Origin of the sequence: Streptomyces sp. NPDC018947 (genome assembly GCF_044390505.1) — a bacterium.
Classification (GTDB): domain Bacteria; phylum Actinomycetota; class Actinomycetes; order Streptomycetales; family Streptomycetaceae; genus Streptomyces.
Map to the genome: position 1 here is coordinate 1 of NZ_JBIRZD010000027.1, position 49,499 is coordinate 49,499.

Consider the following 49,499-nt stretch of genomic DNA (forward strand, 5'->3'; position numbering starts at 1 on the left):
GTACTGCAGGGGGGACCCTGTGGGAGAGTAGGACGCCGCCGAACAAATATTGAGGGAAAACCCCCGCATCGGAAGATGCGGGGGTTTTCTGCGTTTAGGGTCGCTGTATGCGCTATGAACTGGTCGTCTTCGACAATGACGGTGTCCTCGTCGACAGCGAGCCGATCTCCAACCGGCTCCTGGCCGCCTATCTGACCGAGCTCGGGCACCCGACGTCGTACGACGAATCGCTGCGCGACTACATGGGGGCCGCGATGCACCGGGTGCACGACCTGGTGCGGGAGCGGACCGGCCGGCGGCTGCCGGAGGACTTCGACGACGTCTTCCACGAGAGGGTCTTCGCGGCCTTCCGGCGCGACCTCGAGCCCGTCCCCGGCGCCGTCGACGTACTGGAGAAGCTCACCGCGGACGGAGTGCGGTACTGCGTGGCGTCGTCCGGAAGCCATGAGCGGATACGGGTGGGACACCGGACGACCGGGCTCGACCCGTGGTTCGACGACGCGCGGATCTTCAGCTCCGAGGACGTCGGCCGGGGCAAGCCCGCGCCGGATCTCTTCCTGCACGCGGCCGAACGCATGGGCGTCCGACCGGAGAAATGCGTGGTCATCGAGGACAGCGCGCTCGGCGTGCAGGCTGCCGTCGCGGCCGGGATGGACGTCTACGGGTTCACCAGGATGACTCCCCCCGCGAAGCTCGCCGGCGCCACACGGCTCTTCGACGACATGGGGGAGCTGGCCGATCTGCTCCGTACGGGCTCCGGAAGCTGAGAAGAATTCATCTTCCCCTGTGTCTACCCACCGGTAGGCCGGAGCCCTACGCTCGCCGCCATGACTGAAGTGCTGCGGCGCGGCAGGGGCTCCTTGGCGTTCAGCTTCTTCGCGCAGGGCGTCGCCTTCGCTCTGCTCGTGACGCGCATCCCCGCCATCCAGGACCGGTACGGCGTCACCGACGCGCTCCTGCCGGTCTTCCTCGCCGCGGTGCCGGTCCTCGCCGGCGTCGGCAGCGTGGTGACGGAGCGGCTGGTGCGGAGTGTGCGGCCCAGCCGAGTACTGCGCTGGTCCCAGCCCGTGGTGCTGCTGTCGCTGCTCGGCGTCGGCGCGGGGGACCGGATGGCGGTGCTGGCCGTGGCACTTGCGGCGTTCGGGCTGTCGGTGGGGGCGCTGGACGCCTCGATGAACATGCTCGGGGTGAGCCTTCAACGGGCCTACGGGCGCAGCATCATGCTCGGCTTCCACGCGGCCTACAGCCTGGGCGGGATCCTGGGTGCCTCGCTGGCGTGGCTGGGAGCCCACGGGGACCTGGCGCTGTGGGTGTCGTATCTCCCGGTGGTGGCGGTGCTGTTGCCGGCCGCGCTCGTGGGGAGCCGGTGGTACGTCGACGGCAGGGGGGCAGGGGCCGAACAGACCGTCGGGGCGGCGCCGGAGAGGCGGGACGCGGGTGTCGGCTTCACGATGCTGCTGCCGCTGTGCCTGGTGATGACGTTCGCGTACATCGGGGACTCGACCGTCTCCAACTGGAGTGCCAAGTACCTCCAGGACGTGCTGGGCAGTTCCGAGCAGCTCGCGACCGTTCCGTACAACGTCTACATGGTGACGACGCTGGTGGGGCGGACCGTCGGGGACTTCGGGGTGCGGCGGCTCGGGGCCGTGGCGGTGGTGCGGGGCGGTGCCGTCGTCGCGGCGGGCGGGTTCGCGGTGGTGGCCGCGGCGCCGGGCGCGTGGGCGGGCATGCTCGGGTTCACCTTGCTGGGACTGGGGTTGTGCGTGCTGGTGCCCCAGACGTTCGCGGCGGCGGGGCGGCTGTTCCCCGGGGCGTCCGACGCGGCGATCGCGCGGCTCAACGTCTTCAACTACGTCGGGTTCCTGATCGGTTCGCCGCTGGTGGGGGCGCTCGGGGAGGCCTGGAGCTACCGCGGGGCGATGCTTGTGCCGATGGTGTTGGTGCTGGTGACGCTGGTGTACGCCAGGTCGTTCGAGGCTCGAGCGGACCGATACGGTGGCGGGCATGAGCGGCCGCGCACGACTGATGTGGGACGAGGCAGTAACGGGCTATGACTTCGGCCCGGACCATCCGATGGATCCGGTCCGACTCGCCCTGACGCGGGGCCTGGTCGGCGCCCTGGGGCTCGACCGCGAGGTGGACGTCGTCGCGGCGAAGGCGGCCGGGGAGTCGACGCTGCGGCTCGTCCACCGTGAGGACTACATCGACGCCGTGAAGGCCGCATCCGAGGACCCCGCCGCGGCGGACGTGTCGTACGGGCTGGGGACGGTCGACGATCCGGCCTTCGCGGGGATGCACGAGGTGTCGGCGCTGATCGCCGGGCAGTCGGTGGGGGCGGCGGAGGCCGTGTGGCGGGGGGACGCGCTGCACGCGGTGAACTTCGCCGGCGGGCTGCACCACGCCATGCCGGGGGCGGCCTCGGGGTTCTGCGTCTACAACGACGCGGCGCTGGCGATCGCCCGGCTGCTGGAGCTGGGGGCCGAGCGCGTCGCGTACGTGGACGTGGACGTGCATCACGGCGACGGGGTGCAGGCGGCGTTCTGGGAGGATCCGCGGGTCCTGACGATCTCGCTGCACGAGCACCCGCGGACCCTGTTCCCGCAGACGGGGTGGCCGCAGGAGACCGGTGCCGACAACGCGGAGGGGTCGGCCGTGAACGTGGCGCTGCCGGCGGGGACCGGGGACGCGGGGTGGGTACGGGCGTTCCACGCGGTGGTGCCGGAGCTGATCGCGGACTTCCGGCCCGAGGTGCTGGTGACGCAGCACGGGGCCGATACGCACTTCGAGGATCCGCTCGCGCATCTGGCGGTGTCGCTGGACGCGCAGCGGGCGGTGCAGCAGGCGTGCCACGACCTGGCGCACGAGTACGCCGAGGGGCGTTGGGTGGCGCTGGGCGGGGGCGGATACGCGGTGGTCGAGGTGGTGCCGCGGTCGTGGACGCATCTCGTGGGGATCGCGGCGGGGCGGCCCGTGGAGCCGGAGACGGTGATTCCCGAGGGGTGGCGGCAGGAGGTGTACGCGCGGACGCGGCAGCTCGGGCCCGTGCGGATGACCGATGGGCGGTGGCCGGTGTCGTGGGCGGCCTGGGAGGCGGGGTACGACCCCGCGGATCGGTTGGATCAGGCGGTGGTGGCTGCTCGGCGGGCGGTGTTTCCGTTGCGGGGATTGTTGCCCTGAGGGGTGCCTCCGGCGGGGGCGCGGGGTGCGGTGGTCCGGGGGATTGCCTGGTGGGCGAACGTGTGAGCCGGCGCGTGGGGTGGGTCGCGTTGCCCGGCGTCGCGGGGTGCCGCTGCGCCCACCCGGGCCGGCCCGGGGCGTGATGGTCCGCAGCTCTGTTTCGGGGGTTTCGCTGTGCTTGGGGTGGGTTTCTGGGAGTATTCGGGATGTGTCGGGGCGTGGGGGTCTTCGGGCTCATCTTCTGGATGCCGGTCTCGCCGGGGTCGTGGCGACCTCGCGGGAGGCGAGTCTGCGGAGTTACCGGTTGTTCGCCGCCCGCGATCCGCGGGTGCTGATCGGGATCGATCCACAAGGGGCTTGGGGACAGCGGGACTTGCTGCGGCTGATGGCGGCCAGGTGCGGTGTTTCGGCCGATCCTCGGCACACTTCGGGCCATGATGTGATCGACCCCGAGCGGACGCTGGCCGCCCTGGACGCCTTCGCCGAGCGCCTCGCCGCGGTCGCGGAACGTCGCGGGCCCGTCCTCCTGGGTACCGGGCACCCGCACCGGCTGCTCGGTTTCTACGTCGCCCTGGCCGACGCCCTGTCGGCGGCGGGATGTGCTGTCCTCACCCCGGCGCAGGGTCGCCGTGTCGACATGACGACCCGGTTCGGTCTACGTACGTACCGCCTCGACTACGTCCGGAAAGTCGCGTTGGTGCGGGATGCCGACTCCGGACGCCCCGGTGGTGAGCCCGGCGCGCACACGCACTCGCCGCTCCCGGTTCGGACCGCGCTGGCCGCGGCGGCCGAGGCGGGCGGGCCGCTCCCCGAGCTGGTGATCGGGGACCACGGGTGGGTCTGCGGAGCAGGTCAGCTCGGGTTCGAGGCCATCGGGCCGGGCGATACGAACGATCCGGCGCTCTTCGTGGGAGAGGCGGAGGGGTCCGTGTCCGTCGCCGTTCCACTTGATGACGGTGTGCGGCCCGAGCACTACCGGCCGCTCACCCGCTACGTACTCAATCGGGCACGTCTGTCCCAGTAGGACGCCGATGGATGCACCTCTTCCCCATTCGCATCATCCGCACCTACATTGGGGAGTGAGCACGCAGCGACGAAGAGTCACCGGAAGGGGAAGCCGGTGGCCGTCGAGTGCGGAAGGTTCAGGTGTGTCATGGCTGCAACTGGCGAAAGGCCTCTGAACGAGGTTCGGTTCCTTACCGTGGCGGAAGTCGCCTCGGTGATGCGCGTGTCCAAGATGACCGTGTACCGGCTGGTGCACAGCGGTCATCTGCCCGCGATCCGGGTTGGACGGTCGTTCCGCGTCCCGGAGCAAGCGGTTCACGAGTACCTCCGCGAGAGCTACGTGGGGGTGGAAACGGCCTGAGAGCACCCCGGCCACCTCGATTACGACCTCAGCGCTCGGGCGGGTAGGCTAGCCCCTCGTAGGTCGTGTGGGCCCATGGCGCCCAACAACCGAGTGATGAGAAGTGAGCGAGGGTAGTCGTGGGCTCTGTTATCAAGAAGCGGCGCAAGCGGATGGCCAAGAAGAAGCACCGCAAGCTGCTCAAGCGCACGCGCGTTCAGCGTCGCAACAAGAAGTAGGCGACGCTGCGCCGTCAGCGTGTCCTGTGGCCCCCCACCGTTTCCGGTGGGGGGCCACAGTCGTCTTCCGGCGAGGACCCGGCGTGCTGCATCCGGCGGTCGTCCCGGCGCAACACCGAGCGGCTAAGTTGGCCCGCGGACGGGGAACGCGGCAGGGTACGGGCAGGTGGACGAGGGCCGTGCCGGGCCGGCACAGGGCGGAAGGAAGGCGCTGATCTTGGGAAAGGTCGTGCTCGTGACCGGGGTGGCCCGCCAGCTCGGGGGCCGGTTCGTGCGGCGGATCCAGCGGGACCCCGACGTGGAACGGGTCGTCGGCGTGGACGCCGTCACTCCCGAGCATCATCTGGGCGGTGCCGAGTTCGTCCAGGCCGACATCCGGCAGTCCGCGATCGGGCGGGTGCTGGCCGAGACGGGTGCCGACACGGTCGTCCACATGGACGTCACGGGCATGCCGCTGGGCGGCGGCAGCCGCACGTCGGTCAAGGAGACCAACGTCATCGGCACCATGCAGCTCCTCGGGGCCTGCCAGAAGTCGCCGGCCGTGAAGCGGCTCGTGGTCAAGTCCAGTACCAACGTCTACGGTTCCGCGCCCCGCGACCCGGCCGTCTGCACCGAGACCACGACGCCCAAGTCGCTGCCCAGCGGCGGTTTCGCCAAGGACGCCGTGGAGGTCGAGGGCTATGTGCGGGGCTTCGCGCGCCGGCGGCCGGACGTGGCGGTGTGCGTGCTGCGGTTCGCCAACATCCTGGGCCGGAGCGCGGACACGCCGCTCGCGTCGTACTTCGGGCTGCCGGTGCTGCCGACCGTGTTCGGCTACGACCCGCGGCTCCAGTTCGTGCACGAGGACGACGTGGTCGAGGTGCTGCGGATCGCCTCGCGCGAGCCGCGCCGCGGCACCCTGAACAGCGGGACCTTCAACATCGCCGGCGACGGCGTCCTGCTGCTCTCCCAGTGCTCGCGCCGGCTGGGGCGCCCGACGGTGCCGCTGCTGCTGCCGGCGGTCACCTGGGCGGGGTCGCTCGTGCGTACGCTGGGGATGACGGACTTCTCCCCCGAGCAGATCCGGCTGCTCACCCACGGACGGGTCGTGGACACCACGCAGATGCGCGAGACCCTGGGATTCCGGCCGACGTACACGACGGCCGGGACGTTCGCGGACTTCGCGCAGGGCCGCGGCCCCGGGCTGCTGCCGCCGGAGGCCCTCGCGGGAGCCGTCGACCGGCTCGCGGAGCTGTCGCGGCGGGGCAGCGGCCACCTCCCGAAGCAGAGCGCCAACTGAGGAGCGCAACAACGATGGCGGACGCCAAGGTCATTCCGTTCGACGACGACCGGTCCCGGGGCAGCGGCGGGAGCACGGGGCAGCGCCCGGCCGGGCGCCGCGGGGGAGGCGGCCGGCGCAAGGGCGGCGCGGCGGAACCCGTGCCGGTGCGGGAGGTGCGGCCGCTGCCCGTCCACGGGGCCCCGCAGGACGAGGAGCCGCCCGCGGCCGGCGGGGCGGCAGGGCAGGCCGGGGAGGCGTACGGGGGCCTGGAGCGGCGTATCGCGGGCGGTCTGGCCTTTCTGCGGCGCCGCCTGACCGGTGACTACGAGGTCGACGACTTCGGCTACGACGCCGAACTCACCGACCAGGTGCTGATGTCGCTCCTGCGCCCGCTGTACGAGAAGTACTTCCGGGTCGAGGTGAAGGGCGTGGAGAACATCCCGGCGGAAGGGGGCGCGCTGATCGTCGCCAACCATTCCGGGACGCTGCCGCTGGACGGCCTGATGATGCAGGTCGCCGTGCACGACCACCATCCCGCGGACCGGCATCTGCGGCTGCTGGCGGCGGACCTGGTGTTCGTGCTGCCCGTGGTCAACGAGCTGGCCCGCAAGCTCGGCCACACGCTGGCCTGCTCGGAGGACGCGGAGCGGCTGCTCTCCCAGGGTGAGCTGGTCGGGGTGATGCCGGAGGGGTTCAAGGGCATCGGCAAGCCGTTCAGCGAGCGCTACAAGCTGCAGCGCTTCGGGCGGGGCGGGTTCGTGTCGACGGCCCTGCGGCAGGGCGTGCCGATCATTCCCTGCTCGATCGTCGGGGCGGAGGAGATCTATCCGATGATCGGGAACGCCAAGACGCTCGCGCGGCTGCTGGGCTTCCCGTACTTCCCGCTGACGCCGACGTTTCCGTGGCTCGGTCCGCTGGGTGCGGTGCCGTTGCCGACGAAGTGGACGATCCAGTTCGGTGAGCCGATCCCGACGGACGGACATCCGCCGGAGGCGGCGGAGGACCCGATGCTGATGTTCAATCTGACCGACCAGGTCAGGGAGCAGATCCAGCACACGCTCTACAAGCTGCTGGTGCAGCGGCGGTCGGTGTTCTTCTGATCGTGCGGTGGGGGGACGACGGTGGGGTGACCCCGGCCCCGGGGTCACCCCACCGTCGTGTCACTCCGCGTCCTCGCCGTGGATGCCCAGGCCGGGCAGGAGCCCCGGGAGGAGGGGCGGGAGGGTGACGTCCGGCTCCGGGCTCGGTGCGGTGGTGCCCGGGGACGGGGAGGTGGAGCCGCTGTCCTTCGGCGGTTCGAACAGGCCGCCGGTGCCGCCGCCGAGCAGGCCGTCGCTGTCGCTTCCGGAGTCGGCGGACTCGCTCGGGCCGGTGCTGTCGGTGCGCCCGTGGTCGGACGGGTCGCCGCTGCCGGTGCCGGGGGCCGTGGAGTGTCCGGTGCCGGGCGTGTCGGTGGTCGCCGTGCCGGAACGGCCGTGGCGTCCCGCGTCGCCCGTGTCGTCGTCCCGGTCCTGAGGCTGGGGCAGCAGGGACTCCAGCGGGGCCACGTCGTCGTCTATGGCGTCGAAGACCGACGTCACCTCTTCGCTGACGTCGCCGAGCTGGACGGGCAGCCGGTCGCGCAGGGCGCCCCAGGTGTCCCGGTGCGAGCGGGAGAAGGCGGAGAGCGCCTGCATGGGGCCGAGGGAGTCGGGATCGCGGGCGTAGACGGCGCTGAGGAGGCGGTGGCCCTCGGAGGCGTCGTGCCGCATGCCGGACAGGGCGCGGCGGATCTCGCCGAGGGACTCGTGGTCGAGGGGGCCGCTGCGGCCGCGTTCCATCAGCCGGCGGGCCTCGTTCAGCCGGGTCGAGGCCAGGTCGAGGTAGGCCCGGCCGCGCTCGTCGTCTCCGTCGGTGAGTCCGAGCCGGAAGTCCTCTATGCCGCGCTTGAGGCCGTAGAGCGAGTCACCGGGCAGCGCGTCGGAACTGGCAGCGGCCACCCCGCCGAATGCTCCGGCGGCGACACTCACGCTCAGTCCGCCGGCGGTGAGGCCCTTGGCCAGCCGGGTACGCGGTCGGAACCTCCCCAGCGGGGTCGCCCGGTGGGCGCCGCGGGCCCGGCGCTGCCCGGGCACCGAAGGGTCCGTCGCCCCGCCGCCCGCGGTGCCCTCCTGCATCATGGCCTCGAACGCGGCCACCAGCCGGGCCCGCTGGACGACCTTGACCTCGGGATCCAGTTCCGGCCGGGGCAGTGACTCGAGACCGGCGGCGAGGGACAGCAGTCGTCCCTGCTCGGTCTCTTCCGCGACGGCCCCGGCGGATGCCGGTCCCTCGGACTGCTCGGCCGCCGCCCCGGGATCGGACTGCTCCTCCAGAGCCCGGGCGAAGGCGTTCGCCCGCCGGTGCGCCGATACGTTCGCGATCACTGGCGGCACCTCCTCTCGTCATGACGGTCGACTCCCCAGGTGGTCCTGAGGGTTGCACACCCCGACCGGAACCACACGATCGTGTGGCCGAAGTCGGGCGGGGGGTGACTACAGGGAGCCTGCATCCCGCACAACGAGTGGCGCGGCACTTGGGTTACGGACGGTGGATGATCGGACCGCTGTCTCAACAGACTTTCACCGGTGGCGACTTGGGGAATGCGGAGGGTGGTGGCGCCTCGGGAGCGCCCGGAACTCAGCGCGCGTCGTCCGGCAGCAGCCGGGCGAGGGTGCGGACGGCCCGGTACTGGAGGGTCTTGATGGCGCCTTCGTTCTTGCCCATGACGCGGGCGGTCTCGGCGACGGAGAGGCCCTGGAGGAAGCGGAGGGTGACGCACTCCTGCTGCTGCGGGTTGAGCCTGCGCACGGCGTCGAGCAGGGCGGCGTTGGAGAGCGACTCGAGGACGGAGTCCTCGGGGGAGCGTTCGACCTCGTTGGCGTCGAGCATCTCACCGGTGGTGACCTCCAGCCGGAAGCGACTGGACTTGAAGTGGTCGGCGACGAGATTGCGGGCGATGGTCACGAGCCAGGCGCCGAAGTCGCGCCCCTGCCAGGTGAAGGTGCCGATGCGGCGCAGGGCCCGCAGAAAGGTCTCGCTGGTGAGGTCCTCGGCGGTCGCCTTGCCGCCCACGCGGTAGTAGATGTAACGGTAGACGGTGTCGCTGTACTGGTCGTAGAGCCGGCCGAACGCCTCGGCCTCGCCGGCCTGGGCCCGTTCGACCAGGTCCATCATGCGGGCGCTGTCGCTGTCCGCGGCGGGGCGGCGGTGGGTGGCGGCGGCCCCGGACGAGGACGACCGCGCGCGTCTGCCGACGGCGGCGCTTCCCTCGGCCAGCGCGTAGCACGGGCCGGCGGGGGTGGTGGCCGCGGCGAGGGCGGGGACGGCGTACGCGGTGGGGACGAAGGCGCGCAACAGGTCCTGGGCTGATTTGACCGTTGCGCGCAGCGTAGCCAGGCCCGAGGCGTCAACCCCGACGTGTGGGTACACGGGACTCCCAGAGGCAGAGCTTCCATCACGTGCAGTACGGAACCATTCACCCGTCGTAGCGAAGGTGGGGCACCGGATTGCGTCTGAGGAGAATAACGCTTCGTACAGGTGCCGCTACGCCCAGTTGCTCAAATCATCGATTACGTCGCTTCTGTAACCGATTGACGCCTGTTCAGGTGCACTGGATTGATCGCTTGGCGACCGGAACCGTTCGGATTCCTGGTGACTGCAGTGCGTGTTGTGCCCGATGTGAGAAAGGGGGACTGAGCGGGGGTCCCCCGGGGTACGTCAGACGGATTGGCGGCGGCGGTGCAGGGCGATGGCCGCCGCGGTGCCGCCCGCGACCGCGCCGACCCCCGCCGCTGCCGGGATGCCGACCTTCGCCGCCTTGCGGCCGGTGCGGTAGTCGCGCAGCCGCCAGTCCAGCTCGCGCGCGTGCTTGCGCAGCTTGGCGTCCGGGTTGATCGCGTACGGGTGCCCCACCAGCGAGAGCATCGGGATGTCGTTGTGGGAGTCGCTGTAGGCGGCGCAGCGGGACAGGTCCAGGCCCTCGGCGGCCGCGAGCGCGCGCACCGCCTCGGCCTTCGCGGGGCCGTGCAGCGGTTCGCCGACGAGCTTGCCCGTGTAGACGCCGCCGATGGACTCGGCGACCGTGCCGAGGGCGCCGGTCAGGCCGAGGCGGCGGGCGATCACCTGGGCGATCTCCACCGGGGCCGCCGTGACCAGCCAGACCTTCTGGCCCGCGTCCAGGTGGGCCTGGGCGAGCGCGCGGGTGCCCGGCCAGATGCGCTCGGCCATGTACTCGTCGTAGATCTCCTCGCCGATCGACTTCAGCTCGGAGACGCGGTGGCCCTTGACGATCGACAGCGCCGAGTCGCGGGCGTCCTGCATGTGCTCCGGGTCCTCGGTGCCGGCGAGCCGGAACCACGCCTGCTGCCAGGCGAACCGGGCGAGGTCGCGGGTCTCGAAGAACTTCCGCTTGTACAGGCCCCGGCCGAAGTGGAAGAGCGCGGCGCCCTGCATGACGGTGTTGTCGAGGTCGAAGAAGGCGGCGGCCCGGTCGTCGCCGTGGACGGGGAACTCCGGTTCCTCGCCCCGGGCGGACTTGCGTGCGGCCTCCGCCGAGGCCTCGCCTGCCAGCACGCTCCGCGCCGTGGCGGAGCGCCTGCGGGGGGTGAGCCATCCGAGAGCGGCCATGTCCGTGAGCATAGCCAGTTTGTTCGGAGGCTTCGGACCCGAGAGGTTCGCGGCCCGTGAACTCCGCGCGACGGGGGCGTTGCGAGAATGGCGGGCATGAGTCCCCTCTTCCGCCGCAGGGCCCCGCAGACGCCGGGGACCCCCGAGACCGCCGAGAACCCGCAGGCTTCTGCGCACTCCGAGAACCATGTCGTCACCCTCATCCGCAAACCCGGCTGCCATCTGTGTGATGACGCACAGCTCGTCGTCGACAAGGTGTGTGCGGAACTCGGCGTCCCCTGGGAGGAGAAGGACATCACCGAGGACCGCGCCCTGCACGACCAGTACTGGGAGCAGATCCCGGTCGTCCTGGTCGACGGCAGGCAGCACACCTTCTGGCGTGTGAACGAGGAGCGCCTGCGCAAGGCACTGACCGAGCAGTCCAAGTAGTCCGGATGGTCGCTTAGGATCGATGGCGACATGGTCTCGGGGGCGTTGATCGTGAGGAGCGTGAGCTGCTTTGCCCCCGATGGCACAGGAACGCGTGCGCGAACGCGCCGGTTCCCCGTTCGTGCGCCGGGGGCGCGTGACCCCGGTCACGTTGGCCGGGCAAATCGGACACCATCTTTGTGCACACGTTCACAAAGACATAGCCTGCATTCGACGGGGCGGTCATGTAGGGACGTATGACCGCCTACAGCCCCGCTCTACCCGCAGGAGCACCGTGGCAACTGGCCGAACACACCGACCGGCGACCCGCAGCCGAGGGATTCCCGAGGCCACCGTCGCCCGGCTTCCGCTGTACCTCCGAGCTCTCACCGCACTGTCGGAGCGCTCGGTGCCCACGGTCTCCTCCGAGGAGCTGGCGGCCGCGGCGGGAGTCAACTCCGCGAAGCTGCGCAAGGACTTCTCCTACCTCGGCTCCTACGGGACCCGGGGCGTCGGCTACGACGTCGAGTATCTCGTCTACCAGATCTCGCGCGAACTCGGCCTGACCCAGGACTGGCCGGTAGTGATCGTGGGGATCGGTAACCTCGGTGCCGCCCTCGCCAACTACGGCGGGTTCGCGTCCCGCGGTTTCCGCGTCGCCGCGCTGATCGACGCCGACCCGCAGATGGCCGGAAAGCCCGTCGCCGGCATCCCCGTGCAGCACACCGACGAGCTGGAGAAGATCATCCAGGACGACGGTGTCTCGATCGGTGTGATCGCGACCCCCGCCGGTGCCGCCCAGCAGGTCTGCGACCGGCTCGTGGCCGCCGGCGTCACCTCCATCCTGAACTTCGCGCCGACCGTGCTGAACGTCCCCGACGGCGTCGACGTGCGCAAGGTCGACCTCTCCATCGAGCTGCAGATCCTCGCCTTCCACGAGCAGCGCAAGGCGGGGGAGGAAGCCGTGGCCGACGGTGCCACGCCGCCCGCCGCCGTGCGCAAGCCGTCCACCGGCCAGGGACCCGACGGGGACATGCCCGCCGTGATGCCGGCATGAGCCTCCTCGTCGTCGGACTGAGCCACCGCAGCGCCCCCGTCAGCGTCCTGGAACGGGCCTCGCTGAGCGCGGAGGCGCAGGCCAAGCTGCTCCAGGACACCGTCGCCGCCGAACCGGCCGCCGAGGCCGCGGTGCTGGCCACCTGCAACCGCATCGAGCTGTACGCCGACGTGGACAAGTTCCACGCCGGTGTCGCCGAGCTGTCCACGCTGCTCGCCCAGCACAGCGGGGTCGGCCTCGACGAGCTCACTCCCCATCTCTACGTGCACTACGAGGACCGCGCCGTCCACCACCTGTTCTCGGTGGCGTGCGGACTGGACTCGATGGTGGTCGGCGAGGGCCAGATCCTCGGTCAGATAAAGGACTCCCTGGCCCGCACCCAGGACCAGCACACCGCCGGACGGCTGCTGAACGACCTGTTCCAGCAGGCGCTGCGCGTCGGCAAGCGCGCCCACTCCGAGACCGGCATCGACCGCGCGGGGCAGTCCCTGGTCACCTTCGGCCTGGAGCAGCTCGCCGCGGGAGCCGACGTCCAGACCTGGGCGCGGGGCAAGAAGGCCTTGGTCATCGGCGCCGGTTCGATGTCCTCGCTGGCCGCGGCCACGCTGGCCCGGTCGGGTGTCGCCGAGATCGTCATCGCCAACCGCACCTTCGAGCGCGCCGAGCGGCTCGCGCAGATCCTGACCGAGGGCGACGACACCGGCGTGGTGGCCCGCGCGGTGCCGATGGCCTCCGTGCCGGCCGAGCTGACACGTGCCGACGTGGCCGTCTCCTGCACCGGGGCGACCGGGCTCGTCCTGACCGCCGACTCCGTCGCGGCGGCCGTCGAGGGCCGCACCGGCGTGCCCGCCGCCGGCCCCGCCGACGAGGACCGCCCGGCGGACACCGGCGCCACCGCCGTACCGGAGAGCGCCCGGACGGCCGCGCCGGGTGCCGACGAGAACTGCCCGCTCGACCTGTCCGCCGTGCCGTCCGGCTTCTCCGTCATGGGAGAGGCCGCCGTGGCCGGCATGGACGCGGCGACGCTGGAGCAGCACGGGGCCTGGGCGGCGGGCGGCACGGTCGCGGACCGGCCGCGCGAGACCGGGCGCCCGGCCGCCGAGGCGGACGCCGAGCTGATCAGCGCGCTCGCCGTGACGGCGACGCGAGTCGGCCGGATCCCCGAGCGCAGGCGCCCCGAGCCGGCCGCCGGCGTGCACCGCCCGCAGCCCGCCCTGTTCCTGCTCGACCTCGCCATGCCGCGCGACATAGACGCGGCCGTGCACCGGCTCGCCGGGGTGCGCCTGGTGGACATCGAGTCGCTCGCCGAAGCCTCGGCCGACGCGCCGATGGCCGCAGACGTGGACCAGGTCCGACGGATCGTCGGCGACGAGGTCGCGGCCTTCGGGGCGGCCCAGCGGGCCGCGCGCATCACGCCCACCGTCGTCGCGCTGCGCAGCATGGCCGCCGACGTCGTCGCCGGTGAGATCGCGCGGCTGGAGGGACGGTTGCCGGGACTCGACGACAAGCACCGCGCCGAGATCACCCAGACCGTCAAGCGCGTGGTCGACAAGCTGCTGCACGCCCCGACGGTACGGGTCAAGCAGCTCGCCGCCGAGCCGGGCGGCGCCGGGTACGCGGACGCGCTGCGCACCCTGTTCGACCTCGACCAGGAGACGGTGGCCTCCGTCTCGCGGACCGAGAACAGCACTGAGAAGAACCGAGGGCCGGCATGACTGAGAAGGCACTGAGGCTGGGAACGCGGCGCAGCAAGCTCGCCATGGCCCAGTCCGGGCAGGTGGCGGATGCCGTGAGCCAGGTGACCGGACGGCCCGTGGAGCTCGTCGAGATCACCACGTACGGCGACACGTCCCGGGAGCACCTGGCGCAGATCGGCGGCACGGGCGTGTTCGTCGCCGCGCTGCGCGAGGCGCTGCTGCGGGGCGAGGTGGACTTCGCGGTTCATTCGCTCAAGGACCTCCCCACCGCGGAGCACGAGGGCCTGGTCCTGGCGGCCACCCCCGTGCGCGAGGACCCGCGGGACGTGATCGTCGCCCGGGACGCGTTCAAGCTCACCGACCTGCCCCGCGGTGCGCGCGTCGGTACGGGCGCGCCGCGCCGCATGGCGCAGCTCAACGCGTACGCCCGCGCCCACGGGCTGGAGATCGAGACGGTCCCGATCCGGGGCAACGTCGACACCCGCATCGGATACGTCCGCAGCGGTGAACTCGACGCCGTCGTGCTCGCCGCCGCCGGACTCAACCGGGTCGGACGCATCGACGAGGTGACCGACTTCCTGTCGGTCGACGCGGTTCTGCCGGCCCCCGGCCAGGGGGCACTGGCGATCGAGTGCGCAGCGGACAACGCCGCGCTGATCGCCGCGCTCGCCGAGCTCGACGACCCGTTCACGCGGGCCGCCGTGACGGCCGAGCGGTCCCTGCTCGCCGCCCTGGAGGCCGGCTGCAGCGCCCCGGTGGGCGCGCTGGCCGACCTTCCCCCACTCTCGGCTCCGCTCGAGCGTGAGGACCCCCGGTCCGGCGTGCAGACTGTCAAGGAAATGCGCCTGCGCGGCGTCGTCGGCACGACCGACGGCTCGACGCTGGTGCAGCTGTCCACCACCGGTCCCGTGCCCCAGACGCACGAGGCGGCCATGGCACTCGGTCGCGAACTCGCCACCGAGATGCTCGCCCAGGGCGCGGCCGGTCTGATGGGGGAGCGAGCACAGTGAGCCCCACCACCTTTCCCGCCTGTCCTGAACACGGGCACGTCACCTTCCTCGGCGCCGGACCCGGAGATCCGGGGCTGCTGACTCTGCGCGCCGTGGAGGCGCTGGCGAGCGCGGACGTCCTCGTCGCCGAGCACGAGGTGCTCGACGTCGTACGGACGCACGCGCGGCAGGGTGTGGCCGAGGTGCACACGGACGCCGATCCGTCGGATCCGGGCGCAGGCACACCTCAGCTAACGGTAGTTGACGGCGCGTCAAAGGCCGTCGGTGTCCCCGCTGTGCGGGATGCCGCACATCTTGTCATGGAGGCCGCGCGGGGCGGCAGGCGGGTCGTGCGTGCGGTGACTGGGGACCCCGGGCTCGACACGTACGCCGCCGAGGAGATGCTCGCGTGCGCCGCGGCCGGGGTGCCCTTCGAGGTCGTCCCCGGTATCGCCACGGCGGTCGGCGTGCCCGCGTACGCCGGTGTCCCGCTGCGGGACGCCGAGGGCACCGACGTGCGGTTCGTGGACGCCCGTACGGCCTCGGACCGCTGCTGGACCGAGGTGGGCGCCTCCGACGGCACGGTCGTGGTGTCGACGACGCTCGACTCGGTGGCCGCTGCCGCCGGTGAGCTGGTGTCGGCGGGCCGCAAGCCGGACACCCCGCTGACGGTGACGATCGCCGGTACGACGACGCGGCAGCGCACCTGGACCGCCACGCTCGGCACGGTGGCGCAGACGCTGAAGCAGGCCAAGGTGCTGCCGTCCCCGGACGGCGGCCGGCCCGTGATAGCCGTGGTCGGTGAGCGTTCCGCCGCTGCCCGGCGCGACCAGTTGTCGTGGTTCGAGTCGAAGCCGCTGTTCGGCTGGAAGGTGCTCGTCCCGCGCACGAAGGAGCAGGCGGCGTCGCTCTCCGACCAGTTGCGGTCGTACGGGGCCGTGCCGCACGAGGTGCCGACCATCGCCGTCGAGCCGCCGCGCACGCCCCAGCAGATGGAGCGGGCGGTCAAGGGCCTGGTGACGGGCCGCTACGAGTGGATCGCGTTCACGTCGGTCAACGCGGTGAAGGCCGTCCGGGAGAAGTTCGAGGAGTACGGGCTCGACGCCCGTGCCTTCGCGGGGATCAAGGTCGCCGCGGTGGGCGAGCAGACCGCCAAGGCGCTCATCGCCTTCGGGGTGAAGCCGGACCTGGTGCCGAGCGGTGAGCAGTCGGCCGCGGGCCTGCTGGAGGACTGGCCGCCCTACGACCCGGTCTTCGACCCGATCGACCGCGTGTTCCTGCCGCGCGCCGACATCGCCACGGAGACGCTGGTCGCCGGGCTGATCGAGCTGGGCTGGGAGGTCGACGACGTCACGGCCTACCGCACGGTGCGCGCCTCGCCGCCGCCGGCCGAGACCCGGGAGGCGATCAAGGGCGGTGGTTTCGACGCGGTGCTGTTCACGTCGTCGTCCACGGTGCGCAACCTGGTCGGTATCGCGGGCAAGCCGCACAACGTGACGGTGATCGCGTGCATCGGCCCGGCGACGGCCAAGACCGCCGAGGAGCACGGGCTGCGCGTCGACGTGATGGCTCCCGAGCCGTCCGTCAACAAGCTGGCGGAGGCGCTCGCCGACTTCGGCCTGCGGCGCCGCGCGGCGGCCCTGGAGGCCGGCGACCCGGTGACGCGGCCGAGCGAGCGGCGGCCGGGGGCGCGCAGACGGCGGTCCTCGACGTGAGCCGAGGCGGGGGCGCTCCTTCGGGGGCGCCCCCGCCGGCGTTCGGGGTGGGCCGTTCGTCCGGCGCCGGGCTCCCGAGGGCGCCCGGTGGCGGGCGCCGGGGCCGGGACGAACGATCCGATCGTGCCCGGCGGGGGCCGGGGTCAGTGGTGCCAGGCGCGGCCGCCGGTGTTGTGGACGAAGCGCTGGAGGACCTTCATCGTGGTCAGGTACTCCTCGTCGGATATACCGGCGTGGCGTTCCTTCCACAGGTCGTCCTGGAGGGCGGCGGCCTTCTCGTAGAAGGCGCTGCCCTCGGGGGTGAGGGTCAGGCGGCCGTCGGGGTGCTCGGTGATCCAGCCGGCGGCGACGGTGGCGTCGATCTCCGCCTCCATCGTCTCGTCGCCCGTGGCGAGGTAGCCGCTCAGGAGGCGGGTGATCTCGTCGCGGGTCCTCGGGGTGTCCGCGCGGGCGACCTGGGCGAGGACCCACCACTGCGGCTGGGTGGTGCCGATACCGGCGAGGGCGGCACGGGTGCGGGTGACGACGGCGTCGTAGGCGGCCCAGCTCCAGTAGCCGATGGGCTGGCGGATCAGTTCTGCGTCGCTGTGCGAGTAGTCCATGACGGCGACCGTAGAAGCTCAAGTTTGGTCGAGGTCAAGGGTTCCCCGGGCCGACTCGGCGTCGGCAAAGGCACGGCGGGGGCGGGCGTAGCGTAGGTGCCATGACGACGTACGGATCCTTTCCCGGCACCCGGCCCCGGCGGCTTCGGACCACTCCCGTCATGCGCCGGATGGTCGCCGAGACCCGGCTGCACCCCGCCGACCTGATCCTGCCCGCCTTCGTGCGCGAGGGCGTGAGCGAGCCGGTGCCGATCGCGGCGATGCCCGGCGTCGTGCAGCACACGCGGGACAGCCTGAAGAAGGCCGCCGCGGAGGCCGTGGAGGCCGGGGTCTCCGGGATCATGCTGTTCGGCGTGCCCGAGGACGCCAAGAAGGACGCCGCCGGGACGGCGGGCACCGACCCGGACGGGATCCTCCAGGTCGCCCTGCGGGACGTGCGGGCCGAGGTCGGGGACGAACTGCTCGTCATGTCCGACCTGTGCCTCGACGAGTTCACCGACCACGGGCACTGCGGTGTGCTCGACGCCGAGGGCCGGGTCGACAACGACGCGACGCTGGAGCGGTACGCCGAGATGGCGCAGGTCCAGGCCGACGCCGGTGCCCACGTGGTCGGCCCCAGCGGGATGATGGACGGCCAGATCGGCGTCGTCCGCGACGCCCTCGACCAGATCGGCCGGGAGGACGTCGCGATCCTCGCCTACACGGCGAAGTACGCGTCGGCCTTCTACGGGCCCTTCCGTGAGGCCGTCGGCTCCTCACTGAAGGGGGACCGCAAGACCTACCAGCAGGACGGCGCCAACGCACGCGAGTCCCTGCGGGAGCTGGCGCTCGACCTGGAGGAGGGCGCCGACATGGTGATGGTGAAGCCGGCGGGCCCCTACCTCGACATCCTGGCCAAGGTCGCCGAGGTCTCGGACGTCCCCGTCGCCGCCTACCAGATCTCCGGCGAGTACTCGATGATCGAGGCCGCCGCCGAGAAGGGCTGGATCGACCGCGACCGGGCCATCCTGGAGACGCTGACCGGCATCAAGCGGGCCGGTGCGCGCAACATCCTGACCTACTGGGCCACCGAGGTCGCGCGCACCCTGCGCTGACCGGATCCCGGGGGCCCTTCGCGCAGGGGGTGCGGGCACCCCTTCAGAAGCCGAGGGCCGCGTCCACGCTGGTCTGCCAGTAGGTGACCGTCAGGGCGGTGTCGACGTACACGCCTCCGGCGGGCAGGGCGACCCTGGCGATGGAGCCGTCCTCGAAGGGGATCGTGAGGGTGGTCGTCTCGTAGCCGTTCTCGCCGCTGCCGTCACCGGACGACAGCATCACTCCGGCGTACCCGGACTCGCCGGGGGCGACCCCGGTCAGCGCCTGCGGCTTCGTGGACTCCGCGACCGGCGGCACGGACTGGGCCTCGCCGAAGCGGGCCGCCGGGTACGGGGGCAGCACGCAGGTCTCCGAGCCGGTGTTGGTGGCGGTCAGCAGCAGGTGGTTGAGCGGGCGGGACAGCTTCTGCGCGGTGATCCTCACGTCGGAGGCGGAGCACTCGCCGGGCATGGGGGAGTCGTCCTCGCCGCCGGCCCCGCCCTGCGCGCCGGTGCCGCCCTCGCCGCCGTCGGCCGGGGCGGAGGAAGCGCCCTTGCCGCCGGAGCCGGGGGAACCGGCGGAGTCGTGGGAGTCCGTGCCCGAGCCCGTCGCGCCGGACGGGGCCTTGTCACCGCCCGTGGAGGCGGAGGAGTCCCCGGGCGGGGTGGACCGGTCCGTGACCGTCGCGGAGGCGGCCGGGCCGCTCTCGGCGTCCGTGTCCGAACCGCCCTCACAGGCCGTCAGGGCGAGCGAGGCCAGGACGGCCGTGGCGGCGGCGAACAGACGGACGCGGGTGGTGCGTGCGGACATGAAGGATCCCCGTTTCGGTGAGAGTCGAGTGAGCCGCTCGACCGTTCGCCGGGAGCGACTGCTTGGATGACCACAGCTTGGGGTCCGAGCCGTCCCGGCCGCCACAGGTGCCGTGACATGCGGGACAATGGGACGCCGGGAGCGGCTCTGACCTGGGGAAACGGTGTCCCGCTGGGATGCGGTACGGGGATGCGGGAAGAGGGAGTGACGGTGGCGGGGGACGATTTCGCGGGACTGCTGCGGGAGCTGAAGGAGCGGTCGGGGCTCAGCTACGGGGCGCTGGGCAAGCGGCTGCACATGAGCGCGTCGACACTGCACCGGTACGTCAGCGGGGAGGTCGTACCGGTCGAGTTCGCACCCGTCGAGCGCCTCGCCCGGGTGTGCCGGGCGACCCCGGAGGAACTGCTCGAACTCCACCGACGCTGGATCCGCGCGGACGCGCTGCGGGGCGTGAAGAAGGCCGAGAGCGCGGTGGCGGGGGAAGCCGCGGGGGCGGAGGCCGCCGAAGCCGCCGGGACGCCCGCCGGGGGGCGGGGCGGGACCGGTACGTCCGACTCGCCGGCTTCGGAGGGCGTGGCGGCCACGAAGGGTTCGTCCGCGACGGGTGCCTCGTCGGCCGCGCGGGAACCATCGGCGGCGGAGGCAGTGCCGGCTGCGGAGAACGCAGGGGCGACGGACAGCGCGTCGGCGGCGGGTAACTCGGCGGCGACAGAGGACTCGCCTGCAACGGCGGCCGCGTCGGCGGCGGATGCCTCCCGGGCTGCGCGAGCCCCCGAGGGCCCCTCGCCCGCCCCCGCTCCCTCCTTCACGCCGGACGCCCCGTCCGCACCGGACCGGCCCGCCGCGCCCCGGCGTCGGCGGCACCGCACCGCGCTGTACGCCGCGACCGGTGTCGTCGTCATCGCCGGTGCCGTGGCGCTCGTGGCGAACCTCGTCCCGGGCACCGGCGACGACGGGCGGCGGGGCCCCGCCGGGGCTGCCGGGGCCACGGTGTCGCCCGGCGCCCCGGTGTCCGGGACCGCGACCCGGCCGGCGTCGCCGAGCGCGAGCGCCTCCGCCTCGCCGTCGGCCTCCGCGTCCGTGACCGCGTCCGCCTCCGCCTCCGCGTCGGCGTCCGCGACGGGCGGCGACGAGGCCGCACCGGACCGCCGCCGCGCCCCCGCCGACGGGCCCGCGCTCACCGTGTCGACCACCCCGTACTTCTGGGACTCCCCCTGCGATCACGCCTTCCTGGTCGACCGCAGCCCGAAGAACGTGCTGCCCCCGCCCCCGCAGCAGGACGCGGTCGGCTGGGCCACCGCCTACGGCGCGGTCTCCGCGAACCGGCAGACGGTCGTCCTCACCGTGCAGGGCACCGGCGAGGAGACCGTCGTCCTCAAGGACCTGCACGTCCGCGTGGTGAGCAGCAAGCCGCGGCTGGACTGGGACCAGTACGTGATGGGCAACGGCTGCGGCGGCGAGGTGAACACCGCGTCCTTCGACGTCTCGCTCGACCTGGGCAACCCGCTGGCGATGCCGGTCTCGGGGCAGCGGGACTTCCCGTACAGCGTCACCGAGTCCGACCCCGAGGTGTTCCACGTCAAGGCGCACACCAGCGGCCACGACGTGAGCTGGTACCTGGAACTGGAGTGGTCGAGCGGCGACCGGCACGGCACGACGCGCGTCGACGACCACGGCAAGCCGTTCCGCACGAGCGCCTCCAAGGACGCCTCCTACTACGCGTACCCGCTCGGCAGCGACGCCTGGGAGTGGGTCGAGGGCACCTGATCCCGGACGCGCGTCCGCATCACGGAAACCTGCTTGTAGGCAGCAAGTATTTTCCTAGGCTGCGCGCATGATCGTGAACCAGACCGTGTGCGCCGACACCGCCGCCCTGCCGCCGCTCGCCGCGCGAGCCACGTCGGTCGGCGGTTCGCCCGTGCGGGACATCCTCGCCGTCACCGCCCGCCCCGAGGTGATCAACTTCGCGGGCGGGCTGCCGGCCCCCGAACTGTTCGACGCGGAGGGCATAGCCGCCGCGTACCGGGACGTCCTCGCCGAGGCGCCCGCGCGGGCCCTCCAGTACTCCACCACCGAGGGCGAGCCCACCCTGCGGGCCGCGCTCGCCGCCCGCACCTCGGCACGCGGGCCGGCCACCGACGCCGACGACATCCTCATCACCACCGGCTCGCAGCAGGCCCTGTCCCTGCTCGCCACCGCCCTGCTCGAACCCGGCGACGCCGTCCTCGTCGAGAGCCCCTGCTACCTGGCCGCGCTCCAGGCCTTCGGCTTCGCGGGCGCCCGGGTGATCGCCGTGCCGGGGGACGAGGACGGGCCGGACCCCGAGGCGCTGGAGGAGCTGGTGGTGCGCGAACGGCCCAAGCTGTTCTACACCGTGCCCACCTTCCAGAACCCGACCGGCCGCACCGTGCCCGCCGCCCGCCGCGCCGCCCTCGCCGAGATCGCGGGCCGGTGCGGGCTGTGGATCGTCGAGGACGACCCGTACGGCGAGCTGCGCTTCGAGGGCGAGCGGGTGCCGTGGATCGCCACCTTCGAGGGGGCCCGGGACCGCACCGTGCTGCTGGGCTCCTTCTCCAAGGTCATGGCGCCCGGGCTGCGGCTCGGCTGGCTGCGGGCGCCCGCGGCGCTGCGCCGGGCCTGCGCGGTCGCCAAGCAGGCCGCCGACCTGCACACCCCGACGGTCAACCAGCTCGCCGCCGCCCGGTACCTGGCCGACCGGGACCTGGACGCCCACGTCGCACGGGTCGCCGCGGCCTACGGGGAGCGCCGGGACGCCATGCTCGCGGGCCTGGAGGACGCGCTCCCGGAGGGGTCGGCGTGGACCCGTCCCGAGGGCGGCATGTTCGTGTGGGTCCGGCTGCCGCAGGGCCACGACACCACGGCCCTGCTGCCCGAGGTGGTCCAGTACGACGTGGCGTACGTGCCGGGCGCGCCCTTCTACGTCGGTGAGCCCGACCGCGCCACCCTGCGGCTGTGCTTCGTCACGCAGACGCCGGACGAGATCGCGGAGGGGCTGCGCAGGCTGGGGAAGGCGCTGCGGGCCTAGGGCCTGCCCGGCCGGGGCGGAAGGCGGCCATTGCCGGCCGCGACCGGGAAACGCCGAGGCCCGTCCTCTCCCCGGGGAGAGGACGGGCCTCGGCGTCCGGTCCGGGGGCTCAGAGCCGCTCGGGCGTCCTGATGCCCAGCAGGGCCATGCCCCGGTGCAGCGTGCGGGCCGTGACGTCGCACAGGAACAGACGGTTCTCCACCTGCTCCGGCGTCTCGGCCTTCAGCACCGGGCACTTGTCGTAGAACGACGTGTACAGCGAGGCGAGCTGGTAGAGGTACGCCGTCAGCTTGTGCGGCGCGTACTCGCGGGCCGCCTCCGCCACCGTCTCCCCGAACGCGTCCACGTGCAGGCCGAGGGCGCGCTCGGCGGGCGCCAGCGCCAGCTCCGGGCGCGCGGCCGGGCGGGTGCCGCCCGCCTTGCGCAGGATCGACTGGATCCGGGCGTAGGCGTACTGGAGGTAGACGGACGTGTCGCCGTTGAGCGAGACCATCTGGTCCAGGTCGAACTTGTAGTCCCGGTTCGCCGACGTCGACAGGTCCGCGTACTTCACCGCGCCGATGCCCACCTGGGCGCCCCGCTCGGCGATCTCCTCCTCGGAGAGGTCCTGGGCCTTCTCCCGGACGACGGCGGACGCGCGGTCGATCGCCTCGTCGAGGAGGTCGACCAGGCGGACCGTCTCGCCCTCACGGGTCTTGAACGGCTTGCCGTCCTTGCCGAGCACCGTGCCGAAGGCCAACTGCTGCGCCGTGACGTCCTCGTTCAGCCAGCCGGCCCGGCGGGCGGTCTCGAAGACCATCTTGAAGTGCAGGGACTGCCGGGCGTCCACGACGTACAGCAGCGTGTTCGCCTTCAGGCCGAAGACGCGGTCGCGGATCGCGGACAGGTCGGTGGCCGCGTACCCGTAGCCGCCGTCCGACTTCTGCACGATCAGCGGGACCTGGTTGCCGTCCGGGCCCTTGACGTCCTCGAAGAACACGCACAGCGCGCCCTCGGAGCGGACCGCGACGCCGGACTCCTCCAGCAGGCGGCAGGTCTCCGCGAGCATGTCGTTGTACCCGGACTCGCCGACGATGTCGGGGTCGCGGACGTCCATGTCCAGCTTCTCGAAGACCGAGAAAAAGTAGATCTTCGACTCGTCGACGAACTTCTGCCACATGGCGAGCGTGTGCGGGTCCCCGGCCTGGAGGTCGACCACCCGGCGCCGGGCGCGCGTCTTGAACTCCTCGTCCGAGTCGAACTTCTTCCGCGCGGCCTTGTAGAGGCGGTCGAGGTTCGACATCGCCTCCTCGCCGGAGACCTCGGCGTCCTTGTGGTCCAGCTCGTGCGGGTGCTCGTCCAGGTACTGGATGAGCATGCCGAACTGGGTGCCCCAGTCGCCGATGTGGTGGCGCCGCACGACCGTCTCGCCGGCGAACTCGAGGATCTGGCGGACCGAGTCGCCGATCACCGCGGAACGCAGGTGGCCGACGTGCATCTCCTTCGCCACGTTCGGCTGGGCGTAGTCGATCACCGTGGTGCCGGGCTGCTCGGACCGCGGCACGCCGAGGCGGCCCGTGTCGTCCGCGTACCGCGCCGCCAGGTTCCCGGTGATCGCCCGGTCGCCGATCGTGATGTTGAGGAAGCCGGGCCCGGAGACCTCGACGTCCGCGATCAGATCGCCGGTGGTGATGTGCGAGACGACCTCGGCGGCCAGCTCCCGGGGGTTCGCCTTGGCCTTCTTGGCCAGGGCGAGGATGCCGTTGGCCTGGTAGTCCGCCCGGTCGCTTCGTCGCAGCAGCGGGTCCGCGCCGGCCGCTTCCGGCCGGGTGGCCGTCAGGGCGGACGCGAGGTGCTGCTGGACGGAGTCGCTGAGGGACGTGACCGAGGCCATGGAGGGATTCGCCGTTCTGCTCGGGTTCCTGGAAGTACTACGGGAACCGAGTATCCCACGCGGTGAAAAGCGGTTTTCGCGGATGCGGGGAGGGCTGGGAGAATGGAGCGGTCAGCCGTGCGACCGTACCGGCTGCCCGAGCAGAAAGAAGGACGTGCCGATCGTGGCTCAGAGCACAGAGACCACCGACTGGGTCTCCCGTTTCGCGGACGAGGTCATCGCCGAGTCGGAGCGTCGTGCCCCGGGCAAACCGGTCGTCGTCGCGTCCGGACTCTCCCCCTCCGGCCCGATCCACCTGGGCAACCTGCGCGAGGTCATGACCCCGCACCTCGTCGCCGACGAGATCCGCCGCCGCGGCCACGAGGTCCGGCACCTGATCTCCTGGGACGACTACGACCGCTACCGCAAGGTGCCGGGCGGCGTCGCCGGGATCGACGAGACCTGGGCCGAGCACATCGGCAAGCCCCTGACCTCCGTCCCGGCGCCCAAGGGCTCCGCCCACCCCAACTGGGCCGAGCACTTCAAGGCCGCCATGGTCGAGGCGCTGGCCGCTCTCGGCGTGGAGTTCGACGGGATCAGCCAGACCGCGCAGTACACCTCCGGCGTGTACCGCGAGCAGATCCTGCACGCCATGAGGCACCGCCAGGACATCGACGCGATCCTCGCCCAGTACCGCACCAAGAAGGCGCCGGCGAAGAAGCAGCAGCAGAAGCCGGTCGACGAGGCCGAGCTGGAGGCCGCCGAGGGCTCCGGCGCCGCCGCCGAGGACGACGGCAGCTCCGGCTCCGCCGGGTACTTCCCGTACAAGCCGTACTGCGGCAACTGCGAGAAGGACCTGACGACGGTCACCGCGTACGACGACGACTCGACCGAGCTGACCTACGCCTGCACCGCGTGCGGCTTCTCCGAGACGGTCCGGCTGAGCGAGTTCAACCGCGGCAAGCTCGTCTGGAAGGTCGACTGGCCCATGCGCTGGGCCTACGAGGGCGTGATCTTCGAGCCCAGCGGTGTCGACCACTCCTCGCCGGGCTCGTCCTTCCAGGTCGGCGGGCAGATCGTCGGCATCTTCGGCGGCAAGCAGCCCATCGGCCCGATGTACGCCTTCGTCGGCATCAGCGGCATGGCGAAGATGTCCTCCTCCAAGGGAGGCGTGCCCACCCCGGCCGACGCGCTGAAGATCATGGAGCCGCAGCTCCTGCGCTGGCTGTACGCCCGCCGCAAGCCCAACCAGTCCTTCAAGATCGCCTTCGACCAGGAGATCCAGCGGCTGTACGACGAGTGGGACCGCCTCGACGCCAAGGTCGCCGACGGCACCGCCCTGCCCGCCGACGTCTGCGCGCACGCCCGCGCCGTGCGCACGGCCGCCGGCGACCTGCCGCGGACGCCGAGGCCGCTCCCGTACCGGACGCTCGCCTCCGTCGCCGACATCACCGCCGGCCACGAGGACCAGGCCCTGCGCATCCTCAGCGAGCTGGACCCGGCCAACCCGCTGGGCTCGCTGGACGAGGCCCGGCCGCGCTACGACAAGGCCGAGGCGTGGATCAACACCCACGTCCCCGCCGACCAGCGCACCATCGTCCGCGGCGAGCCCGACGCGGAGCTGCTCAAGTCCCTCGACGAGCCGTCCCGGCAGTCGCTGCGGCTGCTCCTCGACGGCCTCGCCGACCACTGGTCGCTGGACGGGCTGACCCACCTCGTCTACGGCGTGCCCAAGGTCCAGGCCGGGTTCTCCGCCGACGCCACGCCCAAGGAGCTGCCGCCGGAGATCAAGACCGCCCAGCGGACCTTCTTCGCGCTGCTCTACCACCTGCTCGTCGGCCGCGACACCGGCCCGCGCCTGCCCACCCTGCTGCTCGCGGTGGGACAGGACCGGGTCCGGACACTCCTCGGGGAGTAACCGGTCCCGGCATCACGGCGAAGGGGGCGCCCGGTGAACACCGGGCGCCCCCTTCGCCGTACCGACCGCCCGTCAGGCGATGTGGTTCTCCTCCAGCTCCGCGTTGAAGCGGTTGGAGAAGTGGACGACCAGGCGCTTGGCCTCCGCGTCCGGCAAGGACGTGCCGAACGTCGCCTCGATGTTCTCGCCGAACTCCCGCGGCGTCGGGAAGCTGTCGTCGATCGACTGCTTGAAGACCTGGTAGTACGCGTCCTCGTCCGGCTCCGCGGGCGGGACGCCGCCGCCGTCGCCCAGCTCACGGGTACGGCCCGGGACGACCGGGATCGGGAAGCTGCCGGTCTCCTCCGGAGCGGGCTCCTGGAGGGGCGGCTCCTCCTCGTACTGGTCGCGGTACTGGTCCGCCCGCTGCTGCTCCTCGTACCACTGGGCGTACTGCTCGGCCGGGTCGTACGTGGGGTCGTAGCCGCCCTGGTAGGCGACCTGGCGCGGGGTGTTGAACCAGGGGCTCTGCTCGGGCTCGGGCGCCGCCTCCGGCTCGCGCGGCGGCCGGGCGGCCTCGCGCGGGCCCTCACGCCGGGGCTCGGCGGCCGTCTCGTGGGCGCCGACCAGCTCCGGGCGCTTCTCCGCCGCCGGCGCCACCGCCGGGGCCGGGGCCGGGCTCTCCGCGGCCGGCCGCGGCGCCGGCGGGAGCAGCGCCGGCTCGATACCCGCCGCCGCCAGACCCGCCGGGGCCGTCTGCGCCAGCGGCACGCCGTAGCGGGCCAGCCGCAGCGGCATCAGCGACTCCACCGGGGCCTTGCGGCGCCAGGCACGGCCGAAGCGGGAACGCAGCCGGGCCTGGTACACCAGACGCTCCTGCTCCAGCTTGATCACCTGGTCGTAGGAGCGGAGCTCCCACAGCTTCATCCGGCGCCACAGCAGGAACGTCGGCACCGGGGACAGCAGCCAGCGGGTGAGGCGCACGCCCTCCATGTGCTTGTCGGCCGTGATGTCGGCGATCCGCCCGATCGCGTGCCGCGCCGCCTCGACGGCCACCACGAACAGCACCGGGATCACCGCGTGCATGCCCACACCCAGCGGATCGGGCCAGGCCGCCGCACCGTTGAACGCGATCGTCGCCGCCGTCAGCAGCCACGCCGTCTGACGCAGCAGCGGGAACGGGATGCGGATCCAGGTGAGCAGCAGATCCAGGGCGAGCAGTACACAGATGCCCGCGTCGATGCCGATCGGGAAGACGTAACTGAAGTTCCCGAAGCCCTTCTTGAGGGCCAGCTCGCGGACCGCCGCGTACGAACCCGCGAAACCGATCCCCGCGATGATGACGGCACCGAAGACGACCATGCCGATGAGAACGCGATGCGTCCGGGTCAGCTGTGGTGACGCGGCCACCCGTACTCCCCTCCCAGTGCCTGTTGTTGCGCGCAACAGGGTGGCACATGTGTGCGGTGGACGGGTGGCCGGTGGGGTCCCTGCCCGTTCGTCAGCTCTTCTTCACGGCCGACGAGGAAGGGGACTTCGACCGCGACCCGGAAGGCGACTCGGCCTGCGACGAGGAGGAAGAGTCCGAGGCGGACGCCCCGGACGACGCTTCCGCCGACGGCGAACCGCTCGCCGAACCGCCCTTGCCGGCGCCGCTGTTCGCGGCCGTCACCGCGGACACCGCCTCCTTGGCCGCCTTCTGCGCGGACTTGGCCAGGTCACCGGCGTCCGGCGTCTTGTCGCCCGCCAGCCCCGCCCCGTTGTAGTCGACGGTGACGACGACGTTCTCCACGCGCGCCACGACCGTCTGCTGCTTGAAGGTGCCTTCCTTCTTCTTCAGGTCGTAACTCACCACCGCGGCCTCGTCGCCCGTGCCGCTCGTCGGCGTCGTCTTCACGCCCTGCGCGCCCTCGGCGGTCTGCGCGTCCTGAAGCTGCTTCATGTAGTAGTCACGTGCCAGCTTGTCGGCCGCGCCGCGCGTCTGGTCCGACTCGAAGCGCAGCATCGACACGCTCAGCCAGCGGAACTGAGACCCCTTCACACCGTTGTCGTCGAGGCTGTCCCAGGAGCAGCTTCCGCGCGTCGCCGTGTCGCTGGACGCGCCCTCCTTGCCGGAATCCGCCTTCGGCACCAGGTCCTCCAGCGTCTTCTTCGACAGCGTCCTGCACGGCTCCGGAAGCTTCGCGTAAGCGGCGGGCGCCACCGTCGGTGTCGGGCTCGCGGACTTGGAGGCGGCCGCCTTCTGCGCGGCCTTGTCCTTCCCGTCGTCCGAGCCGGAGTCCGAGGAGCAGCCGGCTGCCACCAGCATCACGGGGAGGGCGGCCGCGCCGACAAGAACGCGGGTAAGTCGCTTCGCACGCTGATCACGCTGGGCTCGTCGCTGCATGGTTCCTTCACTCATGGCACTCGTGGTTCCTGCGTTCGGAACGGGTCCGAGGGGCCACCGTACGCGGTGGGCGCCGCGCGCGGTCCGGCCTCCCGCCCCTGACGGGAGCCCGGCACGAGAAGGCGAGCCGGCTCAGCCGCCCAGGGAATCAGCGAGCTGGGAGGCCAGTTTCCGCGCCCTGTCCTGCATTTCCTTGCTGTCCGGCAGCACGCCTGCGGTCGCCGGCTGCTCCGCGTACTCGACGGTCACCATCACGTTCGACGTGCGGAACGACACAGTCACCGTGCGCCGCTTCGCCGTCGAACCGGAGCTGCTCAGCTCGTCGTCGACGAACGCCTCGTCGCCCAGGTCGTCCAGCAGCCGCGGCTGGAGGTCGGTGGGGGTGCCGTCGGAGGCGGACGGGGTCGCGGAGGGCCCGGTGGCCGACGCCGACCCGGAGGCCGGTGCGGAGGGTCCGGTGCTCGGGCCGGCCGGCGACGAGGCGCCGGACGACGGGGCGCCGGAAGCGGGCGCGGATCCGGAGGCCGACTCGGAGCCGGACTCCGACTCGGCCGGGACGGGCAGGCCGGCGGCCTCCACCTGCTCGGCGAAGAGCTGTTCGGCCTGGCTGTCGTCGCTCACGGAGTTGTCGTACGACACCACCCGCTCGAAGTCGACGAAGAGGTGGTCGGTGGCCTGCGCCGACTCCACCTTCCAACGGCAGCCCACCTTGCGGTCGGTGTCGTACGCGAGCGTCGGCTCGCCCGCGTACGCCTTCTCGCGCTGCTGCTCGTCCGCGATCTCCGTGATGCCCGGCAGCAGGGCGTCGAGCATCTTGTGCCCGACCGCGTCGCACGGCTCGGGGAGGGTGCGGTACTTGCCGGGCTGGGCCGCCTTCGTCGTGACGCCGGGCTGCCCCGGGTTGGAGTTGTCCGTCGTGGCGCGGTCGCCCGAGCCGCCGGTGCAGCCGGCCAGCAGCACCGCCAGGACGGCGGCGGCGACGCCGGGTACGTAGGCCTTCCGCTGCACGGTGCGGCTCCTCTCGCCGGTGTGGCTGTGGTCGGTGCTCCAGTGTCCCCGCTGGTTATTCGCTTGCCGCGTGGGGGAGCCCGCTGGAGACAATGTGTATCGCACGCGCTGCCGTGAACGCCGGTCGGTTGTCCCTTTGTCCTGCCTTGGCGCCGGTTTTTGCGCTTCGAGACTTCTGTTGCCGTTCGGGGGAATGAGGACGATATGTCGTACGTCGAGATGCCGGGCGCGAAGGTGCCGATCCGGATGTGGACGGACCCGGCGACGGTCGAGGACGTCGCGCTGCAGCAGCTCCGCAACGTCGCGACCCTGCCGTGGATCAAGGGCCTCGCGGTGATGCCGGACGTGCACTACGGAAAGGGCGCGACGGTCGGCTCGGTCATCGCGATGCGGGGCGCGGTGTGCCCGGCGGCGGTGGGCGTCGACATCGGCTGCGGGATGTCGGCGGTGCGGACGTCCCTGACGGCGAACGACCTTCCCGGTGACCTGTCGCGGCTGCGCTCGAAGATCGAGCAGGCGATTCCGGTGGGGCGCGGGATGCACGACAGCCCCGTGGACCCGGGGCGGCTGCACGGCTTCGCCACGTCGGGGTGGGAGAGCTTCTGGGGGCGGTTCGACGGGGTCGCCGAGGCGGTCAAATTCCGTCAGGAGCGAGCCGGAAAGCAGATGGGAACGCTCGGATCCGGAAATCATTTTGTTGAAGTGTGCACGGATACGACCGGTTCCGTCTGGCTGATGCTGCACTCCGGTTCCCGCAACATCGGCAAGGAGCTCGCCGAGCACCACATCGGCGTCGCCCAGAAGCTGCCGCACAACCAGGGGCTGGTCGACCGCGACCTCGCGGTGTTCGTCGCGGACACCCCGCAGATGGCGGCGTACCGCAACGACCTGTTCTGGGCCCAGGAGTACGCGAAGTACAACCGCACGATCATGATGGCGCTCCTGAAGGACGTGGTCCGCAAGGAGTTCAAGAAGGCGAAGCCGGTCTTCGAGCAGGAGATCTCCTGCCACCACAACTACGTGGCCGAGGAGCGGTACGACGGCATGGACCTGCTGGTGACGCGCAAGGGCGCGATCCGCGCGGGCTCCGGCGACTACGGGATCATCCCCGGTTCCATGGGTACGGGTTCGTACATCGTCAAGGGCCTCGGCAACGAGAAGTCCTTCAACTCCGCCTCCCACGGCGCGGGCCGGCGCATGAGCCGGAACGCCGCCAAGCGCCGCTTCTCCACGAAGGACCTGGAGGAGCAGACGCGGGGCGTGGAGTGCCGCAAGGACTCCGGCGTGGTGGACGAGATCCCGGGCGCCTACAAGCCGATCGAGCAGGTCATCGACCAGCAGCGCGACCTGGTGGAGGTCGTGGCGAAGCTGAAGCAGGTCGTGTGCGTGAAGGGCTGACGCCCGCTCACTCCAGGAGGCGGGCGCGGAGGGTCGCCGAAACGGCCTCCGCGTCCAGCTCCAGGGCCCGGGTGACGTACCCGTCGACGGAGCCGTGGCGCGCCGTCAGCCCGGTGAGGAACAGGCTCATCACCTCGGCGGGGGCCCGGCAGTAGTCCGGCCAGACCGGTGCGCGGCCGCCGTTGCGTGCCGACCAGGCCGCGCGGAGGGCGGGGGCGACCAGGTCCGTGAGGGCGTAGTCCTCGGCGATCACGGGGGCCGGGACGTCCAGGAGGGACAGGACGAGGGCGGCCAGCAGGCCGGTGCGGTCCTTGCCCGAGGTGCAGTGGAAGACCAGGGGCTCGTCCGCCCGGGCCGCCTCCGTCACCAGCTCGAGGGCCCGGCGGATCTCCTCGCGGCCGTCGTCGGCCACCTCGAGGTAGCGCTCCGAGAGGTAGGGGCCGGGCGCGGTGCCGGGGAGCAGGGCGGCCTGGTCGTAGGGGCGGTGCTCGATGCTCAGATTGTGGTACGTGAAGTCCGGGTGCTCCGGGATCCGGCCATGGGCCTCGATCTCCCAGGGGTAGCGCAGGTCCACGACCGTGCGGACGCCGAGGCCGAGGAAGAGGGCCCAGTCGTCCGTCCCCTCGCCGAGCCCGCCCAGGGAGTCCGCGCGGTACAGGCGGCCCGGACGGACGCGACGGCCGTCCGCGGCCGTCCAGCCGCCCAGGTCACGGAAGTTGGCGAGCGCGGCGAAGCGTATGTGTCGGTCCACGGGGCGACCCTACGCAGCCGCCCCGCGCCGGGCCACGGGGTTTCGCCCGGCGCGCCCCGGCCGGGACGGGCGCCGGCGCCGGCCGTCACCGCTCCCGGTGGACCTTCGTGTTCGACGCCTGGGCGCGGGGGCGGACGACGAGGAGGTCGATGTTGACGTGGGCGGGGCGGGTGACCGCCCAGGTGATGGTGTCGGCCACGTCGTCGGAGGTCAGGGGCTCGGCGACGCCCTCGTAGACCTTGGCCGCCTTCTCCGTGTCACCCCCGAAGCGGGTCAGGGCGAAGCCCTCGGTCCTGACCATGCCGGGCGCGATCTCGACGACGCGGACCGGGCGGCCGACGATCTCCAGGCGCAGGGTCTCGGCGAGGACGTGTTCGGCGTGCTTGGCGGCGACGTAGCCCGCGCCGCCCTCGTAGGTGGCGTGGCCCGCGGTGGAGGAGACGACGACGACCGTGCCGTCGCCGCTCGCCTCCAGCTTGGGGAGCAGGGCCTGGGTGACGTTGAGGGTGCCGAGGACGTTCGTCTCGTACATCCGGCGCCAGTCCTCGGGGTCGCCGGTGGCCACCGGGTCGGCGCCGAGCGCGCCGCCGGCGTTGTTGACGAGGACGGCGACGGTCGTGAAGGCGGTGGCGAACTCGTCGACGGCGGCGCGGTCGGTGACGTCCAGGGCGTAGGCGGTCGCCTTGTGGCCGGCGGCCTGGATCTCCTCGGCGAGCGCCTCGATGCGGTCCTTGCGGCGGGCGGTGAGGACGACGCGGTATCCGGCGGCGGCGAGCTGCTTCGCCGTGGCGGCGCCGATGCCGGAGCTGGCGCCGGTGACGATCGCGATGCGGGACGGGGTGGGCATGAGGGCGCTCTCCTCGGCGGCGTGGGACGGGGTGCGGTCAGGATAGGCGGGTGCGGCGGAGCGCTTCACGGAGTGCCGCGCGCGTGCGGGGGCGTCGTGGCTGGTCGCGCGGTCCCTCGTGGCCCCGGTGGGTGTCAGTGGCCGCGCGGGGCCCACATGATGACGGCCATCCCGGCGAGGCAGATCAGCGCGCCCGCCACGTCCCAGCGGTCGGGGCGGTAGCCGTCGGCGACCGCGCCCCACAGGAGTGATCCGGCGACGAAGATCCCGCCGTACGCGGCGAGGATGCGGCCGAAGTGGGCGTCGGGCTGGAAGGTGGCGACGAAGCCGTAGGCGCCGAGCGCGAGGACGCCGCCGGCGGCCCACAGCCAGCCGCGCTGTTCGCGTACGCCCTGCCAGACCAGCCAGGCGCCGCCGATCTCGAACAGGGCGGCGACGACGAACAGGGCGGCGGAGCGCAGGACGGACATGCGGGCAGCTTCGCACGGGGCGTGGGCGGCGCCGTCCGGTGCCTGGGTGCGGGGGCTGGAATAACGGTCCGGGGCGGGTCGTTCCGGGGGTATAGTTGAAGCGTCAACAAAATGGAGGTTGAGCGACCATGCAGTTCGGCATCTTCACCGTCGGCGACGTCACCCCGGACCCGACCACGGGGCGCACGCCGACCGAGCGTGAGCGCATCAAGGCCATGGTCGCCATCGCGCTGAAGGCCGAGGAGGTGGGCCTCGACGTCTTCGCGACCGGCGAGCACCACAACCCGCCCTTCGTGCCCTCGTCGCCGACCACGATGCTCGGCTACATAGCGGCGCGCACGGAGAAGCTGATCCTCTCCACGTCCACCACGCTGATCACCACCAACGACCCGGTGAAGATCGCGGAGGACTTCGCGATGCTCCAGCACCTGGCCGACGGCCGCATGGACCTGATGATGGGGCGCGGCAACACCGGCCCGGTCTACCCCTGGTTCGGCAAGGACATCCGCCAGGGCATCAACCTGGCCATCGAGAACTACGCCCTGCTGCACCGGCTGTGGCGCGAGGACGTCGTGAACTGGGAGGGCACGTTCCGCACGCCGCTCCAGGGCTTCACGTCCACGCCCCGCCCGCTGGACGGCGTCGCGCCGTTCGTCTGGCACGGCTCGATCCGCTCCCCGGAGATCGCCGAGCAGGCCGCTTACTACGGCGACGGCTTCTTCCACAACAACATCTTCTGGCCCGCCGACCACACCAAGCGCATGATCGAGCTGTACCGGGCCCGCTACGCCCACTACGGGCACGGCACCCCGGAGCAGGCCATCGTGGGCCTGGGCGGCCAGGTGTTCATGCGGAAGAACTCGCAGGACGCGGTGCGCGAGTTCCGCCCGTACTTCGACGTCGCCCCGGTCTACGGCCACGGCCCGACGCTGGAGGAGTTCACCGAGCAGACCCCGCTGACCGTCGGCTCGCCGCAGCAGGTGATCGAGAAGACCCTGTCCTTCCGCGAGTACGCCGGCGACTACCAGCGCCAGCTCTTCCTGATGGACCACGCCGGACTGCCCCTGAAGACCGTGCTGGAGCAGCTCGACCTGCTCGGCGAGGAGGTCGTGCCGGTGCTGCGCAAGGAGTTCGCGAAGAACCGTCCGGCGGACGTGCCGGACGCCCCCACCCACGCCTCGCTGCTGGCGGACGCCAAGGCCGCCGAGAAGGAAGGAGCACGCGCGTGAAGCTCGTCGTCGTCTCCGCGGGACTGAGCGTCCCGTCCTCCACCCGGCTGCTGGCCGACCGGCTGGCCGCCGCCACCGCCGAACGGACCTCGGCCGAGGTGCGGGTCGTGGAGCTGCGCGACCTCGCGGTGGAGATCGCCCACGTGTTCACCAACGGCTTCCCCGGCAAGGAGCTGTCCGCCGCCTTCGACGCCGTGCGTGCGGCCGACGGCCTGATCGTCGTCACGCCGGTGTTCTCGGCCTCGTACAGTGGGCTGTTCAAGTCGTTCTTCGACGCGCTGGGCGCCACCGACCAGGACGCGCTGGTCCGCAAGCCGGTGCTGATCGCGGCGACCGGCGGCACGGCCCGGCACTCGCTCGTCCTGGAGCACGCGCTGCGTCCGCTCTTCGCCTACCTCAAGGCCGTCGTCGTCCCCACCGGCGTCTACGCGGCCTCGGAGGACTGGGGCGCCGAGGGGCTGGACGGGCGCGTCGAGCGGGCCGCGGAGGAGCTGGCGGCGCTGATGGCCGGGCTGTCGACGGCAGCGCAAAGGGGTGGGGACGCCATCGAGGTCGTGCCCTTCGAGCAGCAGCTCGCCGCGCTGCGGCCCGCCGGGTGAGATCTCGGTAAGAAGCCCGGCCGCCGGTTCGCGGGGCTGTGGGCCTTGGCAGACTGGACGGGTGCCCCGGACTGTTCTGCTCGCCGAAGACGACCGCGCGATCCGGCACGCCCTGGAGCGTGCCCTCACCCTGGAGGGCTACCGGGTCACCGCGGTCGCCGACGGTGCCGAGGCGCTGGCGCAGGCCCACCGCGGCCGCCCGGACGTGCTGGTCCTGGACGTGATGATGCCGGGCCTCGACGGTCTCCAGGTCTGCCGGGAGCTGCGCGCCGAGGGTGACAGCACGCCGATCCTCATGCTGACCGCGCTGGTGGAGACCGCCGACCGCATCGCGGGCCTGGACGCGGGCGCCGACGACTACGTCGTGAAGCCGTTCGACATCGAGGAGGTCTTCGCCCGGCTGCGCGCCCTGCTGCGCCGCACCGACCGGACGGAGACGGACGCCGCGGGGGCACCGGGTTCCCGGACGGCGGGCCCGGCCGCGGGCACCACCGGGGCGGCGGCCGGACCCGGCGCCGTGACGGACGGGGACGCCCCGGCGACGGCGGGGGACGCGGCCGGGCGCGGGGAGCGGGAGGACGGCCGGTACCTGGAGGCGGCCGGCCTGCGCATGGACCCGCGGGCGCGCCGCGCCTGGCGGGGCGAGCGGGAGCTGGAGCTGACCCGGACCGAGTTCGAGCTGCTGGAGCTGCTGGTGCGCAACGCCGGCATCGTGCTGGACCACTCCACGATCTACGACCGCATCTGGGGCTACGACTTCGGCCCCGGCTCCAAGAACCTCGCCGTCTACGTCGGCTATCTGCGCCGCAAGCTCGACCAGCCGGGCGCCCCGCAGCTCATCCAGACCGTGCGCGGCGTGGGTTACGTGCTGCGGGAGGGCTGAGTGGGCGCATCGCCCGGACCGGGCGGCCTGGGCGGACGGGGGAGGCGGCCGCGGCTGCTGTCGTTGCGGACGACGTTCGCGGTGTCCTTCGCGGCCGTCACCGCCGTGGTCACCGTCCTCGTCGGCGTCCTGTCGTACAGCGCCGCCGCGCGGCTGGTGCGGGTGGACCAGGAGTCCGTCTTCGCGCAGGTCGTGCAGGATCTGCGGGCCGAGGTGAGCGAGCGGCGGATGTCGCCGGGCGACTTCTCCTCCGAGGCGCCGGGCCACGACATCGTGCGCCCGGCCCGCACCGACGTGCAGGTGCTGGGACCGGACGGCGAGGTCTCCGACCCGGCGGGCCGCCTGCTGCCGGTGACCGACGAGGACCGGCGGACGGCGGGCGCCGCGGTGGCCGGGCGGATGGTGCAGCACGAGGACGTGGACGTCGGCCACGACGTCTACCGGATCGCGACCGTCGCGCTCGGCGGCGGCCGGGGCGCGGTGCAGGTGGCGCAGGAGTTCAGCGACACCGAGGACCTGCTGCGGGCCCTCCAGCAGCGGACGCTGGTGCTGATGGCCGCAGTGGTGACCGCGGCCGGGCTGTGCGGCTGGTGGCTGGCCCGGCGCATCACCCGCCGCCTGATCGCCCTCACCTCCGCCGCCGAGGACGTCGCCCGCACCCGTCGGCTCGGCATCCAGGTGCCGGTCACCGGGCACGACGAGGTGGGACGGCTGGGCCGCGCCTTCGACCGGATGCTGGGCCGGCTCGCCCAGTCGGAGGAGGACCAGCGGCGCCTGGTGCAGGACGCGGGCCATGAGCTGCGCACCCCGCTGACCTCGCTGCGCACCAACATCTCGCTGCTGCGCCGGATCGACGAGCTGCCGCCCGCCGCGCGCGAGGAACTGGTCGCCGACCTCGGGCAGGAGGCCCGGGAGCTGACGGACCTGGTCAACGAACTGGTCGAGCTGGCGGCCGGCCAGTCGGAGACGGAGCCGGTGCGCAGCGTCGACCTCGGTGAGATCGCGTACGAGGTGGCGACCCACGCCCGGCGCCGCACCGGGCGGGAGATCAGCGTCCGGGCCTGCGGGGCCACGACGACGGACGGCCGGCCCGCCATGCTGACCCGCGCGCTGTCCAACCTGGTGGAGAACGCGGCGAAGTTCGACCGGGCGGGGACCGGGCCCATCGAGGTCACCGTCGCCGGGCCGGCCCGTCCGGGCACGATCCGCGTCGAGGTCCGCGACCGGGGGCCCGGCATCACCGACGCCGACCTGGCCCGGGTCTTCGACCGCTTCTACCGGGCCGCCGACGCGCGCTCCCAGCCCGGCTCGGGCCTCGGCCTGTCCATCGTGCGGGAGGTGGCGCTCGCGCACGGCGGAGCACCGTTCGCCGCCCGGCGGGACGGGGGCGGCTCGGTGATCGGCTTCACGGTGCGCGGTGCCGTGGCGGGGGAGGAGCCGGGCGCCGGCGAGTGACGGCGGCGGTTCAGGCCGTGCCGGCCAGCTCGTAGCCGGCCTCGTCGACGGCGGCGCGGACGGCCGCCTCGTCCAGCGGGGCGGCGGAGGTGACGGTCACCTCGCCGGTGGCGGCGACGGCCTTCACCGAGGTGACGCCGTCCAGCGCGGAGATCTCCTCGGAGACCGCACCCTCGCAGTGGCCGCACGTCATGCCGGTCACCTTGTAGACGGTGGTGACGCCGGAGCCCTGGTCCGCCGCGGTGGTGCCGGAGCCGCAGGAACCGTCGGTGGTGCAGCAGGAGCCGGAGGTCTTCTGGTCGGTGGTCATGCGTACTCCCTCGGGGGATATCGGCGGGTGGACGGCGCGGAGGGCGCGCTCCGCGTCCCGCGGTGCGCCCTCCGCGCTGTCCACACTATACCCCCTAGGGGTATGAAGGAAGGGGGGTGGCCCGGTCGGGCCAAGACCGGTCAGACCGGGCGTGCCGCGCGACCGCGGTCGGTGCACAGCGACCAGATGATGAAGACGCCCACGCCGATCGAGATGATCGCCCAGAGCGGGTGGTACGGCAGCCACATGAACTGGAGGATCACGGCGAGGGCGACGAGTCCGACGCCGAGGCCCCGCGCCCAGGCGGCGCCCCGGAGGATGCCCAGACCGGTGAGGAAGACGAGGACACCGAGGACCAGGTGGATCCAGCCCCATGAGGTGAGGCTGAACTTGAAGACGTAGTCGCCCACGCTCGCGTAGACGTCGTCCGCCGCGATGGCGGCGATTCCGTTGAAGACGCCGAAGACGCCTTCGACGAGCATCAGCACCCCGGCGAAGACGACGCCGCCGGAGGCCCAGGCGCTGCCGGTGTCGCTTCCGGCGCTTCGCGTGGCGTTGGCCATGATGGTTCTCCGTCCCTCGGAGGCGGTGATGGGCGGGCACTCCGAGTGTTGGACCGGGGTGGCGGTGCGGCGACCGGGTGTGGGCCGTTCGGGTGAGCCGCGCCGTGGCGGCAGCGGGGGTCAGTGGTAGGCGTGGACCACCGCGTGACCCCTGCCGCGGCCGATCATCCACTTGTTGACCGGCGTGGTGAGCAGGAAGGCCACCACGAGCCCGCCGAGCAGGGCGTACCAGAACAGCCCGTCCGACAGGTGCGCGTCCATCGCGCCCGGCACGACGGCGATGATCCCGTTGTCGATCAGTTCCATCACCGCGATCGAGACGGTGTCGGCGGCCAGCGCGATCCTGATCGCCGTCCTGAGGGAGACGCCGGCGCGCACCACGGCGAACAGGGTGAAGGAGTAGCCGAAGACGAACGCCAGGGCGATCGCGACGATCATCGTCGGTGCGTTCCCCCAGGCCAGCGCGGTGCCGATGACCATGCCGAGGATCTCTCCGACGGCACAGCCGGTGAGGCAGTGCAGCGTCGCCCTCGCGGCCGTCGCCCAGCTCGCGCCCCGGGTGTGGTCGTGGCCGTGGTGCTGTCGCCGACCGGCGGTGGCGGCGGAGTGGTGCGTGCTGTGGTCCATGGCCGTCGTCCCCTTCCTCGTTCCGGAGCGCCCGAGGGGCTGCCGGTTCCTGCGCCGACGGGAAACCGTGTACCCCACAGGGGTATTCCGAATCGCGGGAGGCGGCGGGTCGTCGACGCACGGGGGGCGGACACCCGAAGGTGTCCGCCCCGTGCTCGTGCGGTGGGGTCAGCTCTTGCCCAGCAGCTTGTTCATCTGCTCGATCTCCGCGCTCTGCGAGGTGATGATCTCCGCGGCCATCTTCTTTGCGGGGCCGTGGGCGCCGTCGGCCTGCTCGGTCCTGGCCATGTCCACGGCGCCTTCGTGGTGCTTGATCATCATCTCCATGAAGGCGGTGTCGAACGCCTCGCCGCCGGCGCCGGCGAGCTCCTTCATCTCGGCGTCCGTCATCATGCCGTCCATGCCCCCGTGCAGGGAGTGGTCCATGGCGCCCTCGGCGGGAACGTCCTCGCCCCACGAGGTCAGCCAGCCGGAGAGCGTCCTGATCTCCGGGTCCTGGGCCTTCTTGATGTCGGCGGCGAGCTTCTTCACCTCGGCCGACCGCGCCCGCTCGGGAGCGAGGTCGGCCATCTCGACGGCCTGGCGGTGGTGGGGGATCATCCCCTGCGCGAAGGCCACGTCGGCGGCGTTGTGCCGTCCCTGCTGCGCGGGCGCGGAGGCCGACGGCGACGCCGGGGCGGACGCGGTGTGACCGGCGTGGCCCGCGGCCGAGCCGTCCTTGCCGCCGTCGCCGTCGCCGCCGCAGGCGGCCAGGACGAGCGCGGCCGCGCCCGCGGCGGCGACGGCGACGGTGCGACGGACGAGGGAACGCTTGCGGATCATGGTGTGCGACTCCTTCCCGCGTGCCGTTCCTGCGGCGCGCGGTGGAAGCGGATGGGAGGACGTGCGGCAGCGCGGCACGCCCCGTGGATCACCGGTGATTCGGGGTACGGGGGTGCCGGGCGGGTCGTCCTATATCCGCAGGAGTTGCAGCTCGGAGAGGTCGGGCGGCGCCCGTCCGTCCCGGGGCGCACCCGGGGCCGCCGAGACGGGGGAGGGGGCGGCGGGCGGGTCCGCCACGGCGCCGGCCAGCGGGGGCGGGGAGTACGCCGAACCCGTACCGGCCGCCGCGCACGTGGCGTCCGCGTGGTCGAGGTGTCCCGGCCCGCCGCCCGAGTGCGCGCAGACCCCCTCGGCGCGGGGCGCGTGGTCCGCTCCGCCGGCGGACGGCTCGGGGGCCGTGCCGGCGGTGTCAGGCGTACGGGCCGTGCCGACCGCGTGAGGAGCCTCGCCCGTCCCGGTGGCGTACGGCGTGCGGTCCGCCGCGGTGGTGTGCGGCGTACCGCCGGTCCCGGTGGCCGCCGTCGGTGTCGTGCGGCCGGTGCCGGCCGGCGGCGCCGCGTGGCCGGTCCCGGTGGCCGCCGTCGTGTGGCCGGCGTCCGTGCGGGAGGCCGGCGTTCCGCCGGGAGCGAGCCCGTGCATGCCGAGCACGCCGGCCAGGAGCGCCATCACCAGCAGCACGAAAAGCCGCCCGGCAGGGCGGCCGCTCGATCCGATGCTCCTGGTCACGCGGCCATCGTACGGACCGGCCGCCGCGGCGGCACACGACGGTCACCCGTCCGGCGCGGTCCGGCGCAAGCCCGGGGACCGATGCCCTGCCCACGGGTCCGGCATGGAGACACGGCCGAACTCTGCCGGAAGTCGGCAATGCGGTCGGCGGGTCCGGTCGGCAGGATGGTGCCCGAGGGGAGCACGTGAGCCGGCTCCGATGCCGGGCACCGGCAGGTGGATCCACCGCTGCCCGGAGGGGCCGTCGCTGCCACGGCCGGATGCAGGGGGGTGGGGGATGCGGGGCTTCGCCGAAACCGCGACGGGGACCACGGGGGTTCCCGCCACCCCCCTCGCCGCCGGCCTCCGCGCGATCCTCGTCGCCGCGCCGGCGGGCGTGACGCGCGTGACCCGCCCGGCCCCGCGGCCGTGGCGCCGGTCCCTCCACGAGGAACCCGGGCCGTCCCGGACGGCCGTCTGAACTCCCGCGGCGCCGTGCCCGCGCACCGGCCGCCGCCCCGACGCTTCCGAGCCCCGGGCGGGCTCACCTCTCCTAGCCGCCAAGGACGTGCTGATGAATGCCATGACCGTGGGCGTGGGCGCGCTCGTCGTCCTCTGCCTGCTCGCCGTACTCGTCGTCTCCCGCCTGTTCCGCAAGGTGGAGCAGGGCAAGGCGCTCATCGTCTCCAAGATGCGCAAGGTCGACGTGACCTTCACCGGCCAGGTCGTCCTGCCGGTGCTGCACCGCGCCGAGGTGATGGACATCTCGGTGAAGACCATCGAGATCACCCGGGCCGGCAAGGAGGGCCTGATCTGCCGGGACAACATCCGCGCGGACATCCGCATCTCGTTCTTCGTGAAGGTCAACAAGACCGTCGAGGACGTGGTCAAGGTCGCCCAGGCGGTCGGCACGGCTCGGGCGAGCGACCGCGACACCCTTCAGGAGCTGTTCCACGCGAAGTTCTCCGAGGCGCTGAAGACCGTCGGCAAGCAGCTCGACTTCACCGACCTCTACACCAAGCGCGAGGAACTGCGGTACCGGATCATCGAGGTCATCGGCGTCGACCTGAACGGCTACCACCTGGAGGACGCGGCGATCGACTACCTGGAGCAGACGCCGCTGTCCCAGCTCGACCCGGCCAACGTCCTCGACGCCCAGGGCATCCGCAAGATCACGGAACTGACGGCCGTGGAGCACGTGCGCACCAACGAGGCCCAGCGCACCGAGGAGAAGGAGATCACCCGGCAGAACGTCGACGCCCGGGAGGCGATCCTGGAGCTGGAGCGGCGCCGGGTCGACGCGGAGATCAAGCAGAAGCGCGAGATCGAGACCGTACGCGCCCGTGAGGAGGCCGAGACCGCGCGGGTGGTGGAGGAGGAACGGCTGCGGGCGCAGGCCGCGTTCCTGCGCACCGAGGAGCAGCTCGGCGTCCAGCGCGAGAACCAGGCCCGCGAGGTCGCCGTCGCCGCGAAGAACCGGGAACGGGTCATCGCCATCGAGAACGAGCGCATCGAGAAGGACCGCATGCTGGAGGTCATCGCGCGGGAGCGGGAGACCGAGCTGACCCGGATCGCGGCCGAGAAGGAGGTCGAGGCGGAGCGGCGCGAGATCGCCGAGGTCATCCGCGAACGGGTCGCCGTGGACCGCACGGTCGCGGAGCAGGAGGAGTCCATCAAGAAGCTCCGCGCGGTCGAGGAGGCCGAGCGGCAGCGGCAGGCCGTGATCATCGCCGCCGAGGCGGAGGCCCAGGAGAAGCTGGTCAAGGACATCAAGGCGGCCGAGGCCGCCGAGCAGGCCGCCACCCACCGCGCCGCCGAGGAACTGACCCTGGCCGAGGCCCGGTTGAAGAGCGCCGACCTCGACGCGCAGGCCAAGCTGCGGCTCGCCGAGGCGCTGCGGGCCGAGAGCGCGGCGGAGGGACTGGCCGCCGTCGAGGTCCGCGACAAGGAGGCCGAGGTCATCGAGAAGGCCGGCCGTGCGGAGGCCGAGGCGGCCGAGGCCCGGATGCGTGCGGAGGCCGAGGGCGTACGGGCCAAGGCGCGCGCCGAGGCCGAGGGCATCGGCGAGAAGCTCAAGGCCGAGGCGGCCGGGCTGACCGAGAAGGCCGCCGCGATGGCCGCGCTCGACGAGGCGTCCCGCGGGCACGAGGAGTACCGGCTGCGGCTGGAGGCCGAGAAGGACATCCGGCTCGCCGGGCTGGAGGTGCAGCGGCAGGTCGCCGAGGCGCAGGCCACGGTGCTGGCCACCGGGCTGGAGAACGCCGACATCGACATCGTCGGCGGCGACTCGGTGTTCTTCGACCGCCTGATGTCCTCCATCGCGCTCGGCAAGGGCGTCGACGGCTTCGTCCAGCACTCCGAGACCGCGCAGGCCCTCGCCCGGCCGTGGCTGGACGGGACGTCGAACATCGCCGACGACCTGGCCCGGATACTCGGCTCGGTCTCCACGGCGGACGTGCAGAACCTGACCGTCTCCGCCCTGCTGATGAAACTGATGCAGGCGGGCGACGGGAACGCGGTCCAGCTTCAGAAGCTGCTCGACCGGGCGGGGGAGCTGGGGCTCGCGGACGCGCCGCTGACCTCCCTCAACGGCAGCGCCAAGGTCTGACGGCCGCGCCCGACCAGTTCGTCCTCCCCAGCCGCCGCACACATGCGGCGGCTCCGGGGCCCACTCGCGGAAAGGAGCCCCATGGCAACCGGGGCGGACACCATCGCGCAGGAGACGGCGGGCACCGGCACGCCCGGGGCCGTCGGCCCGACGGGGGCCCGTGGCACACCCTCCGCCCCCGCGGCCCCGCTGGACACCGGCACCTACGAGGTACTGCGCGACCGCCTGGCCGCGCAGGCCGCCGAGCTGGCCCGGCGGGCCGAGGAGCTGAACCGCCGCCGGGTCGAGGAGTTCGGCTCCGCCGGGCTCGAACTCGCCGGCACCGAACGGCTGCGGACCGAGCGGGCCTGCGTCCCCCAGGACGTCGTCGCCGTCGGCGAGGTGCTGCTCCTCGGGCACAACACGCCCGTGGCGACCCGGTCCGAGGCCGCGGTGGGCGACGTCTTCGCGCTGTACGGCCGCGACCTCGAACGGCTGCCCGAGGATGCCGTGCCGGGCCTGCTCGACGACCCCGCCTTCGTCCGGGAGTTCGCGGCCCTCTACCGCTACTACCGCGAGGCCACCCTGCTGCGGCTGCGCCGCGTCGAGGGACGGCTCCTCGCCGTCTTCCGCACCGGCGAGAAGACCGACGACATCCGCGTACTGCGCTGGGCGCTCACCGACGACGGACGGGTGTCCTTCCTCGACGCCCGCGGCGACCGCGACCACGTCCTGCCGCCCTCCCACGACGTCACCTGGACCGCCACGACGCGCGAGGACCACGTCCTCGGCCGCCACCCGCACGTCTCCGTCGGCGGCGAGGTCTTCGTCGCCGCGGTCGGCGGCGCCCTCACCGTCAAGGTGGAGAACGACACCGAGACCGCGGAGGGCATCCACAGCGAACCCGTCGCCGAGCCGCTCCAGGCCCTCGCCGACGCCCGCATCGCCCACGCGCGCGTCGGCGCCCTGATCCTGCTGCGGGTACGCCCCTACAAGGAGGACACCGACCGGTACCTGGTGTTCAACACCCTCACCAGGACGGTCGTCCGGCTCGACGGCATCGGGCAGGCCTGCCGCAGGCTCCCCGACGACCAGGGCATCATCTTCCCCGGCGGCCACTGCCTGGCCACCGGCACCCACCGCACGTACGAACTCGACACGGCGGGCCTCCAGTTCGAGCGCGAGGTGCGCGCCCCGAACGGCGAGGACGTGCTGTACGCGTTCCACGCGCCCGCGCACGGCCGCACCCTGCTGCTGCCGTACAACCTGATCCGCAAGGAGGTCGCCACCCCCCTGCCCTGCCGGGGCTGGGCGCTGTTCGAGGACGGCACGCTCACCCTGCTGCGCACCGGGGACGGCGAGCCGGCGCGGGTGCACACCGTCCAGCGGTGGACGTCCCCGTACGTGTCCGACACGTACGCGGCGACCCGGCCGGCGGGCAGCGGCCCGCTCGCCCGCATCGGCAACCCCGACCTGGTCCGGGGCATCTCCGACTGCCTGTCCGTCACGCGCGCCGCCACGGAGACCACGCCGACCGGCGGGGTGTACGCGGAACTGGCCGCCGCCTGCGTCCGCGCGGCCGACGCCCACCACTGGCTGGGCGACCCGGAAGCCGGCGACCTCGCCGACCCGTTGGGGCAGGTGCGGGCCACCGCCGAGCAGGTGCTCGCCGAGTTCGAGAACGTACAGGCGCTGTCGCGGCAGGCGGCCGACGCCCTGGAGGAGGCCGCCGACCGGCTCGCGGCGGTCGTGCGCCGGCTGCGCGGCGAGGCACCGCGCGCGGCGGCGGCCTGGGTGACCGGGCTGTCCGAGCTGCGGCGGGCGCAGGGGCATCTGCTGACCCTGAAGGAGATGCGGTACGCGGACACCGCCCGGATCGACGAGCTGGCCGCCGGCGCCGAGTCCGACCTGGCCGCGTTCGGGCAGCGGGCCGTCGCCCACCTGGCCCGTGAGGACGCCTTCGCCGCGTACCACGCGGACATCGAGCGGCTCGTCACCGAGGCCGGGGAGATCGGCACGGCCGCGGGGGCCGCGCCGCTCGCCGCCCGCCTCGACGAACTGGCCGCGCAGCTCGGCACGGTGACCGAGGTCGTCGCCGGGCTCGACATCGGCGACGCCACCGTCCGCACGGCCGTCCTGGAGCGCGTCGCCGAGGCCGTCGCCGGGGTCAACCGGGCCCGCGCCGTGCTCGGCTCCCGCCGCCGCGACCTGCTCGACCAGGAGGGGCGGGCCGGGTTCGCCGCCGAGTTCGCGCTGCTCGGCCAGACGGTCACCGGCGCCCTCGCGGTGGCCGACACCCCGGAGGCCTGCGACGAGCAGCTCGCCCGACTGCTGGTCCAGGTGGAGAACCTGGAGTCCCGGTTCGCCGAGTTCGACGACTTCCTCGGCGAACTGGCGGACAAACGCGACGAGATCCACGAGGCGCTCTCCGCCCGCAAGCAGTCCCTCGCCGACGCCCGCGCCCGCCGCGCCGAACGCCTCGCGGACTCGGCGGTCCGCGTCCTCGCCACCGTCGTGCGCCGCGCCGCGACGCTCGCCGACGCGGACGCCGTCACCACCTACTTCGCCTCCGACCCGATGCCCGCCAAGGTGCGCCGCACCGCCGCGGAGCTGCGCGAACTCGGCGACCCGGTACGGGCGGAGGAACTCGACGGCCGGCTCGAAGCGGCCCGCCAGGAGGCGACGCGCGGGCTGCGCGACCGCACCGACCTGTACGCCGACGACGGCCGCACCCTGCGCCTGGGCGGCCACCGCTTCGCCGTCGGCACCCAGCCCCTCGACCTCACCCTGGTCCCGCACGGCGACGGCCTGGCCTTCGCCGTGACCGGCACCGACTACCGCCGCCCGGTCACCGACCCGGACTTCGCGGCCACCCGCCCCTACTGGGACCGGCTGCTGCCGTCCGAGTCGCCCGAGGTCTACCGCGCCGAACACCTCGCCGCCCGCCTGCTGGACGCACACGGCGCGGCCGTCCTCGCCGAGACCGACGACCTGGCCGCCCTCGTGCGGGGCGCGGCGGAGGCGGCGTACGACGAGGGGTACGAGCGGGGCGTCCACGACCACGACGCCACCCTGATCCTCGCCGCCCTGGTGCGCCTGCACGACGGCGCGGGCCTCCTGGCCCACGAGCCCGCCGCCCGCGCCGCCGCCCAGCTCTTCTGGGCGCACGGCACGACGGAGGGGGCCCGGCAGGACTGGCGGCGCCGCGCGGTCTCCCTGGCCCGCGCCCGGGACACGTTCGGGCTCGCGCCCGCCATCGCCGACCTGCGGCGGGAACTGGCCGAGGCCATCGGCGGGGAGACGGGGGAGGCCGCCGCCGCGTACCTCTTCGAGGAGCTGACCCGCGGCCCGGACGGGTTCGTCCTCGGCGCGGGCACCCGCACCCTGCTGGAGAAGTTCCGCCGCACGGTGGGCGGTCCGGCCTACGACGAGGACCTCGCCGCCCTCGGCGACCTCGCCGCGCGCCGCCAGTTGGCCGAGGCGTGGCTCACCGCGTACACCACGGCCACCGGCACGGACGTCACGCCCGGCGACCTGGCCGAGGCGGTGGCCGCCGAACTCTGCCCGGACCTGCCGCGCTACCCGTACGACGCTCCGCTGACGGAGACCGTGCACGGCCTGCTCGGCACGCATCCGCGCGTCACCGGCGGCGCGCTGACGGTCCGGGTCGACGAACTCCTCGCCCGCACCCGCGCCTTCCGCGCCCACGACGTGCCGGGCCACCGCGACTACCAGCGGCGGCGCGGCACCCTGGTGGCGGCCGAGCGGGCCCGGCTGCGGCTGGACGAGTACCGGCCGCGCGTGCTGCCGGCCTTCGTCCGCAACCGGCTCATCGACGAGGTGTACCTCCCGCTGATCGGCGACAGCCTCGCCAAGCAGCTCGGCACCGCGGACGCGGCGCACCGCACCGGCAGCGGCGGGCTGCTCCTGCTGGTCTCCCCGCCCGGCTACGGCAAGACGACGCTCATGGAGTACGTCGCCGACCGGCTCGGACTGATCCTGGTGAAGATCAGCGGCCCGGCCCTGGGACACGGCACGACCTCGCTCGACCCGGCCGAGGCGCCGAACGCCACCGCCCGCCAGGAGATCGAGAAGGTCAACTTCGCGCTGGAGGCGGGCAACAACACCCTGCTGTACCTGGACGACATCCAGCACACCTCGCCCGAGCTGCTCCAGAAGTTCATCCCGCTGTGCGACGCCACCCGCCGGGTCGACGGGGTGCGGGACGGCGAGCCGTACACGTACGACCTGCGCGGCAAGCGCTTCGCGGTGTGTATGGCCGGCAACCCCTACACCGAGTCCGGCGGCCGCTTCCAGGTCCCCGACATGCTCGCCAACCGCGCCGACGTGTGGAACCTCGGTGACGTCCTCACGGGCAAGGAGCGGGTCTTCGCGCTGAGCTTCGTCGAGAACGCCCTGACGGCCAACCCGGTCCTCGCCCCGCTCGCCGGCCGCGACCGCGCCGACCTCGACCTGCTGATCCGCCTCGCCGAGGGGGACCCGGCGGCCGGCGCGGACCGCCTGGCCCACCCCTACGCGCCGGCCGAGCTGGAGCGCGTCCTCGCTGTCCTGCGCCATCTGCTCACCGCCCGTGCCACGGTCCTCGCGGTGAACGCCGCGTACATCGGCTCCGCGGCCCGGACGGACGAGGCCCGCACGGAACCGCCCTTCCGGCTCCAGGGCTCGTACCGGAACATGCGCAAGATCGCCCAGCGGATCGAGCCGGTCATGAACGACGCGGAACTCTCGGCGCTGATCGAGGACCACTACCGGGCCGAGGCCCAGACCCTCACCACCGGAGCCGAGGCCAACCTGCTGAAACTGGCCGAACTGCGCGGCACGCTCACCACCGGGCAGGCGGCGCGCTGGGCCGAGGTGAAGGCCGCGCACGTGCGCGGCCAGGCCCTCGGCGGCCCCGAGGACGACCCGCTGACCCGGGCGGTGGCGGCGCTCGCGCTGCTCGCCGAACGGATCACCGCCGTGGAGACGGCGATCGACCGCGCGGCGTCACCGGAGCACTGGCCCCCGGGCGCCCACGCGCGGCGGCCCGGCCCCGCCGGGGAGGAACCGGCCGGCGCGAGCGGTCGGGACGCCTAGGGTGGTGCCCCGCAGGAGAGTTGTCGCCGACCTTGCCGCAGGAGCTGAAGTGCGCCCTTCCGACGCCCAGGTCGTCACGGAGATCCCCGTCGCCGACGAGAAGGCCGGACCCTACGGCATCACGGCCGGACCCGACGGCGCCCTGTGGCTCACCCTGGTGCACGGCGGGGGCGTCGCTCGGCTCACCGTCGACGGCGACCTCGAGCGGTATCCGCTGGACACGCCCTCGTGCGGGCCGGCGGTCATCGTGCCCGGACCCGACGGCGCCCTGTGGTTCACCCGGTCCCGGGACCACCGCATCGGCCGCGTCACCGTCGACGGCGAGACGGAGTCCTTCGCGCTGCCGACGCCGGACAGCGGCCCGTTCGGCATCACCGCGGGCCCGGACGGCGCGCTGTGGTTCACGCAGATGCACACCGACCGCATCGGCCGCATCACCCCCGCCGGCGAGATCACCGAGTTCGCCCTCCCGATCACCGGCGGTTTCCCCTCGGCGATCACCGCGGGCCCCGACGGCGCCCTGTGGTTCACCCTCAACCAGGCGAACGCCATCGGCCGGATCACCACCGGCGGCGAGACCGTGATCCACCCCCTGCCCACCCCGGACGCCGGTCCCGTGGGCATCGCGAGCGACGGCACCGCCCTGTGGTTCGTGGAGATCGGGGCCGGCCGGATCGGCAGGATCTCGACGGACGGCGAGATCCGGGAGTTCCCGCTCCCCGACCGCGCGGCCAGGCCGCACGCCGTCGTCGCGGTGTCCGAAGGGGACTGCTGGTTCACCGAGTGGGGCACGGGCCGCGTCGGCCGCGTCACCGCCGACGGCCGGATCACCGAGTACGACCTGCCGTCCGCGTCGTCCGAACCGCACGGCATCGCCCTCGGCCCCGACGGCGCCCTCTGGGTGGCCCTGGAGACGGGCGGCGTCGCACGGGTGCCGACCGCAAAGTAGCGGCGCGGGGGTACCGCCGGGGTGGTGCGTCAGGAGCGGACGAGGCGGGCGATGGCGTCGCTCGCCTCCTTCAGCTTGACGTCGCCGCTGCCTGAGCCGTCGGCCACGGCGGTGCGCACGCAGGTGTCCATGTGCTCGTCGAGCATCTGGAGGGCGAAGGACTGCAGGGCGCGCGTGGTGGCGGAGACCTGGGTGAGGACGTCGATGCAGTAGGTGTCCTCCTCCACCATCCGCTGCAGGCCGCGGACCTGCCCCTCGATCCGGCGCAGCCGCTTGCGCACGTCCTCCTTGTGGTCGCTGTAACCGGCCATCGCTCGCTCCCTCTTCTCGCTACTCGCCGGGCTTCTCGTCGTTCGCCGCCGGTTCCTGCGGCTCGACGTCATCGACTATATACCCCCTGGGGGTATAGGCAAGTGATCTGCCGGGCCTTGCCTGTATACCCCGAGGGGGTATATGTTCCGGAGAAAGGAAGCAGTACCCCCCAGGGGTACACACGACGACTCTCCGGGAGGAACTATGTCCTGCTGCACCCCTGACGGAAGCTGCTCCACCGGCACCACCACCGCCACGATCAGCACGGGCGTCACCACCGTCTACAACGTCTCCGGCATGACCTGCGGGCACTGCAAGGCCACGCTCACCAGGGACATCGGCGCCCAGGACGGGGTGCTGGCGGTCGACGTCGACCTCCAGGCCGGCCAGGTCACCGTCACCTCGGCCGCCGAGCCCGACGACGCGCTGCTCGCCAAGGTCGTCGACGAGGCCGGCTACGAACTGACCGGCCGCGCCGCCTGACGGACGGCGACCCCGCCGGGCCCGTCCGCGGGCCCGGCACCCTTCTTCCCCTCCCCTTCCCCGACCAGCCCGAGGAGCAGTGATGGCTACGACGGTCCCCGACACAGCCGAGGTGGAGCTCGCCATCGGTGGTATGACCTGCGCTTCGTGCGCGGCCCGGATCGAGAAGAAGCTGAACCGGATGGAGGGGGTGTCGGCGACC

45 protein-coding genes are annotated in these 49,499 nt (G+C 72.7%); 27 read left to right on the top strand and 18 right to left on the bottom strand.

All coding sequences use genetic code 11. The features are described 5' to 3' along the window. The first annotated feature begins 107 nt into the window (after nucleotides 1-107). The 8 genes from ACH499_RS33690 (at nucleotide 108) to ACH499_RS33725 (ending at nucleotide 7,122) form a co-directional block, all read left to right on the top strand. Entirely contained in the window at nucleotides 108-767 is a 660-nt protein-coding gene (locus ACH499_RS33690; protein ID WP_399020790.1) for an HAD family hydrolase, read from the top strand. Between the two features lie 60 nt (nucleotides 768-827). Continuing rightward, nucleotides 828-2,054 carry an MFS transporter gene (locus tag ACH499_RS33695; RefSeq protein WP_399020792.1) on the top strand — a complete coding sequence of 409 codons (1,227 nt, stop codon included), beginning with the start codon at nucleotides 828-830 and terminating at the stop codon, nucleotides 2,052-2,054. Further along, nucleotides 2,005-3,177, top strand: coding sequence for an acetoin utilization protein AcuC (locus ACH499_RS33700; RefSeq protein WP_399020794.1), 1,173 nt, complete (start codon nucleotides 2,005-2,007; stop codon nucleotides 3,175-3,177). The genes ACH499_RS33695 and ACH499_RS33700 overlap by 50 nt, the downstream gene beginning before the upstream one ends. A gap of 208 nt (nucleotides 3,178-3,385) precedes the next feature. Further along, nucleotides 3,386-4,201 (top strand): phosphatase, encoded by an 816-nt coding sequence (locus ACH499_RS33705; protein ID WP_399020796.1) that lies wholly within the window; start codon nucleotides 3,386-3,388, stop codon nucleotides 4,199-4,201. A 129-nt stretch (nucleotides 4,202-4,330) separates the two neighbouring features. Further along, nucleotides 4,331-4,543, top strand: coding sequence for a helix-turn-helix domain-containing protein (locus ACH499_RS33710; RefSeq protein WP_356206949.1), 213 nt, complete (start codon nucleotides 4,331-4,333; stop codon nucleotides 4,541-4,543). A gap of 119 nt (nucleotides 4,544-4,662) precedes the next feature. After that, nucleotides 4,663-4,761, top strand: a complete 99-nt coding sequence (locus ACH499_RS33715; RefSeq protein ID WP_003948845.1) for a 30S ribosomal protein bS22 — start codon at nucleotides 4,663-4,665, stop codon at nucleotides 4,759-4,761. A 217-nt stretch (nucleotides 4,762-4,978) separates the two neighbouring features. Beyond that, the gene (locus ACH499_RS33720; RefSeq protein WP_356206946.1) at nucleotides 4,979-6,040 is read left to right on the top strand and encodes an NAD-dependent epimerase/dehydratase family protein; all 1,062 of its coding nucleotides are present in this window, start codon (nucleotides 4,979-4,981) and stop codon (nucleotides 6,038-6,040) included. 14 nt (nucleotides 6,041-6,054) lie between these two features. Then, a complete protein-coding gene (locus ACH499_RS33725) occupies nucleotides 6,055-7,122 on the top strand; it encodes a lysophospholipid acyltransferase family protein (protein ID WP_399020799.1) in 1,068 nt (355 codons plus the stop codon). 60 nt (nucleotides 7,123-7,182) lie between these two features. Here the strand turns inward: ACH499_RS33725 and ACH499_RS33730 are convergent, their stop codons facing one another. The 3 genes from ACH499_RS33730 to ACH499_RS33740 form a co-directional block, all read right to left on the bottom strand. Next, nucleotides 7,183-8,427 carry a DUF5667 domain-containing protein gene (locus tag ACH499_RS33730; protein WP_399020801.1) on the bottom strand — a complete coding sequence of 415 codons (1,245 nt, stop codon included), beginning with the start codon at nucleotides 8,425-8,427 and terminating at the stop codon, nucleotides 7,183-7,185. 253 nt (nucleotides 8,428-8,680) lie between these two features. After that, nucleotides 8,681-9,472, bottom strand: a complete 792-nt coding sequence (locus ACH499_RS33735) for an ECF subfamily RNA polymerase sigma factor, BldN family (RefSeq protein WP_356206938.1) — start codon at nucleotides 9,470-9,472, stop codon at nucleotides 8,681-8,683. Between the two features lie 288 nt (nucleotides 9,473-9,760). Then, complete coding sequence (locus tag ACH499_RS33740; protein WP_356206936.1) at nucleotides 9,761-10,669, bottom strand: HAD-IB family hydrolase; 909 nt, start codon at nucleotides 10,667-10,669, stop codon at nucleotides 9,761-9,763. An 87-nt stretch (nucleotides 10,670-10,756) separates the two neighbouring features. On the opposite strand from ACH499_RS33740, the gene ACH499_RS33745 reads away from it, so the two are divergent. From ACH499_RS33745 to ACH499_RS33765, 5 genes are all read left to right on the top strand, one after another. Further along, a complete protein-coding gene (locus ACH499_RS33745; RefSeq protein WP_399020804.1) occupies nucleotides 10,757-11,098 on the top strand; it encodes a glutaredoxin family protein in 342 nt (113 codons plus the stop codon). 274 nt (nucleotides 11,099-11,372) lie between these two features. Beyond that, complete coding sequence (locus ACH499_RS33750) at nucleotides 11,373-12,134, top strand: redox-sensing transcriptional repressor Rex (RefSeq protein WP_356206930.1); 762 nt, start codon at nucleotides 11,373-11,375, stop codon at nucleotides 12,132-12,134. Beyond that, nucleotides 12,131-13,849: a glutamyl-tRNA reductase gene (locus ACH499_RS33755; RefSeq protein ID WP_399020805.1), complete on the top strand. Its 1,719-nt coding sequence runs from the start codon at nucleotides 12,131-12,133 to the stop codon at nucleotides 13,847-13,849. Before ACH499_RS33750 ends, ACH499_RS33755 begins: the two co-directional genes overlap by 4 nt. Beyond that, on the top strand, nucleotides 13,846-14,841 hold the full coding sequence (gene hemC, locus ACH499_RS33760; protein WP_399020807.1) for a hydroxymethylbilane synthase: 996 nt from the start codon (nucleotides 13,846-13,848) through the stop codon (nucleotides 14,839-14,841). Before ACH499_RS33755 ends, hemC begins: the two co-directional genes overlap by 4 nt. Further along, on the top strand, nucleotides 14,838-16,535 hold the full coding sequence (locus ACH499_RS33765; RefSeq protein ID WP_356206922.1) for a bifunctional uroporphyrinogen-III C-methyltransferase/uroporphyrinogen-III synthase: 1,698 nt from the start codon (nucleotides 14,838-14,840) through the stop codon (nucleotides 16,533-16,535). The genes hemC and ACH499_RS33765 overlap by 4 nt, the downstream gene beginning before the upstream one ends. A 143-nt stretch (nucleotides 16,536-16,678) precedes the next feature. Here the strand turns inward: ACH499_RS33765 and ACH499_RS33770 are convergent, their stop codons facing one another. Further along, complete coding sequence (locus ACH499_RS33770) at nucleotides 16,679-17,137, bottom strand: MarR family winged helix-turn-helix transcriptional regulator (RefSeq protein WP_356206919.1); 459 nt, start codon at nucleotides 17,135-17,137, stop codon at nucleotides 16,679-16,681. Between the two features lie 101 nt (nucleotides 17,138-17,238). On the opposite strand from ACH499_RS33770, the gene hemB reads away from it, so the two are divergent. Continuing rightward, the gene (gene hemB, locus ACH499_RS33775) at nucleotides 17,239-18,231 is read left to right on the top strand and encodes a porphobilinogen synthase (protein ID WP_356206916.1); all 993 of its coding nucleotides are present in this window, start codon (nucleotides 17,239-17,241) and stop codon (nucleotides 18,229-18,231) included. Between the two features lie 43 nt (nucleotides 18,232-18,274). On the opposite strand, the gene ACH499_RS33780 is transcribed toward hemB, so the two are convergent. Beyond that, complete coding sequence (locus ACH499_RS33780) at nucleotides 18,275-19,021, bottom strand: DUF4232 domain-containing protein (RefSeq protein ID WP_399020810.1); 747 nt, start codon at nucleotides 19,019-19,021, stop codon at nucleotides 18,275-18,277. 210 nt (nucleotides 19,022-19,231) lie between these two features. Between ACH499_RS33780 and ACH499_RS33785 the strand changes: the two genes are divergently transcribed. Both ACH499_RS33785 and ACH499_RS33790 read left to right on the top strand, forming a co-directional pair. Further along, nucleotides 19,232-20,788, top strand: a complete 1,557-nt coding sequence (locus ACH499_RS33785; protein ID WP_399020812.1) for a helix-turn-helix domain-containing protein — start codon at nucleotides 19,232-19,234, stop codon at nucleotides 20,786-20,788. Nucleotides 20,789-20,855: 67 nt separating this feature from the next. After that, on the top strand, nucleotides 20,856-22,067 hold the full coding sequence (locus ACH499_RS33790; RefSeq protein ID WP_399020814.1) for a PLP-dependent aminotransferase family protein: 1,212 nt from the start codon (nucleotides 20,856-20,858) through the stop codon (nucleotides 22,065-22,067). 109 nt (nucleotides 22,068-22,176) lie between these two features. On the opposite strand, the gene argS is transcribed toward ACH499_RS33790, so the two are convergent. Further along, on the bottom strand, nucleotides 22,177-23,940 hold the full coding sequence (gene argS / locus ACH499_RS33795) for an arginine--tRNA ligase (protein WP_399020816.1): 1,764 nt from the start codon (nucleotides 23,938-23,940) through the stop codon (nucleotides 22,177-22,179). A gap of 154 nt (nucleotides 23,941-24,094) precedes the next feature. On the opposite strand from argS, the gene lysS reads away from it, so the two are divergent. Next, nucleotides 24,095-25,837: a lysine--tRNA ligase gene (gene lysS / locus ACH499_RS33800; RefSeq protein WP_356206583.1), complete on the top strand. Its 1,743-nt coding sequence runs from the start codon at nucleotides 24,095-24,097 to the stop codon at nucleotides 25,835-25,837. Between the two features lie 72 nt (nucleotides 25,838-25,909). Here the strand turns inward: lysS and ACH499_RS33805 are convergent, their stop codons facing one another. The 3 genes from ACH499_RS33805 to ACH499_RS33815 all read right to left on the bottom strand — a co-directional run bounded on the left by ACH499_RS33805 (nucleotide 25,910) and on the right by ACH499_RS33815 (nucleotide 29,210). Then, nucleotides 25,910-27,226: a DUF2637 domain-containing protein gene (locus ACH499_RS33805; RefSeq protein WP_399020818.1), complete on the bottom strand. Its 1,317-nt coding sequence runs from the start codon at nucleotides 27,224-27,226 to the stop codon at nucleotides 25,910-25,912. Between the two features lie 91 nt (nucleotides 27,227-27,317). After that, nucleotides 27,318-28,217, bottom strand: coding sequence for a DUF3558 family protein (locus tag ACH499_RS33810; protein WP_399020821.1), 900 nt, complete (start codon nucleotides 28,215-28,217; stop codon nucleotides 27,318-27,320). Between the two features lie 117 nt (nucleotides 28,218-28,334). Next, nucleotides 28,335-29,210: a DUF3558 domain-containing protein gene (locus ACH499_RS33815; RefSeq protein WP_399020822.1), complete on the bottom strand. Its 876-nt coding sequence runs from the start codon at nucleotides 29,208-29,210 to the stop codon at nucleotides 28,335-28,337. A gap of 204 nt (nucleotides 29,211-29,414) precedes the next feature. On the opposite strand from ACH499_RS33815, the gene ACH499_RS33820 reads away from it, so the two are divergent. Next, nucleotides 29,415-30,608, top strand: a complete 1,194-nt coding sequence (locus tag ACH499_RS33820) for an RtcB family protein (RefSeq protein WP_356206591.1) — start codon at nucleotides 29,415-29,417, stop codon at nucleotides 30,606-30,608. 7 nt (nucleotides 30,609-30,615) lie between these two features. Here ACH499_RS33820 and ACH499_RS33825 read toward each other — a convergent pair whose 3' ends face one another. From ACH499_RS33825 to ACH499_RS33835, 3 genes are all read right to left on the bottom strand, one after another. Further along, complete coding sequence (locus ACH499_RS33825) at nucleotides 30,616-31,359, bottom strand: tyrosine-protein phosphatase (protein ID WP_399020825.1); 744 nt, start codon at nucleotides 31,357-31,359, stop codon at nucleotides 30,616-30,618. Between the two features lie 85 nt (nucleotides 31,360-31,444). Next, complete coding sequence (locus tag ACH499_RS33830; RefSeq protein ID WP_356206596.1) at nucleotides 31,445-32,206, bottom strand: SDR family NAD(P)-dependent oxidoreductase; 762 nt, start codon at nucleotides 32,204-32,206, stop codon at nucleotides 31,445-31,447. 134 nt (nucleotides 32,207-32,340) lie between these two features. Next, complete coding sequence (locus tag ACH499_RS33835; protein WP_356206599.1) at nucleotides 32,341-32,676, bottom strand: YnfA family protein; 336 nt, start codon at nucleotides 32,674-32,676, stop codon at nucleotides 32,341-32,343. A 128-nt stretch (nucleotides 32,677-32,804) separates the two neighbouring features. Between ACH499_RS33835 and ACH499_RS33840 the strand changes: the two genes are divergently transcribed. From ACH499_RS33840 to ACH499_RS33855, 4 genes are all read left to right on the top strand, one after another. Continuing rightward, on the top strand, nucleotides 32,805-33,905 hold the full coding sequence (locus tag ACH499_RS33840; protein ID WP_356206602.1) for an LLM class flavin-dependent oxidoreductase: 1,101 nt from the start codon (nucleotides 32,805-32,807) through the stop codon (nucleotides 33,903-33,905). Next, nucleotides 33,902-34,504 (top strand): CE1759 family FMN reductase, encoded by a 603-nt coding sequence (locus tag ACH499_RS33845; protein ID WP_399020828.1) that lies wholly within the window; start codon nucleotides 33,902-33,904, stop codon nucleotides 34,502-34,504. The genes ACH499_RS33840 and ACH499_RS33845 overlap by 4 nt, the downstream gene beginning before the upstream one ends. 61 nt (nucleotides 34,505-34,565) lie before the next feature. Continuing rightward, a complete protein-coding gene (locus tag ACH499_RS33850) occupies nucleotides 34,566-35,387 on the top strand; it encodes a response regulator transcription factor (RefSeq protein ID WP_399020829.1) in 822 nt (273 codons plus the stop codon). After that, nucleotides 35,388-36,842: a HAMP domain-containing sensor histidine kinase gene (locus ACH499_RS33855; protein WP_356206611.1), complete on the top strand. Its 1,455-nt coding sequence runs from the start codon at nucleotides 35,388-35,390 to the stop codon at nucleotides 36,840-36,842. It abuts the gene before it with no gap. Nucleotides 36,843-36,852: 10 nt separating this feature from the next. On the opposite strand, the gene ACH499_RS33860 is transcribed toward ACH499_RS33855, so the two are convergent. The 5 genes from ACH499_RS33860 to ACH499_RS33880 all read right to left on the bottom strand — a co-directional run bounded on the left by ACH499_RS33860 (nucleotide 36,853) and on the right by ACH499_RS33880 (nucleotide 39,890). Next, the gene (locus tag ACH499_RS33860; protein ID WP_356206613.1) at nucleotides 36,853-37,152 is read right to left on the bottom strand and encodes a heavy-metal-associated domain-containing protein; all 300 of its coding nucleotides are present in this window, start codon (nucleotides 37,150-37,152) and stop codon (nucleotides 36,853-36,855) included. Nucleotides 37,153-37,292: 140 nt separating this feature from the next. After that, a complete protein-coding gene (locus ACH499_RS33865) occupies nucleotides 37,293-37,715 on the bottom strand; it encodes a hypothetical protein (protein WP_356206615.1) in 423 nt (140 codons plus the stop codon). Between the two features lie 120 nt (nucleotides 37,716-37,835). Next, nucleotides 37,836-38,342, bottom strand: coding sequence for a DUF4396 domain-containing protein (locus ACH499_RS33870; protein WP_399020831.1), 507 nt, complete (start codon nucleotides 38,340-38,342; stop codon nucleotides 37,836-37,838). Between the two features lie 168 nt (nucleotides 38,343-38,510). Beyond that, entirely contained in the window at nucleotides 38,511-39,164 is a 654-nt protein-coding gene (locus ACH499_RS33875) for a DUF305 domain-containing protein (RefSeq protein WP_356206620.1), read from the bottom strand. Between the two features lie 129 nt (nucleotides 39,165-39,293). Next, complete coding sequence (locus ACH499_RS33880; protein ID WP_399020834.1) at nucleotides 39,294-39,890, bottom strand: DUF6153 family protein; 597 nt, start codon at nucleotides 39,888-39,890, stop codon at nucleotides 39,294-39,296. 553 nt (nucleotides 39,891-40,443) lie between these two features. Here ACH499_RS33880 and ACH499_RS33885 point away from each other — a divergent pair. The 3 genes from ACH499_RS33885 to ACH499_RS33895 all read left to right on the top strand — a co-directional run bounded on the left by ACH499_RS33885 (nucleotide 40,444) and on the right by ACH499_RS33895 (nucleotide 48,502). After that, nucleotides 40,444-42,477 carry an SPFH domain-containing protein gene (locus ACH499_RS33885; RefSeq protein ID WP_399020836.1) on the top strand — a complete coding sequence of 678 codons (2,034 nt, stop codon included), beginning with the start codon at nucleotides 40,444-40,446 and terminating at the stop codon, nucleotides 42,475-42,477. 81 nt (nucleotides 42,478-42,558) lie between these two features. Further along, the gene (locus ACH499_RS33890) at nucleotides 42,559-47,553 is read left to right on the top strand and encodes a DNA repair ATPase (RefSeq protein ID WP_399020838.1); all 4,995 of its coding nucleotides are present in this window, start codon (nucleotides 42,559-42,561) and stop codon (nucleotides 47,551-47,553) included. A gap of 49 nt (nucleotides 47,554-47,602) precedes the next feature. Then, nucleotides 47,603-48,502, top strand: a complete 900-nt coding sequence (locus ACH499_RS33895; protein ID WP_356206631.1) for a virginiamycin B lyase — start codon at nucleotides 47,603-47,605, stop codon at nucleotides 48,500-48,502. A gap of 29 nt (nucleotides 48,503-48,531) precedes the next feature. Here the strand turns inward: ACH499_RS33895 and ACH499_RS33900 are convergent, their stop codons facing one another. Then, nucleotides 48,532-48,813, bottom strand: coding sequence for a metal-sensitive transcriptional regulator (locus ACH499_RS33900; RefSeq protein ID WP_356206634.1), 282 nt, complete (start codon nucleotides 48,811-48,813; stop codon nucleotides 48,532-48,534). 205 nt (nucleotides 48,814-49,018) lie between these two features. Here ACH499_RS33900 and ACH499_RS33905 point away from each other — a divergent pair, with 205 nt between their 5' ends. Both ACH499_RS33905 and ACH499_RS33910 read left to right on the top strand, forming a co-directional pair. Then, on the top strand, nucleotides 49,019-49,297 hold the full coding sequence (locus tag ACH499_RS33905; RefSeq protein WP_356206636.1) for a heavy-metal-associated domain-containing protein: 279 nt from the start codon (nucleotides 49,019-49,021) through the stop codon (nucleotides 49,295-49,297). An 82-nt stretch (nucleotides 49,298-49,379) separates the two neighbouring features. Next, a partial coding sequence (locus tag ACH499_RS33910) for a cation transporter (RefSeq protein WP_399020841.1) occupies nucleotides 49,380-49,499 on the top strand: 120 nt, incomplete at its 3' end.

Excerpts from the sequence above, each read along its gene's own strand:
- ACH499_RS33690 (WP_399020790.1), top strand. The coding sequence starts at position 108 with ATGCGCTATGAACTGGTCGTCTTCGACAATGACGGTGTCCTCGTCGAC.
- ACH499_RS33695 (WP_399020792.1), top strand. The coding sequence starts at position 828 with ATGACTGAAGTGCTGCGGCGCGGCAGGGGCTCCTTGGCGTTCAGCTTC.
- ACH499_RS33700 (WP_399020794.1), top strand. The coding sequence starts at position 2,005 with ATGAGCGGCCGCGCACGACTGATGTGGGACGAGGCAGTAACGGGCTAT.
- ACH499_RS33710 (WP_356206949.1), top strand. The coding sequence starts at position 4,331 with ATGGCTGCAACTGGCGAAAGGCCTCTGAACGAGGTTCGGTTCCTTACC.
- ACH499_RS33725 (WP_399020799.1), top strand. The coding sequence starts at position 6,055 with ATGGCGGACGCCAAGGTCATTCCGTTCGACGACGACCGGTCCCGGGGC.
- ACH499_RS33740 (WP_356206936.1), bottom strand. The coding sequence starts at position 10,669 with ATGGCCGCTCTCGGATGGCTCACCCCCCGCAGGCGCTCCGCCACGGCG.
- ACH499_RS33745 (WP_399020804.1), top strand. The coding sequence starts at position 10,757 with ATGGCGGGCATGAGTCCCCTCTTCCGCCGCAGGGCCCCGCAGACGCCG.
- ACH499_RS33755 (WP_399020805.1), top strand. The coding sequence starts at position 12,131 with ATGAGCCTCCTCGTCGTCGGACTGAGCCACCGCAGCGCCCCCGTCAGC.
- hemC (WP_399020807.1), top strand. The coding sequence starts at position 13,846 with ATGACTGAGAAGGCACTGAGGCTGGGAACGCGGCGCAGCAAGCTCGCC.
- ACH499_RS33770 (WP_356206919.1), bottom strand. The coding sequence starts at position 17,137 with ATGGACTACTCGCACAGCGACGCAGAACTGATCCGCCAGCCCATCGGC.
- hemB (WP_356206916.1), top strand. The coding sequence starts at position 17,239 with ATGACGACGTACGGATCCTTTCCCGGCACCCGGCCCCGGCGGCTTCGG.
- ACH499_RS33780 (WP_399020810.1), bottom strand. The coding sequence starts at position 19,021 with ATGTCCGCACGCACCACCCGCGTCCGTCTGTTCGCCGCCGCCACGGCC.
- ACH499_RS33790 (WP_399020814.1), top strand. The coding sequence starts at position 20,856 with ATGATCGTGAACCAGACCGTGTGCGCCGACACCGCCGCCCTGCCGCCG.
- argS (WP_399020816.1), bottom strand. The coding sequence starts at position 23,940 with ATGGCCTCGGTCACGTCCCTCAGCGACTCCGTCCAGCAGCACCTCGCG.
- ACH499_RS33810 (WP_399020821.1), bottom strand. The coding sequence starts at position 28,217 with ATGAGTGAAGGAACCATGCAGCGACGAGCCCAGCGTGATCAGCGTGCG.
- ACH499_RS33820 (WP_356206591.1), top strand. The coding sequence starts at position 29,415 with ATGTCGTACGTCGAGATGCCGGGCGCGAAGGTGCCGATCCGGATGTGG.
- ACH499_RS33830 (WP_356206596.1), bottom strand. The coding sequence starts at position 32,206 with ATGCCCACCCCGTCCCGCATCGCGATCGTCACCGGCGCCAGCTCCGGC.
- ACH499_RS33835 (WP_356206599.1), bottom strand. The coding sequence starts at position 32,676 with ATGTCCGTCCTGCGCTCCGCCGCCCTGTTCGTCGTCGCCGCCCTGTTC.
- ACH499_RS33840 (WP_356206602.1), top strand. The coding sequence starts at position 32,805 with ATGCAGTTCGGCATCTTCACCGTCGGCGACGTCACCCCGGACCCGACC.
- ACH499_RS33860 (WP_356206613.1), bottom strand. The coding sequence starts at position 37,152 with ATGACCACCGACCAGAAGACCTCCGGCTCCTGCTGCACCACCGACGGT.
- ACH499_RS33865 (WP_356206615.1), bottom strand. The coding sequence starts at position 37,715 with ATGGCCAACGCCACGCGAAGCGCCGGAAGCGACACCGGCAGCGCCTGG.
- ACH499_RS33870 (WP_399020831.1), bottom strand. The coding sequence starts at position 38,342 with ATGGACCACAGCACGCACCACTCCGCCGCCACCGCCGGTCGGCGACAG.
- ACH499_RS33875 (WP_356206620.1), bottom strand. The coding sequence starts at position 39,164 with ATGATCCGCAAGCGTTCCCTCGTCCGTCGCACCGTCGCCGTCGCCGCC.
- ACH499_RS33885 (WP_399020836.1), top strand. The coding sequence starts at position 40,444 with ATGAATGCCATGACCGTGGGCGTGGGCGCGCTCGTCGTCCTCTGCCTG.
- ACH499_RS33890 (WP_399020838.1), top strand. The coding sequence starts at position 42,559 with ATGGCAACCGGGGCGGACACCATCGCGCAGGAGACGGCGGGCACCGGC.
- ACH499_RS33900 (WP_356206634.1), bottom strand. The coding sequence starts at position 48,813 with ATGGCCGGTTACAGCGACCACAAGGAGGACGTGCGCAAGCGGCTGCGC.
- ACH499_RS33905 (WP_356206636.1), top strand. The coding sequence starts at position 49,019 with ATGTCCTGCTGCACCCCTGACGGAAGCTGCTCCACCGGCACCACCACC.